Annotated in this window: 58 protein-coding genes and 1 pseudogene (1 of these 59 running past the window's edge); 19 read left to right on the top strand and 40 right to left on the bottom strand. The window is 42.2% G+C overall.

Going from position 1 to position 57,671, the window contains the following annotated elements; translation table 11 throughout:
* Positions 1-1,300, bottom strand: a pseudogene (gene ppsA, locus NWF01_02925) (phosphoenolpyruvate synthase); it reaches 1,121 nt to the left of the window's first position.
* Positions 1,297-1,851: a 50S ribosomal protein L16 gene (locus tag NWF01_02920; GenBank protein ID MCW4023971.1), complete on the bottom strand. Its 555-nt coding sequence runs from the start codon at positions 1,849-1,851 to the stop codon at positions 1,297-1,299. The pseudogene ppsA and the gene NWF01_02920 overlap by 4 nt, the downstream one beginning before the upstream one ends.
* A gap of 154 nt (positions 1,852-2,005) precedes the next feature.
* Here NWF01_02920 and NWF01_02915 point away from each other — a divergent pair, with 154 nt between their 5' ends.
* Positions 2,006-3,316, top strand: coding sequence for a DNA methyltransferase (locus NWF01_02915; GenBank protein MCW4023970.1), 1,311 nt, complete (start codon positions 2,006-2,008; stop codon positions 3,314-3,316).
* A gap of 69 nt (positions 3,317-3,385) precedes the next feature.
* Positions 3,386-3,868 (top strand): cytidine/deoxycytidylate deaminase family protein, encoded by a 483-nt coding sequence (locus NWF01_02910; GenBank protein MCW4023969.1) that lies wholly within the window; start codon positions 3,386-3,388, stop codon positions 3,866-3,868.
* Between the two features lie 125 nt (positions 3,869-3,993).
* On the opposite strand, the gene NWF01_02905 is transcribed toward NWF01_02910, so the two are convergent.
* The 11 genes from NWF01_02905 to NWF01_02855 form a co-directional block, all read right to left on the bottom strand.
* Complete coding sequence (locus NWF01_02905; protein MCW4023968.1) at positions 3,994-4,323, bottom strand: hypothetical protein; 330 nt, start codon at positions 4,321-4,323, stop codon at positions 3,994-3,996.
* Positions 4,324-4,359: 36 nt separating this feature from the next.
* On the bottom strand, positions 4,360-4,980 hold the full coding sequence (locus NWF01_02900) for a class I SAM-dependent methyltransferase (protein ID MCW4023967.1): 621 nt from the start codon (positions 4,978-4,980) through the stop codon (positions 4,360-4,362).
* Positions 4,964-5,782, bottom strand: a complete 819-nt coding sequence (gene rsmA, locus NWF01_02895) for a 16S rRNA (adenine(1518)-N(6)/adenine(1519)-N(6))-dimethyltransferase RsmA (GenBank protein ID MCW4023966.1) — start codon at positions 5,780-5,782, stop codon at positions 4,964-4,966. The genes NWF01_02900 and rsmA overlap by 17 nt, the downstream gene beginning before the upstream one ends.
* A 9-nt stretch (positions 5,783-5,791) precedes the next feature.
* Entirely contained in the window at positions 5,792-6,358 is a 567-nt protein-coding gene (locus tag NWF01_02890) for a DUF655 domain-containing protein (protein ID MCW4023965.1), read from the bottom strand.
* Positions 6,359-6,427: 69 nt separating this feature from the next.
* Complete coding sequence (locus NWF01_02885; GenBank protein MCW4023964.1) at positions 6,428-6,766, bottom strand: RNA polymerase Rpb4; 339 nt, start codon at positions 6,764-6,766, stop codon at positions 6,428-6,430.
* 8 nt (positions 6,767-6,774) lie between these two features.
* Complete coding sequence (locus NWF01_02880) at positions 6,775-7,074, bottom strand: 50S ribosomal protein L21e (GenBank protein ID MCW4023963.1); 300 nt, start codon at positions 7,072-7,074, stop codon at positions 6,775-6,777.
* Between the two features lie 7 nt (positions 7,075-7,081).
* A complete protein-coding gene (locus NWF01_02875) occupies positions 7,082-8,410 on the bottom strand; it encodes a tRNA pseudouridine(54/55) synthase Pus10 (GenBank protein MCW4023962.1) in 1,329 nt (442 codons plus the stop codon).
* Between the two features lie 9 nt (positions 8,411-8,419).
* Positions 8,420-9,769, bottom strand: coding sequence for a signal recognition particle protein Srp54 (locus NWF01_02870; GenBank protein MCW4023961.1), 1,350 nt, complete (start codon positions 9,767-9,769; stop codon positions 8,420-8,422).
* Positions 9,770-9,973: 204 nt separating this feature from the next.
* Positions 9,974-10,288: a TIGR04076 family protein gene (locus tag NWF01_02865; GenBank protein ID MCW4023960.1), complete on the bottom strand. Its 315-nt coding sequence runs from the start codon at positions 10,286-10,288 to the stop codon at positions 9,974-9,976.
* A 530-nt stretch (positions 10,289-10,818) separates the two neighbouring features.
* On the bottom strand, positions 10,819-11,589 hold the full coding sequence (locus tag NWF01_02860; protein ID MCW4023959.1) for a tryptophan-rich sensory protein: 771 nt from the start codon (positions 11,587-11,589) through the stop codon (positions 10,819-10,821).
* Positions 11,590-11,766: 177 nt separating this feature from the next.
* Entirely contained in the window at positions 11,767-12,198 is a 432-nt protein-coding gene (locus NWF01_02855; GenBank protein MCW4023958.1) for a fasciclin domain-containing protein, read from the bottom strand.
* A 157-nt stretch (positions 12,199-12,355) separates the two neighbouring features.
* Between NWF01_02855 and NWF01_02850 the strand changes: the two genes are divergently transcribed.
* A complete protein-coding gene (locus NWF01_02850) occupies positions 12,356-12,901 on the top strand; it encodes a heme-binding protein (protein MCW4023957.1) in 546 nt (181 codons plus the stop codon).
* A 434-nt stretch (positions 12,902-13,335) separates the two neighbouring features.
* Here NWF01_02850 and NWF01_02845 read toward each other — a convergent pair whose 3' ends face one another.
* Both NWF01_02845 and NWF01_02840 read right to left on the bottom strand, forming a co-directional pair.
* Positions 13,336-13,728, bottom strand: a complete 393-nt coding sequence (locus NWF01_02845; protein MCW4023956.1) for a translation initiation factor IF-5A — start codon at positions 13,726-13,728, stop codon at positions 13,336-13,338.
* 165 nt (positions 13,729-13,893) lie between these two features.
* The gene (locus NWF01_02840) at positions 13,894-15,528 is read right to left on the bottom strand and encodes a PAS domain S-box protein (GenBank protein MCW4023955.1); all 1,635 of its coding nucleotides are present in this window, start codon (positions 15,526-15,528) and stop codon (positions 13,894-13,896) included.
* A gap of 166 nt (positions 15,529-15,694) precedes the next feature.
* Here NWF01_02840 and NWF01_02835 point away from each other — a divergent pair, with 166 nt between their 5' ends.
* Both NWF01_02835 and NWF01_02830 read left to right on the top strand, forming a co-directional pair.
* Positions 15,695-16,534, top strand: coding sequence for an NAD(+)/NADH kinase (locus tag NWF01_02835; protein MCW4023954.1), 840 nt, complete (start codon positions 15,695-15,697; stop codon positions 16,532-16,534).
* Between the two features lie 24 nt (positions 16,535-16,558).
* A complete protein-coding gene (locus tag NWF01_02830) occupies positions 16,559-16,807 on the top strand; it encodes a hypothetical protein (GenBank protein ID MCW4023953.1) in 249 nt (82 codons plus the stop codon).
* A 238-nt stretch (positions 16,808-17,045) separates the two neighbouring features.
* Here the strand turns inward: NWF01_02830 and NWF01_02825 are convergent, their stop codons facing one another.
* Entirely contained in the window at positions 17,046-18,899 is a 1,854-nt protein-coding gene (locus NWF01_02825; GenBank protein MCW4023952.1) for a DUF2070 family protein, read from the bottom strand.
* A 254-nt stretch (positions 18,900-19,153) separates the two neighbouring features.
* On the opposite strand from NWF01_02825, the gene NWF01_02820 reads away from it, so the two are divergent.
* Positions 19,154-19,444 (top strand): hypothetical protein, encoded by a 291-nt coding sequence (locus tag NWF01_02820; GenBank protein ID MCW4023951.1) that lies wholly within the window; start codon positions 19,154-19,156, stop codon positions 19,442-19,444.
* Positions 19,445-19,459: 15 nt separating this feature from the next.
* Here NWF01_02820 and NWF01_02815 read toward each other — a convergent pair whose 3' ends face one another.
* Complete coding sequence (locus tag NWF01_02815) at positions 19,460-19,633, bottom strand: preprotein translocase subunit Sec61beta (GenBank protein ID MCW4023950.1); 174 nt, start codon at positions 19,631-19,633, stop codon at positions 19,460-19,462.
* 230 nt (positions 19,634-19,863) lie between these two features.
* A complete protein-coding gene (locus NWF01_02810; GenBank protein MCW4023949.1) occupies positions 19,864-20,841 on the bottom strand; it encodes a phosphate uptake regulator PhoU in 978 nt (325 codons plus the stop codon).
* Between the two features lie 234 nt (positions 20,842-21,075).
* On the opposite strand from NWF01_02810, the gene NWF01_02805 reads away from it, so the two are divergent.
* A complete protein-coding gene (locus tag NWF01_02805) occupies positions 21,076-22,698 on the top strand; it encodes a DNA-directed DNA polymerase II small subunit (GenBank protein ID MCW4023948.1) in 1,623 nt (540 codons plus the stop codon).
* Here NWF01_02805 and NWF01_02800 read toward each other — a convergent pair.
* Complete coding sequence (locus NWF01_02800) at positions 22,695-23,927, bottom strand: orc1/cdc6 family replication initiation protein (GenBank protein ID MCW4023947.1); 1,233 nt, start codon at positions 23,925-23,927, stop codon at positions 22,695-22,697. The genes NWF01_02805 and NWF01_02800 overlap by 4 nt on opposite strands.
* An 814-nt stretch (positions 23,928-24,741) precedes the next feature.
* Here NWF01_02800 and NWF01_02795 point away from each other — a divergent pair.
* On the top strand, positions 24,742-25,176 hold the full coding sequence (locus tag NWF01_02795; protein ID MCW4023946.1) for a hypothetical protein: 435 nt from the start codon (positions 24,742-24,744) through the stop codon (positions 25,174-25,176).
* 1 nt (position 25,177) lies between these two features.
* Here the strand turns inward: NWF01_02795 and NWF01_02790 are convergent, their stop codons facing one another.
* The 4 genes from NWF01_02790 to NWF01_02775 all read right to left on the bottom strand — a co-directional run bounded on the left by NWF01_02790 (position 25,178) and on the right by NWF01_02775 (position 28,838).
* A complete protein-coding gene (locus NWF01_02790; protein ID MCW4023945.1) occupies positions 25,178-25,906 on the bottom strand; it encodes a MarR family transcriptional regulator in 729 nt (242 codons plus the stop codon).
* Positions 25,907-26,196: 290 nt separating this feature from the next.
* The gene (locus NWF01_02785) at positions 26,197-26,673 is read right to left on the bottom strand and encodes a hypothetical protein (protein ID MCW4023944.1); all 477 of its coding nucleotides are present in this window, start codon (positions 26,671-26,673) and stop codon (positions 26,197-26,199) included.
* Between the two features lie 479 nt (positions 26,674-27,152).
* Positions 27,153-27,986: a carbon-nitrogen hydrolase family protein gene (locus NWF01_02780; protein MCW4023943.1), complete on the bottom strand. Its 834-nt coding sequence runs from the start codon at positions 27,984-27,986 to the stop codon at positions 27,153-27,155.
* A gap of 9 nt (positions 27,987-27,995) precedes the next feature.
* On the bottom strand, positions 27,996-28,838 hold the full coding sequence (locus tag NWF01_02775; GenBank protein ID MCW4023942.1) for an NAD+ synthase: 843 nt from the start codon (positions 28,836-28,838) through the stop codon (positions 27,996-27,998).
* 97 nt (positions 28,839-28,935) lie between these two features.
* On the opposite strand from NWF01_02775, the gene NWF01_02770 reads away from it, so the two are divergent.
* From NWF01_02770 to NWF01_02755, 4 genes are all read left to right on the top strand, one after another.
* Complete coding sequence (locus NWF01_02770; protein ID MCW4023941.1) at positions 28,936-29,196, top strand: hypothetical protein; 261 nt, start codon at positions 28,936-28,938, stop codon at positions 29,194-29,196.
* A 7-nt stretch (positions 29,197-29,203) separates the two neighbouring features.
* Positions 29,204-29,956: a geranylgeranylglyceryl/heptaprenylglyceryl phosphate synthase gene (locus NWF01_02765; GenBank protein ID MCW4023940.1), complete on the top strand. Its 753-nt coding sequence runs from the start codon at positions 29,204-29,206 to the stop codon at positions 29,954-29,956.
* A 90-nt stretch (positions 29,957-30,046) separates the two neighbouring features.
* Positions 30,047-33,457 (top strand): DNA polymerase II large subunit, encoded by a 3,411-nt coding sequence (locus tag NWF01_02760; protein ID MCW4023939.1) that lies wholly within the window; start codon positions 30,047-30,049, stop codon positions 33,455-33,457.
* Positions 33,458-33,498: 41 nt separating this feature from the next.
* A complete protein-coding gene (locus NWF01_02755) occupies positions 33,499-33,747 on the top strand; it encodes a hypothetical protein (GenBank protein ID MCW4023938.1) in 249 nt (82 codons plus the stop codon).
* Here the strand turns inward: NWF01_02755 and NWF01_02750 are convergent.
* The 3 genes from NWF01_02750 to NWF01_02740 all read right to left on the bottom strand — a co-directional run bounded on the left by NWF01_02750 (position 33,716) and on the right by NWF01_02740 (position 35,845).
* Complete coding sequence (locus tag NWF01_02750; GenBank protein MCW4023937.1) at positions 33,716-34,030, bottom strand: nucleotide pyrophosphohydrolase; 315 nt, start codon at positions 34,028-34,030, stop codon at positions 33,716-33,718. The genes NWF01_02755 and NWF01_02750 overlap by 32 nt on opposite strands.
* Positions 34,031-34,230: 200 nt before the next feature.
* Positions 34,231-34,512 (bottom strand): transcriptional regulator, encoded by a 282-nt coding sequence (locus NWF01_02745; GenBank protein MCW4023936.1) that lies wholly within the window; start codon positions 34,510-34,512, stop codon positions 34,231-34,233.
* 76 nt (positions 34,513-34,588) lie between these two features.
* Positions 34,589-35,845, bottom strand: a complete 1,257-nt coding sequence (locus NWF01_02740; protein ID MCW4023935.1) for an adenosylhomocysteinase — start codon at positions 35,843-35,845, stop codon at positions 34,589-34,591.
* A gap of 143 nt (positions 35,846-35,988) precedes the next feature.
* On the opposite strand from NWF01_02740, the gene NWF01_02735 reads away from it, so the two are divergent.
* Together NWF01_02735 and NWF01_02730 are read left to right on the top strand one after the other, a co-directional pair.
* Complete coding sequence (locus NWF01_02735) at positions 35,989-36,588, top strand: ATP-binding protein (GenBank protein ID MCW4023934.1); 600 nt, start codon at positions 35,989-35,991, stop codon at positions 36,586-36,588.
* Positions 36,589-36,596: 8 nt separating this feature from the next.
* Entirely contained in the window at positions 36,597-37,460 is an 864-nt protein-coding gene (locus NWF01_02730; protein MCW4023933.1) for a PHP domain-containing protein, read from the top strand.
* A 10-nt stretch (positions 37,461-37,470) separates the two neighbouring features.
* On the opposite strand, the gene NWF01_02725 is transcribed toward NWF01_02730, so the two are convergent.
* Positions 37,471-38,478: a gluconokinase gene (locus tag NWF01_02725; protein ID MCW4023932.1), complete on the bottom strand. Its 1,008-nt coding sequence runs from the start codon at positions 38,476-38,478 to the stop codon at positions 37,471-37,473.
* 115 nt (positions 38,479-38,593) lie between these two features.
* Here NWF01_02725 and NWF01_02720 point away from each other — a divergent pair, with 115 nt between their 5' ends.
* Positions 38,594-39,571 carry an aminoglycoside phosphotransferase family protein gene (locus NWF01_02720; protein MCW4023931.1) on the top strand — a complete coding sequence of 326 codons (978 nt, stop codon included), beginning with the start codon at positions 38,594-38,596 and terminating at the stop codon, positions 39,569-39,571.
* A gap of 336 nt (positions 39,572-39,907) precedes the next feature.
* Here the strand turns inward: NWF01_02720 and NWF01_02715 are convergent, their stop codons facing one another.
* From NWF01_02715 to NWF01_02695, 5 genes are all read right to left on the bottom strand, one after another.
* Positions 39,908-40,531: an orotate phosphoribosyltransferase gene (locus NWF01_02715; GenBank protein MCW4023930.1), complete on the bottom strand. Its 624-nt coding sequence runs from the start codon at positions 40,529-40,531 to the stop codon at positions 39,908-39,910.
* A 68-nt stretch (positions 40,532-40,599) separates the two neighbouring features.
* Positions 40,600-40,929 carry a hypothetical protein gene (locus NWF01_02710; GenBank protein ID MCW4023929.1) on the bottom strand — a complete coding sequence of 110 codons (330 nt, stop codon included), beginning with the start codon at positions 40,927-40,929 and terminating at the stop codon, positions 40,600-40,602.
* 62 nt (positions 40,930-40,991) lie between these two features.
* Positions 40,992-42,194 carry a hypothetical protein gene (locus tag NWF01_02705; GenBank protein ID MCW4023928.1) on the bottom strand — a complete coding sequence of 401 codons (1,203 nt, stop codon included), beginning with the start codon at positions 42,192-42,194 and terminating at the stop codon, positions 40,992-40,994.
* Between the two features lie 57 nt (positions 42,195-42,251).
* Positions 42,252-43,451, bottom strand: a complete 1,200-nt coding sequence (locus NWF01_02700; protein MCW4023927.1) for a magnesium transporter — start codon at positions 43,449-43,451, stop codon at positions 42,252-42,254.
* A 283-nt stretch (positions 43,452-43,734) separates the two neighbouring features.
* Positions 43,735-45,810 carry a radical SAM protein gene (locus tag NWF01_02695; GenBank protein ID MCW4023926.1) on the bottom strand — a complete coding sequence of 692 codons (2,076 nt, stop codon included), beginning with the start codon at positions 45,808-45,810 and terminating at the stop codon, positions 43,735-43,737.
* 159 nt (positions 45,811-45,969) lie between these two features.
* Here NWF01_02695 and NWF01_02690 point away from each other — a divergent pair, with 159 nt between their 5' ends.
* Positions 45,970-46,272 carry a hypothetical protein gene (locus tag NWF01_02690; GenBank protein ID MCW4023925.1) on the top strand — a complete coding sequence of 101 codons (303 nt, stop codon included), beginning with the start codon at positions 45,970-45,972 and terminating at the stop codon, positions 46,270-46,272.
* Positions 46,273-46,323: 51 nt separating this feature from the next.
* Here NWF01_02690 and NWF01_02685 read toward each other — a convergent pair whose 3' ends face one another.
* A complete protein-coding gene (locus NWF01_02685; protein ID MCW4023924.1) occupies positions 46,324-47,268 on the bottom strand; it encodes a hypothetical protein in 945 nt (314 codons plus the stop codon).
* Positions 47,269-47,438: 170 nt separating this feature from the next.
* Here NWF01_02685 and NWF01_02680 point away from each other — a divergent pair, with 170 nt between their 5' ends.
* A complete protein-coding gene (locus NWF01_02680) occupies positions 47,439-49,385 on the top strand; it encodes an aconitate hydratase (protein MCW4023923.1) in 1,947 nt (648 codons plus the stop codon).
* 1 nt (position 49,386) lies between these two features.
* Complete coding sequence (locus NWF01_02675) at positions 49,387-50,604, top strand: NADP-dependent isocitrate dehydrogenase (GenBank protein ID MCW4023922.1); 1,218 nt, start codon at positions 49,387-49,389, stop codon at positions 50,602-50,604.
* Positions 50,605-50,612: 8 nt separating this feature from the next.
* Here NWF01_02675 and NWF01_02670 read toward each other — a convergent pair whose 3' ends face one another.
* The 3 genes from NWF01_02670 to NWF01_02660 all read right to left on the bottom strand — a co-directional run bounded on the left by NWF01_02670 (position 50,613) and on the right by NWF01_02660 (position 52,183).
* The gene (locus NWF01_02670; protein MCW4023921.1) at positions 50,613-51,065 is read right to left on the bottom strand and encodes a YbaN family protein; all 453 of its coding nucleotides are present in this window, start codon (positions 51,063-51,065) and stop codon (positions 50,613-50,615) included.
* 95 nt (positions 51,066-51,160) lie between these two features.
* Positions 51,161-51,730 carry a nucleoside 2-deoxyribosyltransferase gene (locus tag NWF01_02665; protein ID MCW4023920.1) on the bottom strand — a complete coding sequence of 190 codons (570 nt, stop codon included), beginning with the start codon at positions 51,728-51,730 and terminating at the stop codon, positions 51,161-51,163.
* A gap of 18 nt (positions 51,731-51,748) precedes the next feature.
* The gene (locus tag NWF01_02660) at positions 51,749-52,183 is read right to left on the bottom strand and encodes a CBS domain-containing protein (GenBank protein MCW4023919.1); all 435 of its coding nucleotides are present in this window, start codon (positions 52,181-52,183) and stop codon (positions 51,749-51,751) included.
* A 132-nt stretch (positions 52,184-52,315) separates the two neighbouring features.
* On the opposite strand from NWF01_02660, the gene NWF01_02655 reads away from it, so the two are divergent.
* Positions 52,316-53,377: an acyltransferase family protein gene (locus NWF01_02655; protein MCW4023918.1), complete on the top strand. Its 1,062-nt coding sequence runs from the start codon at positions 52,316-52,318 to the stop codon at positions 53,375-53,377.
* Between the two features lie 3 nt (positions 53,378-53,380).
* Here NWF01_02655 and NWF01_02650 read toward each other — a convergent pair whose 3' ends face one another.
* The 4 genes from NWF01_02650 to NWF01_02635 all read right to left on the bottom strand — a co-directional run bounded on the left by NWF01_02650 (position 53,381) and on the right by NWF01_02635 (position 57,481).
* Positions 53,381-54,469: a protein kinase gene (locus tag NWF01_02650; protein MCW4023917.1), complete on the bottom strand. Its 1,089-nt coding sequence runs from the start codon at positions 54,467-54,469 to the stop codon at positions 53,381-53,383.
* A gap of 16 nt (positions 54,470-54,485) precedes the next feature.
* On the bottom strand, positions 54,486-55,532 hold the full coding sequence (locus NWF01_02645; protein MCW4023916.1) for a protein kinase: 1,047 nt from the start codon (positions 55,530-55,532) through the stop codon (positions 54,486-54,488).
* 101 nt (positions 55,533-55,633) lie between these two features.
* Positions 55,634-56,176 carry a zinc ribbon domain-containing protein gene (locus tag NWF01_02640; GenBank protein ID MCW4023915.1) on the bottom strand — a complete coding sequence of 181 codons (543 nt, stop codon included), beginning with the start codon at positions 56,174-56,176 and terminating at the stop codon, positions 55,634-55,636.
* A gap of 12 nt (positions 56,177-56,188) precedes the next feature.
* The gene (locus tag NWF01_02635; protein MCW4023914.1) at positions 56,189-57,481 is read right to left on the bottom strand and encodes a VWA domain-containing protein; all 1,293 of its coding nucleotides are present in this window, start codon (positions 57,479-57,481) and stop codon (positions 56,189-56,191) included.
* Positions 57,482-57,671: the final 190 nt, after the last annotated feature.

Below are 57,671 nucleotides of genomic sequence, written 5' to 3'. Positions count from 1 at the left end.
TTCCTACAACACAAGGTATGTTTAGTTCTCGGCTGACGATGGCTGCGTGGCTGGTGATTCCACCTTTGTCGGTGACAATTGCGCTGGCCATTTTCATGAAGGGTACAAAGTCAGGGTCAGTCATGGCTGTTACGAGGATGTCGCCTTTTTGCATGTCTTTGTTTGCATCTTCTGGGTTGAGGACAACTTTGGCTTTGCCAATGCCGTATCCTCGGCGTCCAGCGGAGATTCCTCGAACAACAATTTTTAGGTCTTGAGCTTTGGTTTCTTCCATTTTAGATGCCTCGATATCTTTTGTGCCGAAAACTGTTTCCGGTCTTGCTTGAACAAGGTTAATGTTTTCTGGGAAAGATAAGTCTTGGTCGATTGCCCATTCAATGTCCATGGGTTTACCGTAGTGCTTCTCAATTTTCTTGGCAAGTCCTGCTAACGCCGCAATTTCAGTGTCGCTTACACACACAATTTTTTGTTACTCTTCAGGAATGTCAATGTGCACGGTTTTGCCAGTTGCGGGGTCACGAACGTACTTGACGGTTTTGCGTGCGATACGTCGTGATTTGATTTGAGAAGTAGCTTTGTCAACCACGAAATCGTCAGGGTTTACTGCACCTGAAACAACGGTTTCACCTAAACCAAAGTTGCCTTCGATAACAATTTCTTCACGGTTACCAGTTACTGGATTAATTGTGAACATGACACCTGCAGCGCGGCTGTTGACCATTTTCTGTACGCCAACACTGATGAAGACTTTATCGTGAGCAAAGTTTTTCTCGTTGCGGTAAAAGATTGCGCGGGGAGTAAATAGGCTGCTCCAGCATTTGACAACTTTGGTGATTAGGTCTTCTTCACCTTTTACGTTGAGGTATGTTTCCTGTTGACCCGCAAAGGATGCGTCAGGAAGGTCTTCTGCGGTTGCGCTTGAACGGACCGCTACGAAGGTTTCTTTTAGGTTATATCGATTGTTTAATTTGCTGTATGCTGATTTTATGGCATCCTCAATTGCTTTGGGCATTGGGGTTTTTTCGATGAGTTCACGGATTTTTTTAGAAGCAACCTCGTACTGTTTGGGATCGTTTGGATCAGTTACGGTTTCCGTGATGATTGCATAGATTTTCTGTGCGATTTGTGTTTCTTCAATAAATTTTTCGTAAGAATAAGCGGTTACGGCAAACCCGTTTGGCACGGGCAAGCCAGCATTAATCATTTCACCTAGACTTGCGTTTTTGCCGCCAACGATTGCAACGTCCGTGTTTCTTACATTATCAAACCATAAAACCAGATCTTTTCTGTGGGCACTCAATCCGATTCCGTCTCCGTGGGGGCGGCTGCTTCTGCCGCTTGTGGCGCTTCAGGAGATTCTTCGATTTTAGTCATTACTATTTTGCAAGGAATCGGAAGTTTAGCGCTTCCACGTTTAAGTGATTCTTTGGCTGTTTCTAACGCTGTAGCGTTTACTTTTACAGTTATGATTGGCTGGTTAACTTCAACTTTGGCTGCGGTTCCCACGGCTGTGCCAAAGGAGCGACGCATTCCCTGTTGAAGCCTGTCTGCGTGAGCGCCAAAAATCATTTTGTTTTCTCTTAAGATAATGTGTGGATATGGATGGACAACCATGAGGTAATCGTTTATGAGTTTATCCATTAAAACGCGGTTTGTAGCTACACGCGCGGCCTCGAGGGCGCTGTGGCGTATTTGAGCGCGTTCTAAAGCTATGAGTTGTCCTTGAACTGTGAAAGTCGCTTTAGTATCGCCCATAGTGAACTTTACGATTTTTGGTGGGGGAAAACCTTTAGCGAACTTTTTCCGTGTGTAGGCGCGGTTTTTTACGTGCCTGAAGTTTCTTGCGTGCATGCAACGTCCCTTTTTAGCATTACTCATCAGGGGGTATTTAAACGATTTGTAATTATACACCCTGTCTTATCGAGAAAACCCTCACAAAATACAGGATTTTTCTCCACGCCCACATTATTTACTTAAATACCCTAATTAACTTGTACCTTTTCCAATGCCAACCCAATTATTTATTTCAGGAAAAAACTGGAAACTCTCCCTAGCAGAGCTCATAACCTACTTTCAAGCAAGACAAGAAACCTTTCAAACAGTTTTTGTTTCCAAAGAATTCTTTGTATTTGACCTAGAACAGAAAATAGGTGCTATTGAGGATTTGGGTGGGACAATAAAAATTGCAGATGTACAAACTGAGTTCCCAACTGAAGCCGCAAGGTTGGCGTTTCTTGAAAAAAACAAGCAAGCCCAAGCACAAATAACCGAGCAAATAAGTTTAAGCGGCATTGTTGACGAGATTGAAAAAAATGCAACTGATGAGAAAGCGTTTTTTGGTGTTAGTGTTTACTGCGCGGATAAGCAGTTTAGGCAACTTTCAGGACAAATTCAACGCACTGTTGGTAGCATTATCAAAAAGGAGTTGGCAAGCGCTGGTAAGAAGTCACAGTTCATGGGGTTTAGCAAGGAAAGAAGAGCCGCCCAGCTTAGCCACGTGGAAGTTCTAAAGAAAAACCTCATCGAAAGCAGAGGCGAAGTGCTCTTCTGTGTCGGAAAAGAGAAGGTTTGGGTTGCCATCACAACTGCGGTGCATAATCCCTTTGAGTTCCAGAAAAGAGATGTCTACAAACCCAGACAACGCGTCATCTACGGCATGCCACCTAGACTGGCAAGAATCATGCTAAACTTGTCACATTGCAAGGAAGGCAAGGTTGTGCTTGACCCGTTTTGTGGTGTGGGCACGGTTTTGCAGGAGGCCTTGCTGGCTAAAGCTGAAGCGGTGGGTTTGGATATCAACACGTGGTGTGTAAATGCGGCTACTGAGAATCTGGAATGGATACGTCAAGAGTATGATTTGCCAAATGCAAAGTTCCGTGTCATTGTGGGTAACGTTGGCAATTTAACCAGTAAAGTCGGGTTTGAAAATGTTGACTGCATCGTTACCGAACCTGATTTGGGGCCCCCACTAAAACAAATCCCAACAACGCCTTACGCACACAAAGTCATCAACAAACTTGACCCCTTATTCTCTGGGTTTGTTAGAGAAGCCTTCAACGTGCTACGTGAAGGAGGCAGACTTGTTTTGGTTACACCCTATATTGTATCGCGTTCAGGCGACATTGTCACTATGAATATTGCACAAAAAGCCCAAGAGGCGGGCTTCACTGTTGTGGCTCCGTTTGGCAAGGAAATGTTTGGTGACAGCGCTTTTTTGGAGAAAAATCTTGGTGAGTTATCATCATTGGTTGAAACGGATGAGCGGCACAAGATTGGCAGGGAAATTCACATTTTCCAAAAAATAAACCTTTATTGATGGTGATGTTTGGCGAATTTTTTATTAATTTCGAGCGCCACTAATTTTTAAACTCAAGGATGGAAATTTATGCCTAACTCAAGACCAGATTGGGACAGGTACTTCTTGGATATGTGTGAAGCTGTAGCTGCACGTGCTACATGTGACCGCGGAAAATGCGGTGCAGTTATCGTTAAAGACAAACGCATCATGACTACAGGCTACGTTGGTGCTCCAGCAGGACTGCCACACTGTGACGAAGTTGGCCATGACCTACGCACAGTCACCAATGGCAACGGTGAAATCACCCAGCACTGCGTACGGACCCTGCACGCCGAGCAAAATGCGATTCTTCAAGCCGCACGCTTTGGCATACCACTAGAAGGCTCAACACTGTTTTGCAAAATGACGCCGTGTCGAACCTGCGCGATGATGATTATTAATGCGGGCATTAAACGGGTGGTCTGCACCAAACGCTACCATGCCGACGCAGATACGATTGAAATGTTTAAGCAGGCAGGAATCGAGCTTTGCATCGTTAATGATGAAGTAGAAAAATACGATAAGCAATAACCAGCTTTTCATTCAGAAACTGATAGGCATATTTGGGTCCTATTAGTTATTCATTGCAGAAACTATAGAGGGGTAGGTCCCTAATGGCACATATTTTCAAACCAAAAACCTTGGGCAAGGTCAGGTTATTTTGGAGTGAAAACGACTAGCCATTTTACCTTGTCAAATCCGTATTTCTCAATCAATGGGTCGGCAATGTTGGGTGCCAAAGCGTCATCGATTTCTGATAAAACCACCGAGTCACCAACACGGTTAACGATGCCCACGGTCGAAATTTCTTTGAGAGGTGCATATACTCCTTTGATTTCCCAGTAATCCGGCGCGTCTCTACCCGGTTCCATAACCCAAGAGTATTTGTCTTCAGGATGCTTGCCCTCTGTATAGTTTGCGTTACAAACCACTGTTCCAACATCTTTAGGTTCATCGTTTGTTTTAACATAAAACCAAATCGTCACGAATAATCCCCGTTCTATGTAAGCAAGTTTAGGCTTTTATCTGTTTGCAACCACGGCTTCAATGAGTGTTAAGGTTTCAAAGAAGGGCAAAGCCAAAGAAGCCACAACTCCCGCTTTAAAGCCCTGCTTCTCAAAACGGCAGATAGTCTCTTTTTCATCTGCCAAAGTAGATTGCATCAAAAAAACCCGCCCATCAATCGCCAAAAACTGGGGAACCACAGCAAGGAATTGGTCAATAACGTCCCGTCCGCTTGCGCCGCCTGCCCATGAACGCCCAATCCAATTGTCTGCCTCACCCTCTTCAGAGGGCAAATAGGGCGCATTAAACAGAATCACGTTAAATTTGGGATTATGAAAGGCTGAAAAAAGGTCGGCTTGCAAAAAATCCATTTTCCCATTCAGGTGGTTAACCTTTGCGTTGGCTTTGGCGCAGCGGATTGCGTAAGGGTTAATGTCTACGGCAGTCACGCGACGGGCTGTCTTTGCGGATAGAATCGCTAGTATGCCGCTTCCTGTTCCTAAATCCAGTACCCAATCAGACGGATGTACAGTCAGGTTTTGGGCAAAAAGAAACGAGTCCTCCGATGGCTCATAAACATCGTCGCAAACATCAAAAACCAAATCGCCGAAACAGACACGTTTAGTTTGAGAGTGCATCAGCTAATTCTCCAAAGTTTTCAGGTGACAATTCACGAGCACGTTTGTCGGCGTAGGGCAAGTTGGCGGCTTTCTTTTCTGCGTCCTCTTTGCAGAGTTTAAACGTGTTTTTGAGGAAAGGAACAAGCGCATTTGTGAGTTTCTTGTTGCGTTGGGTGAAGAGCCATTTTGCCAGTTGCCTAAACAAGGCTTCATTTTCAACGTTGAAGGGTGGCTTGCTCCAAGGTTTTAGCCGGACAATCACTGAGTCCACTTCGGGCTGTGGATAAAACATTTCCTTGCTTACAGTATCCAGAATTTCCGCATCAGCGGCTTGATAAGTAGCAACTGTTAACCAACCATAATCTTCACTCCCCACAGGTGCAACAAGACGATTAGCAAATTCAGTCTGCACAATCATCACGGCGCAATCCACTTTGCGCTCAAGCAGCCACAGCACCAGCTTAGAAGACAAGTAATAGGGAGGAATCGCGACGGCTTTATTGAATGGGGGCAATTCAGCAGTTAAAACATCAGCCACAATCACCTGCACGTTAACTAAACCCTGGACTTGTTCACAGAGCACACCTGCAACTTGGCAGTCTTTTTCAACAGCAACCACACTCTTGCACCTTGAGGAAAGAAATTTCGATAGAAAACCAAAACCTGCTCCAGCATCCAATACCACATCCGAACTATTGAGAGCTGAGTACGTGCACATTTTAGGGTAGAAAGCATCTTCTATCATGAAGTTTTGGCCAAGCAGCTTGTTCGGTGTTAATCGATGGGTTCGAAGCAGCTGCTTCGTTTCCTCAAGAATCATTCTAAAGCCTTACTGCGCCCGCGTGAAAAGACGGTACTTGCTGTCACCTTCAAGCTCCTCCATAACCCGCTTTGTAATCAACTTAGCAGGACTGGGGAGTTCTGTGCGTTTTTGCAAGTCCTCAAAGCTTTCAAACGGTTTCTTTGTGCGCTCATTTATCACTTGCCACATGTACTTTTTTCCAATCCCAGGCACCAACTCCAACGCATGCATACGCGGGGTAATGGCGCGAGTGGTGTTAAAGAAGTTAACAAACCATTTCTCACGGTTTGTCACTATACGGGTAATGACGCCTTGAAGGTCAGCTTTAGCTGAGGCAGTCAACTCTTCATAGCCGATGCGACCAATAATGTAGGTGACTTCTTGCCGGGAATCCTTGCCCACATAAACGCGGTCGCCAGGTTTTAGCACCAGTTCTTCTTTGACTAATGCCTCAAGTAATGTGAAAAATTCTTCCCCGACACACTGAATTAGGGCTCCCGCTCTGTAACCTGCTCGTCCTGTTGGGCGAAAGCCTGGCTTGCCGTGCTGTAGGAAATCTAGCACGTAAGCGTACTCCTCGTAGCGCTTTTCCATAATCTTCACTGAACCTTCCGTTAACTTATTGGCGGTTACTGCTTAAAATACTTAGCATTAGTAGGGGGGTTATTGAAGGGTTCTGCTCTCGTTTAGAAGGGCAACTATAGAGTCCAGTTTTGAGGCTTCAATAATTTTGCGTCCACCAGCCAAGAAAATTTTGAGTTCATCCACAGTTTCAGGCATACAGTTGATTATCATGACGGCTTCAACTTCATCAAGTTCGTATTCGCTGACAAGTTTAGAGAGAAGTTCCTCTGCTTTTTCAGAAGTGACTTTGCTGAACTTGTTTACGTAGTCGAGTGTTCGACGCTGATACTGGTCTAGGTTTTCCTCGCCGATGCCGTCAAGTATTGCTTTTACTTGGGGCAAAGTGAGACGTTTTTCACTTATTTCCCGTTTACTCATTTTCTAGCTCAACTGCCTTGGTATGGCTCTAAGTGGTCAGAGCGGACAATAATTTGTTTAATTGCTTCACCCTGTGGAACATCCACAACGTATGCTCTTCCGCGCTTCTCAACAACTTTGCCTATTTTGCCGTGGAAGCGTTTGTGAGGCATGCTTTTTTGTACGCTGGAGTTCATTTTTATGATTACTTGTGAACCTGGAGCATACTCGCGTAGCAGTTTGCTGATTTGTGGTTTTCCTCTTTCACGATTAGGCTTCGTTAGAAGACTTCGTGTACCAGCATAGTATCCTTTTGAACCTCTCATCATATTTCACCTATTCATCTATTATTACATTGACGACGTCAAGCTTAAGCGTCTTCGCCCTGTTATTGAGCGTGTCAGACACGTTTGGGACTGTTCTTCCGTCATCGCCAGACACCAATTCTTTAACGTAGAGCCCACCTTGACATTTTATTTCAAGCAGAGCCCGCTTAAGCGACACCTTCTTAACTTTAACCTTATATATGTACCTTTCCCGCACAATATCTGCCCTTCGATGCACAACACGTTTTGGAGTCTGCTGTTTAATCGTAATTTCTGAGAAGTTTTCTTCAATAGTGCGCAAATCCGCCTCAGAAAGTTCCTTTTCAAACTCAGCCAACAACGCATACTCCTTCTGGGCAGTCTCACCCTTCTTCAAGTGTCGAACATCATCACGGCTGGAAAAGTGTAATCCTGAAACCTCAACCTTACCCACCGCAGATTCATTGACTGCAGCTTCGATTTGTTTTAAGTCAATAAAGCGCTTTTTCGGTTTAGAAATCTCAACAATAAACGGTCTACCGCTGCCTAGCATCCGTGCATCAATATCCTCACGACCAGAAGCATGGAAAAACTCCTCTTCCCCCTGTGCTACTTCAAGCAACGCGTTAGATGAGAGCTCTTCAACGGATTCAGGATAAAGTTTCCCTGTTCCGCCACATTTAGGACAGCCTTTTCCGCGGCAGCTACAGAACCATTTGGACTGCGGAATCGTGCGGACAAGCTTTCGGTATTTGCCACCTACAAACAGTGGGTTAACCTGAAGTTTTATGTTACCAGTAAACGGGTTAAAGACCACGGCTATGTCAGGTGTTAGATACTCGGCTTCTTTGCCCGCCCGAACAGCTAAGCCTTTACCCAATACCCTGCCAAACTCATGACGGAGGCTTTCACCGTAGATTATGTTTTGGGAAGCTTTGAACTCGTCTTCCCGCTCCTCAACCGCAACAGGCAACTCGATACCAACTAAGAAAGTGGAATATTCATAATCAGCCAAAATAGCTAACGCGTTATCCAAAAAAGTGTTAGCCTCAGCAAATCTGTCGTCACATAAGAAACATTTTAGCCCTTCAACCTCTGGAACTTCTTGTTTTAGGTGTTTTAGGGTTTCTTTCGCTTCTTTAGAAAACCCATTAGTTGCCAAAATCTTGAGTTGATTAATGCCATCAGGATTTTTTTCAGCTGCAAGCAGGTTTGCCTGCATGGTTAAGCTGATTTTGAGGGCTTTGCCGCGGACGTCATTTTCCATGCAGTAGCCTAAAGCTGCGAGTTGGCGTCCTAGGCAGTGGTCACAAAGGGGATAACTACTGAGCAACTGGTAGGCTTTTTCTAAAACATCCATCTGTGAAACCTACTTTAATCCTGGCGGTAAACCTTTGCCTGCACCGCCCAAGCCAAAGGGCATCTTGCGTTTGTTGTGCTTAAACATTTTGAGCATTTTACGCATCATAACGTACTGCTTGAGGAGTTCTTTGACTTCTTTTTCAGATGTTCCTGAGCCTCGGGCTACTCGTTTTATGCGTGAGGAATTGAAGACTTTGGGGTTTTCTTTTTCCTGAGGCGTCATTGACTGGATAATCACGCCCCATTTCTCAAGGCGACCCTCTGCAGTGTTTAGCATCTCATCTGGAACATTATAACTCATACCAGGCAACATAGACATGACTTTTTTGAAGGGACCCATCTTTTTGACGGCTTGGAACTGCTCATACATGTCAGTTAAAGTGAATTTGCCGCTCATGATGTCTTTAACTTTCTTTTGAGGCACCTCAACCTCAGCATCATGAACCTTTTCCAACAACGTATCCAAATCACCCATACCCAGCAGGCGACCAACAAAGCGGGAGGGCACAAAGGATTCGATGTCCTCAACTTTTTCGCCTGTACCGATGAATTTGATGGGTGCGCCTGTTGCTGCTACCGCTGAGAGTGCGCCTCCTCCACGGCTTGAACCGTCAAGTTTGGTGACGATGATGGCGCCGATGGGGGTTGCTTCATGGAAGGTTTTTGCCTGCGCCGATGCTTGTTGTCCGATGGTGCCGTCGATTACCATGATAACTTCGTCGGGGTGGATGTTTTTTTCAAGGTCTTTCATTTCCTTGATGAGGTCTTTTTCTTCTTTGTGACGACCAGCAGTGTCGACGATTATGAGTTCGCGGTCGGGGAATTGTTTGAAGCCTGCTTTTGCGACTTTAACTGGATCTTTGGCTTTGGCTTCACCATAAATTGGAACATTAATTCGGGTTGCTAACTGTTGAAGCTGTGCATATGCACCTGGACGGTAAGTGTCAGCAGCAATTAAGCCAACCTTTAAACCGCGCTTCTGGAAGTATCGTGCAAGTTTAGCAGCATGTGTGGTTTTGCCTGAACCCTGAATGTCGACTAGCATAATGACTTTTTTTGAGCCTGGGTCAACTTTAAGCGGAACAGGCTTGTCACCTACGAACCGTGTTAATTCTTCATAAACAACTTTGATAACGTGCTCACGCCTTGAAATTCCAGGCGGCATCTTCTCGTTTAACGCGCGCTCTTCAATGCGTTTGGAGATTTGTAGCACCAGTTGCACGTTTACGTCTGCTTGAAGTAGGGCGCGTTGTATGTCCCGGACTAGTTCTTTGACTGCTGCTTCGTCCACTACGGAGGCTTTGAAGAGTTTTTTTACGGCGTTGGTCAATGAAGAACCTAGTCGGTCTAGTGCCATTGTTATTTCCCAGCCTAATATCATCTACCGCGGTTTTAAATAAAGGTATTCAGCCAAACAGGAAAAAACCTCTATCTCTACCGTGGTGACGGCGTAAACAGATCCTTGTCATGTATGTGGTAGCGTGTTTTTGGCATCTTTTAACAGCGCAGTTGGTGCGGGCTATTTCATAACATCTCTGCTTTTGGCGTGTGCTAGAGTCACTTACTTGATGCGTTCCAGTTTGAATATTACAGGTCTAAGTCCATCTATACAACAGTTTATGGTTACACCCTCTTCTTTGAACCAAGGAAAATTGCAACCATAACTCAAAAGCCGCACATTGTTGCATATAGAAAGCCAAGCCATCGGACAGAACCCTTCAGGCATAATCAGATTTTCAACGATAAATTCTTGCCCATCACTGAACACGTCACATGCTCCAGTAGGTTCAATGAAAGTCACTGGACTTGATTTAAAAACTTCTGATGGATTAAAACGCTTTAAAACTGTAATCTTGACTTTTACCGCCTCTTTCATCAAAAGCACCTTTTTAATTGTTGCTCTATAGTTCCTCAATCGGTAACTCGCAACGCATAGTTAAAAACATTATTAAAAAGCCGCAAGCACACCACCTTTCGCATTTAATGAACGATCGAACAACAAGCGCGGTAAAGCCCTGAAGCGTACTGGCATATCCAGTGAGAAAAGCATCCTTTGCGCCGAGTTAATGACGCCCACGGCGGAAATTGAATTAAAAAATATTTGGCTTAAACGCTTAAAAAGCATCAAAGAAGGATTACTTAGACGAAGGCGTGGCTCTTTGCAGTGCCGCTGAAGAGGAAACAAAGCTTATGGCTTTGACTAGCGCGAGAAGGCAATTTTGCGTTTAAAGGCTGGAGGGGTATCGGATTATAAGATTGACCGCGAACTCAAGATGGAAACTCCAAGGTAACTCGTGCTAGAAATAATGCCCTCAAAAAACTTGAGCGTGCACGGGCTGACCTAGAATTCATTAATGAACACAGGTCGCATCAGCGTCAACTATAATTTAGGTGCCTTGTTGCAAGTTATTTTCTTTTCACCAAAGTCACAACAACCACAGCCAACACAGCAACGGCTACAATGATACTGCTCACCTCAGTCAGCAATACAACGTTGGGGTTGCTGCTGTGGTTTACTCCGATACCGACCAGCGCCCAAATAATCACCAACGCATAGGCAATGTCTTTGCGAATGCCTAACATGAGCAGGGTAATGACCAAGGCTACTGCAACGACTATTATTGCCCACGTTTCAGGGCTAATACCAAATCCATCCCAATTATAAGCCGTTAAAGTAACAGCAACGTCAGCTATGGACGCAATAGTTATCCAGCCCAAATAAACACTAAAAGGCAAATGAACCGCAAGTCTCTCACTGACCTTCACTTTGGACCTGCCGATATCTAGGCGTAAATAAATCGCTATCAGCGAAAATAGAAGCGCAAAAATAAGAACAACTGATAAAAGTAGGCTTTCATATTGCCAAACAAAAATCCAAGCGATGTTTATTAGACTGCTTAGGACAAATAGCCAGCCTATTTTTTTATTATATGTGCTGTTGTGTTCTTTTGGCAACGCCTGATAAATCACAAAGACGCCTAGTAGGAAGTAAATAATGCCCCAGATAGAGAAAACATACCCTGCAGGTGTAATAAGGGTAGGATTTTTGTCGGATATCGCTGCGGTATCTTGACCGCCAATTAATGTTGTGCTTCCAGCAATACTATTTATTATAACAGTTAAAATGAATGCGACGATATTTACGTACTTTAAATAATTTGAGCTATTTTTTTGCACAAAAATCAACTAAACAATTTATGTTGAGGTTAGTATATAAAATAATCTGAAATCTTTTTAGACCACTAAAATTTCTTTTAACTACTTTATAGTCTTAATTTCACACAGCGACCTGCCACCTTTTCAGCAAAACGTTTTATTTTATAGAGTGAATGAATTATAGCACAGCAGCGGTTTTTAATGTGCCATTTCCATCGGCGGTATCAAAACTTTATCGATAACATGGATAACTCCATTGTCAGTCATTATATCTGCCTGAACTATTTTTGCGTCGTTAATTTTAGGCATACGGTGACCATGCCACATGGAAGAATCGATTTTTACTTCTTCGCCTTCAACTGTTTTTGCAGTTTTAAGTTTAACGACATCTGCCGATGTAACTTTGCCTGCGACAACGTGGTATGTTAGAATTGATTTTAGTTTTGGGACGTCTTTGAGGAGGTTTTCAACTGTTCCTTTCGGCAGTTTCTCGAAAGCATCATCTGATGGAGCAAATACGGTAAACGGACCTGGACTTTTTAATGTCTCAACCAGTCCAGCAGCCTGAACAGCAGCAACCAATGTTTTGAAGTTGCCAGCGGATATTGCAGTATCGACTATATCAGCCATAAAAATTCGTCACCTCCAACTATATTTTTCCTACTTTATTCGCTTTCTGATGCATTAATAAGAATTTGTGGCTGTTGGGTGCCAATAACATCACACTTTAGTTTTGCTTGTTAATTATGTAATTTGAAGATATTCAATATTCTTCGATGGGCTGGTTATGGTTCAAAGCGTAAAATATGAGGTTTTAAGAAAATTGGGCAATGTAGAGGTTCGGCGTTATCCAAAAATTGTTATAGCCAAAGCATCGAACCGTGAGCCAGATAATTTTGGGCTTCTTTTCCGTTTCATCTCAGGAAACAACAAGCAAAGAGCAAAAGTAAAAATGACTGCTCCTGTCGTTTCGCAGGATACTTCTCAGGAAATAAAAATGACATCGCCTGTTTTTTCTGATTTTTCCAGTCAAGGTTACATTGCTTTTGTTATGCCTTCTGAATTGAATCTGGAAACTACTCCGCTGCCTTTAGATAGTAATGTCAAGATAGAGGAGGTTTCCTCAAGAGTTGTTGCGGTTTTACGGTTTTCCGGAAGTTGGTCTGAAGCTCATTTTGAAGAAAAAAAGCAGGAGTTACTGCAAGAGTTAATTAAGGCAAGGATAAAAACTAAGGGTATAGTTTTTAGTATGCTTTATAATCCTCCTTTCACTCCAAGTTTTTTGAGAAGAAACGAAGTAGCCATTGAAGTTGAAAACATAAACGTTGATTGATTGGGGGTATTCCTGAGTATACGCAATAATTGGGTCTGATTGATTTTTTCAGATATGATTCCAGTTTATGTTTAAGACTTACAGCTTTGTATAACTTTTTATCATTTAGGCTCTCAAGGCAATTCTTGGTTTTAGAAGTGGTTGTTGGCGATTTAGTGATGTCCAGATGGCATTTCTGTAAGAAATGTAAGCGAGTATGGAACATGCAACTTTAGCTTTTCGACTTTAAATAATTGGGGGTACAGGTTGGAAAGAGCAACAGAGCCCACCATTTGAAGCCTCAGTTATCCCCATATTATGTTCTTCTTCACAATTCAGACGGCTCTTCATGCATCATTGGCTTCAACAAAAATGGCTTTATGGATGCAGATAAACCTTAACAACAAACACTACAAAATCAAAGGAACAAAAAAGAAATACGGAAAAATAGAAAATTACTTTACTCGAACAATTTTTATTCTTTCAAGAATCTTCCAATATTCAACTTCAGCGCCGGCAACAATCTTTTCTTTGAGTTCTGGCTCATCTGGAAAAGGCGCATCACAGTACTCATAAGTTTCCAAATCCATAAGTTGAATACTAGTAGGGTTAATTGCAAAAACTTGACCTGTGCGCTTATCAATAATTGGGACTTCAGCGCCGGCATCAACAGGTTTCACAAATTGCCTTTTTTGACCATCAAAAACGCCGATTGCAACTATTCTTGCTTTTGCTGCACCGTGTTTTCCTGGTTTAGATTTTGCTATATCAACAATGCGGCATGGCGCACCATCAATCATCATATAGCCGCCGACTCGTAACTCTCCAACATCAACTGGTTTGCTCATTTTCTCACCACAATTTTACCTTATAATCAATGCAATTTTAAAAAACACACATATATAGCTTAAGGTAACGCAGGCAGATTTAAGGCGTATTTTCAGCCGTTTAAAACCGATTCTGAAGCTAAAAAAAGCTAATAAAGTTAAAATCTCGTTAAAAACCGCTTAAATTCAATTTTGTTTCTGTTCTATAGGCAGAGAAACAGTAAATGTTGAACCTTTGGTTGGAGTGCTTTTAACGGTTATTTTTCCGCCGTGAGCTTCCACTATGCGCTTGCAGATTGTCAAGCCAAAACCCATGCCTTTTGCTTTGGTTGTAAATAGTGGCTTGAAAATTTTAAGCTGAACCTCTTCAGGCATTCCATACCCTGTGTCTGTGAAGGATATGTCAACAAAAGCACCATTTTGTTTGCTGGTTATTTCCAGTTTTCCACCATTGGGCATGGATTCTACGGCGTTGCTGATAAGGTTTAAAAATACGCGTTCGATTTTGCCCACGTCTACCCATATCATCGGGAAGGACTGCACGTTTTCAGACAGGATGATGTTCTTTGGAATTTTAACGTTGGATATCAACAAGTAGTTTATCAAAGATTTAGGAGAGTATTCCTCAAACTCTAAACGTAATTCACGGCTGTAATCAAGCAGGTCATTTATTATTTTGTTTGCAGAATCAACGGAGCGGTCAATAATACCCAAAAGGTCAAGACTTCTATCATCCATGTTGCCAGACTGTTTTTTCCTAAGCAGATACGCCGCGTTTTTGATACCGGTTAATGGGTTACGCAAATCATGACCGACCATGCCAGCTAATTCACCAATGGCAGCCAACCGCTCATTTCTCACAAGTTGATCCTGGGCTTCTCTTAGAGCTTTGGTCCGTTCCTCAACTATCTGTTCTAGGCTTTCGGAGTATTCCTCAATTTTTTGGTACAGCTTTTTTTGCTCTGTAATGTCTTCAAGGAATAAGCCCAAGTAACCTTTCTGGGGGCTGAAAATAAAAATGGAGAACCAAGCACCATTAAACTGGAGCTCAAACCTGTGGCTTACGCCTGTTGAGGCTACTTTACTGCCTAGATTGAAAAGGGTGGGGTATGCCTTCATAATTCGAGCAGTTGTTTCTTTGCAGTTTTCTTCAGCAAAATCACGTATGCTAAGACCAGTGCTTCGCTCAAAAGCTTTGTTAAATTCAAAATTAGCTAGCTCAACGGGTTTTCCAGCGTCATCAAAGAGGATTTGACAGAAAACAAAACCGTTTTGCATATTTTCAAACAATAAACGATATTTTTTTTCGCTTCGCCGTAGGGCATCTTCGACTTTTTTGCGGTCAGTTATATCTCTTAAAATATCTATAAACCCGATTTGTTTGCCGGCACTATTTTTTATAGGAGCAGTTGTCACTTCAACCGGAAATTCTTCACCTGTTTTTTTGAGCGCAAAAAACTCGTTAACCATACCGTCCAGTTTCAATGAAGAGGTCAAGGATCTCTGAGCAACTTTTGCGCGGTCTCGCTCAGCCACAAATTCGATAACATGCCTACCAATTGCGTCTTTTTTGTCTAAGCCGCCAAACATTTTTAGAGCAGCATTATTCACGTATGTTATGTAGCCATCTACATCACCGATGACTACACCGTCAAGGGAAAGTTCAACAGCGAGCGAAAATAAATGCGGTTCATCAGTAGGATTAATTGGTTTTGCAGGTTTTTGTTTGGGTGAAGAGTTTATGAAAGCGGCAATTTTTTCTTCTAAACCTAATTCGTTAAACTTAGAACTAGAAACTTTTGATTCCTGCCGCTTATCCATTTTAACACCAATAGAGGGTTGTATAATACAAGCTAAAATAAAGCAATTGTGAATTTTGCCTACATATTTTAAGTGTAAGACGCCAAAAGTAGATATAACAATGGTAATTTGCCACTGAAAGACTTAATATAGAAAAGATAACGGTATTTACTTTGACGGTGGAAACGTGTTCAAAAGCGTCGGTTTAGTTGCCCGCTACGACAAAAAAACAGCACTAAAGCTTACCGAAGAATTGTCTAAGTATCTTGCGGGAAAAGGGTTGAAGGTTTACATAGAAGACACGCTTGGGGGTAAAATTAAAACTGAACAGGAATTTGTTCCACTATCAGAAATGAAAACCGATTTTATAGTAACCATCGGGGGTGATGGCACAATCCTCAGGGTAGGCATTAACGTACCAAAACCAGAACCTCCGATTCTTGCAGTTAACATGGGTTTGAGGGGCTTTTTAACTGAGGTTGAACCTAACATGGCATACCATGCCTTAGAAAAATGTCTTACAGGCGAATATAAAATTGAAAAATGCGCCAAACTGTCAATAACTGCAGGCGAAGAAACCTTGCCAGATGCTTTAAACGATGTGGTTATTTCAACGGGTGAACCTTCAAAAATCCTTTATGCCCAAATATGCAAGGATGGAAAACCCATCCTCAAATGCCAAGCAGACGGATTAATAGTGTCCTCACAAACAGGTTCAACAGGATATTCGCTTTCCGCGGGCGGTCCAGTTTTGGACCCCAGTGTGAACGCGTTTGTTTTAACACCAATTTGTTCGCTGTCAGTTTTTCATTCTCTGGTTTTTCCCGCTGAAACGTCTGTGTCTTTTAGTTCAGTTAGCCCAAAAAAAATGCTTGTTCTAATAGACGGGAACTACCGCAAACTTATCGACTGTAAAGAACCAGCACTAACGGTAACAGGCTCCAAAAATGTAACCACGTTCATCCGTTTTGAAAACGATTTTTACCATCGTCTCAGAAGCAGGTTACTGTTTAAGGGGACGGGATGAAAAATCAGCGTTGACCCAAAACAAGTGGTTGTTTTAGACACTTCAGCGTTTCTTGCAGGATTTGACCCCTTCTCTACAGGCCAAGAGCAGGTTACTGCACCCAAGGTTGAAGAAGAATTAAAGTCCAACTCTATGGCGCGGGTGCGTTTTCAAACAGCCATCGAAAGCGGCAAAGTAAAAATTGTGGCACCCACCGAAGAATTCTTCAACCAAGCAAAAAATTCCGCTAGCAAAGCAGGAGACGTACATGTGCTTTCGGAAGCGGATATGTAGTTGCTGGCGCTTTCGCTGGAGTACAAATCCAAAGGGTATACTCCTAAAATTGTGACGGATGATTACTCGATTCAGAATGTTGCTACTCGGATGGGGATTGGGTTTGTGGCACTTGCTACTTTTGGGATTAAACGCTTGTTGGAGTGGATTCGGTACTGCCCTGCATGCCACAAAGAATACTCTGCAAATTTTAAGTCAAATGAGTGTCAAATTTGTGGAACTGAGCTAAAGCGGAAACCTAAACGAGCAACAAAAAGGGTAAAAGGATTGGCTGAATAAACGCCAAAAGAAGAATCAAAATTATTCCTTCAGTGACAAAGAGAGGCAGCACAAGACGCTTAGCTCTTGCCAATCCCTTATCAACTAGCCAAGTTAGAGATTCAATTCTTTCTTTACCAATAACGCGAACCTGTGGAACCTTGAATTGTATACAGCCAGCTTTGCAGGGTTCCAATGTTGACTCGGCATCCTTTAGGACTTCAAGTATGTGTTTTATGAGTGTGTCATGGTCCATGGCTTCCCCAACTGGGTGATAGCCACGTCTGCCAGTAACAATAGCGCTTACTGCATGAGTGTCGGTTGTGAAAACTTCACTTTCAGTAAAGCCCGCCTGACCAATTGCAGAAAGGATTTTTTCGCGTACCCCAGAAATCATGTTGTTGCCGTCTATGATTACGTAACCTGTTTTTTGGTCTTCAACAGTAACCACAATCCCAGTTATTCCGCCTGTACCCATGCCGTCTTTAAGGGAGAACTCTTTGGGGTAAACAGTTGCAGCACCCACCATGAAGGGTTTCTGAGGCAGTGCTGCGGCTTTTCGCAGGCATTTTAAGCCAACACTTTCCAGTGTAGGCAGGTATTTCTCGACTTCAACTATGTCGGTTATGCTGTTGTGGCAGTTAACGATTATCGCGCAGTTCAACCCGAGCTTTTTGGCTTCCTCATTAATTACCTGTCCAAGCTCTTGAGGCAAATCTTCAGTTGTTTCAGGCGCCAAAGTAAAGGATAGCAAAGCGGTTTTGCCGAAAACTTGACATGATGCACCAACAACGCCTTCTCTTACGCGGACAAACGAAGTAGCTGTGGCTTCGGATGCGGGAAAATCAGCTGCGGATATTATGTGTTTGATTATTTTGATGTTTTGCGCCTGTGAGGCTAAATCCAGTTCATGCCCTAAAATGCCAAGGGGCGTGCAGGCGGTGTTGTTGAAGCGTTTTTGGTACCCGTGCTTTAGCAAGGTTGGCAACAGACTGCTTCCAATGTTTTTGAATGGCCCTGGATGTACAAAAGGCTGTATGATGGCGGCTTTTGGTTTAGCGGCGTCAAACTTTAGAAGCGAAACGTCAATATCTTCATCTCCTCCGATTTTTTCCAAGAGCTCCTCAAGAGGCGCGTTTTGTCCTACAACCCAGTTTGCCATGAAGGCTCTAAAGAAAAGCAGAGAAGGCAATCCATGAAGTTGGTTTCCTAAATTGTCAAGAGACCGCAAGAAAATGAAAACAGTTATACCGCAAACTATGGGGGCAATTATCAGGTAAAGCCAGAATTGGGTTATGTAAATCTGAAATATGAAAGCCCAAAAAGTCATCAAAACAGCAACACATAACAGAGGTTGAAGTAACGCGGCGAGAAGTTGACGATAAAGTTTTGTAGTAGTGGTTGCCAAGAAAACAATTAACCGTAGCGTGAGCACAGCAGCAAAGCCTAGCAGGCAAAGTTTTACCCACCAGAGTAAATCAAAGGCTACTCCGAAAGCTACACCGAGCAGCATGAAAAATAGCCAAGTTAGCCAACAGAAAAGTGACAGCGCCACGGTGCGTCTTAGGATGTAGATTTTGTCTGTTTTCAGTATCACCTTGCTTAGTATGATGTCTGAGAGAAAGGTGAAAAAGAAGAGGGATGTGCCAAAAAATAGGCAGTACAGTAAGCCGTTAATGGAGGGGGCAAATACAAGTGAGGATAATCCCACTAAGCCTATGCAGATTACTGCAACGGTTAGAACAGCTTTTTTGGCGGATGGTAAAAAGAACATGGATGAATAATGTTTTATTGCAGTGTTTATTGAACTGTTGAATTTGTTTTCTGTTGCCATGCTCTTATTCACTTATTGGTTCCTTAACAGTTGTACAGGATTATTAAAACATAGCTAAAAGCGAACCAATTACCATTTAATACATTTTCCCAACAATTACACAGGTAAGATTTGCGTGTTTTTGAATTAAATATTTAAAAAATTGATGATGAAAAAATCAACCATAAACCAAGAATGCATGCTTTTGATGCCTCTTTTGAGCAGATACGGTTTTATCCTTAGAATGCACACTACTATAGTTACGCGAATACACTATGCCAGAGCAAGAATTACCGCTGTCCATATTCCACATGCTCGAACGCAACGTTGGCAAAAAAATCAGAGTTATAATCGAGCCAGCGTATGGTTTTGAAGGCATCATCGAAGCAGTAACACATCAACCAGCAGGAATCTGGCTATCTGAAACAGAAGCAATAGTTTTACGTTCCACAATAGCGCAGCCCATTCCACAAGTTGCCAGCCGAGAAGAACGCGGCGACATGTACCTAAACTTAAGCTCAATTCAAAGATTAGAAATTCTGCCGTCCACGCCATCAAGAAGATAAAAATTTTTTAATTTTTTATGCGGGGAAAAATACTTGCGCGACAACTGACACAACAATTAGGGTTACAGCTAAAATCACGAGAAGTTCAGGTCTAACCTTTATGCCTTCGGTTTCGTCCTCGAAGAAACGCAAAAGACCCGCGCTTCCAGCAGGCATTGGACCTGATTCTTTACGTTTACGTTTAGTCATACCCATGATATTTCGCCGTATGGTACAGTACTATTTTTTCTGCCATTTTAAGGTTATGCCAATAAAAGAAAATTAAGTCTACCCAACATTCCTATTAGGCTCCAAATAGTTGATCTATGCAGAAACTATAGAGGGGAGGTCACTAATGCCAGTTTTCCAAGCCAAACCCCGTTTCCACCCTTAAATAAGGGAGGGAGTGGCCTCCGAGAACAGTAGAACCCGCTGGGCACCTACACAACAAGGTCAGCGATGTCCACACTGCGCTCATAGATCTGCCTCAGAAAAGACAACACCGCCAAAATCTGTGGCATCAAATCAACCGACAATTCCTTAGCAGCCTTCTCAACCTCAGAACCTATAGCTTCAAGTTTTATCTGCAAACCACGCACGGTCTCAGCGCAAGAGATGTCTTTACTTACAAACGATTTCAAAGCTTGCTCATGAGCTGAATAGCAAACAACCTGAAAATCGGTAAGCAACTTTTGAATTTCAGCAGGCAACTTAATCCCGTTAAGCTCAATAGTTTTAGAGGCAATTTTAACGCAGTCATCACCCATGCCCTCAATTAAGCTGGCAGCTAAACGATAATCCAAACAGTCAATCGGGGAAATCTCCAGTTTCTCACTTAACCGTGGATTTTGTATAATAGTACGCAAAATTCGCACAAGCAAAAAGTAAAGCCTGTTACTCTCATTATCGCGTGCAACCACGTTCTTGGCAAGTTGTAAATCACCAAGGGCAAAAGAGGATGCAACATCACGAGTCATCCCTGCAACAATCGCATAGATGCGGCGCAGAATTTTTTCAGGCATAAACCCAGAACCTGAAGGTTCAAGCAGGCATTGTAAAACAATCTGCGAGTAAGTTTCCTCAACAATCTCCAAACCAATCAGTGAACTAACGGTAGTTTTGACAGTGTTTCGGACATCTGCATCAATTTTATCTTTGGTTTCAATTCGGATAATATCATAACCCAGCAGGTACTGCCCAATAATCTGCCTACCCAAAAAGGGACCAACCCTTAACGTTGAAACTTTAGGCTGCACTTCCACACTGTATTTGGGGTCAACAATAAGTTTACCATCTTGCGTTTCCTCAATATTTAGCAATGTGCCCTTTTTCAGGCTGTTTTGGTTAGCCCATGCTCTTGGCAGACAAACAAAAAAGGTGCCTGTTGGCGTACACTGAACTTTTCGGGACTCACCCAAAGCATATCCTCTCTATAGCCACCCTAAAATATTCTCAACTTATTTAAACTAAATCCAAAAAATACAAATAAAAAACAAAAATCGCTACGACCACAAACAAAAACAACACCACACAAAAGAAAAACTGCAAATCTCAAAACATCCAAACCTTTAGCAACAAAGCAATAACCGTAAATAAGAAAAACAAAAACACTTAAACAAACACAAAACAAAACTAAGCCAGTTTGAGCCTACATGATAGACACAGAAAAACTCCAAAAAGCCATCTCAGCAACAATCACAGCAGGATACCAACTAAACAGCGACGCCTTCGAATTTTTAACCCAACTAACCAATAGTGACCCCGCAGAACTCATAGAAGCAGCAATTCAGCAAATGGACAGCTTAGAGGAGAAACCCTTCTTTATAGAAAAAGACTTTCTGGAATCAATAATTCAAAAACAAGCACTAAAAACCCCAAGCATCCAAGAAGAACCCGAACACATACAGGCTCAAATGAAGGAAACACAAACAGTAACCCCAACAGAAGAGCCGCCAACTCAAATATCAGAAGTTGAAGAAGACGAATATTTTTATCCTTACGCCAGAGAAATTCCCTCACAACTTGAAATCATAGAAGACCCAACCAGTAAACTCACCTCAAACGGGACAATAAAAGAGTATTTAGGTTATTTCCAAGACCGCTTCAAACGCGTCGAGAAGATACTTAGGCAAAGAATGGACGTTAGAGCCGCCACTCCAATCGCTGAAGCACTAAAATCCCAGCCAAAAACCAAAATGAAAATCATCTGTATGCTCACCGAAAAAAAAGAGTCCAAACAACAAGTTATTCTCTCAGTCGAAGATCTCCAAAGCTCAGCAACCATTCTAATCCCAAAAAAAGCACCACCTGAAGTCCACAAAAAAGCCGGGCTACTCCTACCAGACCAAATCATCTGCATAGCAGTCATAAAAACCAGAACCAGCCTGTTAATGGCAGAAGACATAATCTTCCCAGAAGTTGGAAGAAAAAGTCAGCAAAGAGCCAGTGAACCCATCTATGCTGTGCTCACCTCAGACATTCACATTGGCAGCAACAAGTTCCAAAAAGAATCTTTTAAACGCTTCATAAAATGGTTAAACGGCAAATACGGCACCCCAGCAATGCGAGAAATCGCGGGCAGAGTAAAATATCTCCTAGTCGCAGGCGACATCGTCGATGGTGTTGGCGTTTATCCCAACCAAGAACTAGAACTAACAGTCAGAGATGTTCACAGACAATATGCTTACGCCGCAAAAATCCTAAAAAGAATACCAAGCTACATAGAAGTAGTCCTTGGCCCAGGAAATCATGATGCAACAAGAAAAGCCTTACCCCAACCAGCCATACCCGCAAGCTACCTTGAACCAATGCTGGACAGACCCAACATTCACCCTGTTGGAAGCCCATGCTTTATGTCTCTGCATGGCGTTGAAGTTTTAATGTTTCACGGCAGAAGCTTAGATGACATCGTGAACACTATTCCAGGCATGGACCATCAACATCCAGAAAAATCTATGAGTCTTCTGCTTCAAGGAAGACACCTCGCGCCAGTATATGGAGGTAAAACAATGCTTTCTCCTGAAAACCGAGACTACCTAGTAATAGATAAGGTACCAGACATTTTGATGGCAGGACACATTCACGTTCTTGGCTACTGCAAATATAGAGGAATCCTAGTTGTAAACTCAGGCGGCTGGCAGGACCAAACAGATTACATGCAAAAATTAGGATTAATGCCCACGCCAGGAAAAGTCCCCGTTATAAACCTACAAACCTTAGAAATAACCGTTCTATCATTTACAGATGAAAAACAAAAAAGTACAGAGCCAAATTAGGCACTGTTTTTGTTTACAGTCTTATGGGAATAATCAAGTAAACGCCCAAAACGGGCATCACTTGAAAAGACATCTTTTACCAGAGAACGAGAAATTTCCAGTCTAATTTTTTTAGTTCTGCCATAGCGACCCATGCTGACAACTTTGGTGTTCACAAGCCCCATAGCATCAAGCTCATTAACCAACGTTCCTAAGCGTCTTTGGGTTAACAATCCAGCACCCATTTCGCCACACAACTCATTGTAAATATCATACAATTCGCCAGTGGTTGAACTGGACTTGTTTAGGTGATACACACTCAACAAAACAAGTTTTGAGTGTAACGTTAAGTTCTTTAAGGCGTCCACAACCCGGTTATGTTCAATGTGCTTCTCAGCCTGCCGAACATGCTCCTCAGTTATCGATTTGGCGCTTTGGCGCTCAGCAACTTCCCCAGCAACTCGCAACAAATCTAGCGCGCGTCTTGCATCTCCATGTTCATTAGCGGCCAGTGCAGCACAAATACTTAGAGCAGAATCTGATAATGCTCCTTCTTGAAATGAAAGTTTTGAACGCTCCAACAAAATGTTACGAAGTTCTCCTGCATCATATGGTCTGAAAACAAGTTCCTCTTCACTAAGTGAACTAAAAACGCGTGGATCAAGGAACTCTTTTAATCGCAGGTCATTTGAGATGCCAATTATTGAAACCTTGCTTTTGTTTAGAGTTTCGTTTATTCTGGTCAATTCATACATGAAGCTATCACCTCTATCCTTGATTAAAGCGTCAACCTCATCCAGAACAATTATGAATATTATTCTTGATGCTTCAAGATTAACTCTGAACCTATCAAAAACCTCACCCACTGACAAACCAGTAAAAGGAATAGAAATTCCAACACTTTGACTTAAACTGGCAAAAACACGATATTCTGAACCAGTCATTCGACAATTAACATAGCAAAATTTTACTTGGGCACCATAAGTTTTTGCTTTCTCTTCCAAATGGCTTAAGACATATTTTGTTACAGCTGTTTTTCCTGTACCTGTTTTGCCGTAAATGAAAATGTTTGAGCATCGTGAATCTCTAAGAACAGGTGCCACGGTTTCTCCAAGTAAACGGATTTGGTCTTCTCTGTGTGGAAGTTTTTCTGGGAGATAATCATGCCGTAATACTTCTCTGTCTTTGAATAGATTTATTCCATTAACGAAATTATCGAATACATCATCAAGTATGCTCGGATTTCCCATTGGTTCTCTTCCACCCCTTTTATTTCAGAGGTAACACCTTTATTTCGAGTGGAACACTTAAAGAATACAGTACAAAAAAATAGTTTACAAGCACCATAATCTTATAATTAAATGATAGAAAGCGGTGATATGCTGGTTTTTAGGAAAACACACACCCCAAAGTTTCTACTGGAGAAGAATAAGAAAGTTTTGTTAATATTATAATTATAGATATGATAACTATATACTCTGGGACTTTAGTTAAAATTAAAGTATATTAAAATATTAATCAAAGAATTTCGAGTTGTTTGTTACTAATTTTTTTTCTGCCCTTTTCAAGTGTTTTTTTACTGAAAACTTCGATAGGAAATGAAGGGGTGTCTGGGTAGCACTATTTTCCCATGAAAAATACCAATAATTTTTCCTCAAGTTACCAAGCTGAATATAGCTTATTTATTTTTCTCAATAACTCTTTGTCAAGACCAATTTTTCAGTTTACAAGACTATTTTTCCTTCACAAAATTGTGAATGCCCTGTGAAATGAAATTTCATATGTCTTTTTTTTAAAGCTCTTTTTTTTAAAATTACCCATTTCTCGTCAGTTAACTGTGAAGAAGCCACCCCTACATTTCTACTGGAAAACCCTAATTAAACTGAAAAAATAATCTTTTTTTACTTCTGAAAACCTGTGAAGCTTGTAATTCATAAAGAAAGGAAAATATGTGTTGTTTATTAAAAATAAGCTTAAATTATCCTTTTTACATTGACTAGTTTCACCATAACAGCTATAAGTTGTGAAGTGTTAAATTGTGAACGATTTCAAAGTGATAGTATAATGCCTGCTCGCAAGATTCGTGTGGAGCTCTTCGATAGCGATGGTAATCGATATACTGTTGCCTTTGAAGGCCAAGTTACTCGAGACAAGGCATTACGTTTACTGGATCTTGTAGAATTACTTGGCGGTGGAATGCCAGGGGACGGTGTAGCTGCTGGTTCAAGGGCTCCAGTTCCAACGACTTCTGTTTCAAGATTTGAGAAAGTTTCTATGATTATTCAGAAGCATTTTCCACTAGTATGGTTCTCCTCAAAAGATATTCAATCAATTTATGAACAGGAACTCAAAGAACCAGTTAGCCTTAGCACTGTTTCAACATATCTTTCCAGAATGGCAACAAAAGGTCTTCTACTTAAAACCGGTAGCCAAAATAGTCTCAAATACAAGACTGCACCAGCATTACCTCAAGCTGCAATTAAACAAAGAATAAAATAAGCTAAGTTTGGCTTAGCTGAGGTTTGCTTAATAATTTTTCCATTTCCTTTTTCACACTGTAACTGAATGGAATTTTACCAGTTTCTCTCTCAAGATAGCCACCCTCATAAAGTTTCTTCATTAACCTAGCAGTATGCTCCCGGCTTAGATGGACGCGTTCTTTGATTTCAGGTGCAGTTTTTGGTCCTTCAGAGGCAAGCATTTCTAAAACCGCAATTTCTGTATCTGTGAGAGCTGCCATTGCTTTGTCCCGTTTAATTGGAATAACTGGCATAACAGGTTCGCTTTTAATTTCTGGTGGAGGTGCAACGGATAGCTGTTGAATTTGTTCTTCTAAATTGGCTATTTTTGTTTGTAAAGTTTCTTGTGTATTTTCTAGATTTTTAATTGTTGACCCTAAATTGCTTAGGTCTGTTAAAACTTTATTACTACTCTCAGAGATTGCAGAGAATTGTGATTCCAAAGGTGAATTTTGTTTTTCTATAGAATCAATTTTTTTAAATACACTCTCAGCCTTTGCTGAACTTTCTTCCACTTTGAAAGCAACAATGTCTAATCTTTCTGAATCTCGTTTAAGTTCCCGATTAAAACTTAGCACAATATCTCCAACTGCATTCTTAGCCAGTTCATACTCTTTTTTAGCTTTGAGTATTTGCTTGTAATATTCCCTTGACACTGCTACAGTGGCTACAAGCAAAACCGCTAAGAGAATTGGAATAATTTCAATCACTGTTGTATCTCCTGTGATTTACATGTGATTTTGAGCGTGATTTGAACAGTTGCATCACACATCACAGTTTTCCATGGAACTTTTTAAGGTTTACGGTCAAAAAATCACATCAAACCATGATATCACATATCACATAATCTTTTCTGTTCTTAATATTACATATGGTCGTTGTTAAAAAACCTGTGAATGTGTCTTTTATTAAAATTAAAGCTTTATTTAAGGCTTATTTGTTGAACTGTTATGTTAGAAAAAATGCTTGAATATACCTATATAAAGTGTGATTTGTGACGTCACACAGGCTCTTTTGATGGACTAGAAAGCATTTTTAGGCTATTTTCAAGCTCTTCTCGGATGATTTCTATCACTTTTTGCCGTTCTTTATCCCCTTCTTCGCCTGATATGTCCTGATAAGCCTCCACATAACTGTGCAATTTATTTGCGATTTCAAGATAGGGATCAAGAGTTGAGCTCTCAAATACTCCTAAATAACCTAGCAGCAGTACTGTGTAGATTGATTTAATGACGTTTTCTTTAGACTGTTTTAAAGTCCTGTTAAAGGCTCCACGGCTTATTTTAGCCTTAGTTAGCCTTAAAGAGGCTTTTTCATCGTATTTTAGCTGTTTACCTGATATATTTTCGGACAAAACGTCAATTAACAATGTTTCGAGCTGGGTTTTTGTTAATTGGCTATTTTTAAGTAGTATTTCGGCTATGGGGTCTGAAAAAGCACCGTTTAGCCAGATTTGTACACTGTCTTTTAGCTTCAAAGTGTGTGCTATCTCCATGGTTAAAATGGATACAGTTTTGTATACTGGCTTGATGTTTTTAAATTTTGCCCGCGCTAAAAAGCAACATTACCAAAAAAATAACCTTAAATATTAACGTAAAATGCTGTAACTGATGCTTATTTGTTTTATTGATTAAATAGAGTTCATTTTATTGGTTATTTTAGTTTTAAATCTGTTTTATGCCTTTATTTTTTATGTTTGTTGTTCTTTGTATTGTCGTAAATGCTTCAAATTATGAAATGTGTTACGCCCCTTTCAGGTTATTTTATCATTTTACCGTCAAGTTAAAACACACTTTTTACCTCATATGCATGTTAATTTTCATGTACATAAATGCCGTATTTGCTTGATTTCTTAATCGTGACATCACTCTAATCACGCTAAAATCACGTAGAAATCACGGAAAAAGTATGATATCACGCTTATGTGATGTGGTTGTGATTCATTGGTGATTTGGGTTAAAGCGTTTCTGATTGCTTTTTTAGTTCCTCAAATAGCTCAGGGCGTAAATCTCTAAGGGTAGGAATCCATGTTTCAAAATTTTTCATGTCATTAAAGTCAATTTCACAAACTACAAAGTCTTCCTCATCATACTTTGCCCTAGCAATCACGTCGCCACCTGGGCTAACCATTCGGCTTCCACCCCAAAACTGCAAGCCTTCCTGCAAACCCGCAACATTAACATATGCAAGAAACGCTGTGTTCTCTAATGCTCGAGCTGAGGTTAAAATTTCAAAGTAGCCTTTTCTCACTGCAGGAGACGCAGAAATACAAACAATCAACTGTGCACCCATTAATCTTGTTAAGCGGAAGACTTCAGGAAAGAAAATATCATAACAGATACACAGTCCAATCCTGCCAATTGCCGTGTTGAATACTGCTGTTTGATATCCTGGTCGGAAATACCTTTTTTCCTCAAACACGCTATGAGTGGGCAAATACATTTTACGGTATTTACCAATGAAACCTTTTGGACCAACCAAAACCGCGGTGTTAAAGATTGTGGCTTTAGTTTTCTCGCTACGTTCAGGCATCCCAAAAATAATGTGTAAACCTGTTCTTTTGGCTAAAGCTTCTATTCTTTTAATTGTTGGTCCAGGAATTGGTTCTGCCAACTCGTAGATTTGATCCTTAACCACGTAACCTGTAAGTGATAGTTCTGGAAAAATCACAAGGTCACAGTCCTGCTCTTTTGCTTTTAGCGTTAGTTTTTCTATTTTTTTGAGGTTTGCTTCTTTGTTCTCTCGTTGGCTGCTTATTTGGGCAAGTGCAATTTTGATTTTTTCAGTCATGTCTTTCGCCTAATAGTTTTCTCTTGGAAGCCTAAAATCTGCTCCGACAGTTCGGTAACCGATCTTAATAGTCAGAGGCATTCGCCTTTTATGTTCATTGGCAAGCCATCTTTCTTTAACCTTTTCAACAAGCTCCAGCGGTGCATTAAGCTGCTCTGCGATGTCTCCTGTTGTCATGAACCGTTCCAGCCCAAACAGGATTAGGTCCAAGGTTTCATATTTAATACCTATTTCTTCTTCTGCAAGCTGCTTGGGCCAAAGTGATGGCGTGGAGGGTTTTGTATAGAGTTCTGCTGGAAAACCCAGATGCTCTGCCAGCTTGCGTACCTGTGTTTTGTAGAGATCCATTATTGGTGCAATATCGGATGCGCCATCTCCCCATTTGGTAAAGTAACCCATCATGGTTTCTGATTTATCTGAGCTTCCGCAAACGACAAAATTGTTTTTGTTTGCAAAGTAGTAAAGATAGGTCATTCTTGTTCTTGCTTTGATGTTTCCTTTACAAAGCCTATCTGTGATGTCAAATCCTATGATTGCATTATAGAAGCTTTCCAGAACGGGAGTGATGTCACAAGTCTGGGTTTTAATTCCATATTTATCCGCGACCAGTTGGGCGTCGTCGATGTCATTTTGGTTAAAGGTTTCTTTTTCAGGAAGCATCAGTCCTATCACGTGCTCTCCTCCTATAGCCAAACTGGAGAGTGCAGCAATAACACCGCTGTCAATTCCTCCTGAAAGTCCAATCACAATTCCGCTGGCTCCACAATTTTTAACGTATTGCTTAATGAAGTGGGTGCTTCTTTTTTGAACTTCAGCGAAGTCAAGGTCTAAGACAGAGGCGGTTAACTTCAAAACTTTCACACTCTGTTTTTATGGTGACTAGGCAAGTATTTAAGGACAAGGATAAATATTAAAGGAAACATAACCAGCACTAAAGAAGGATGTTTGTATGGGACGAAGAAGGAAAAAAGTTGTTCATATACCAAAAAAGCATTTGCCCAAGTTCTTCTCGTGCCCTAGATGCGGAAAAGAAACAGTGCGTGTGGAAATTTTCCGAGATGATGCGCATTCAGTAGCAATCTGTAGCAGTTGTGGGCTAAAAGAAGAATTCCCAATAAAACCTGCACAGGGAGAAGTTGATGTTTACTGCATGTTAACTGACCGCGTTTATAGCACTTCAAAGAGGACCCCTATACCTAAAAAAGAGTAGAAACGTGATGCATGGGCAAGTTGAAAAATACTTACTCGAAAAGATAAAAGCCGATGGCGCAATTCACATAACTTTGATTGATCCAGAAAATGCTACGCCAAGTCAAGCTGCTGCTATTGCGCAAAGCTCTGCTAGCAGTGGGACTTCTGCAATTATGATTGGTGGTTCAACTTCTGATTCTGAAGAACATCTTGACAACGTCATAAAAGCCATAAAAGGTGTAGTGGACCTTCCCACGATACTTTTCCCAAGTAACATAAATGGGATCAGTCAGTATGCAGATGCCATCTGGTTTATGTCTCTTCTAAACTCTGAAGCACAGTTCTTTTTGATGGGCGCCCAAATTGCAGGTGCGCCTCTTGTCAAAAAATTTAATATTGAGCCAATCTCGATGGGTTACATAATCGTGGGTGATGGTGGCACCGCTGGCAAAGTCGGTAAAGCAATAAAAATCCCCTTCGATAAGCCTGAATTAGTGGTTGCACATGCACTTGCTGGACAGTTTTTAGGTATGCGTTTTATTTATCTTGAAGGTGGCTCTGGCGTGGTGGCTCCTGTTCCTCCAGAAATGATACGTGCCGTTAAACAAGCCATTGATGTGCCTTTAATTGTTGGCGGTGGAATCCGAACTCATGAGCAAGCAGCATTGGCGGTTTCTGCTGGAGCTGACATTATCGTAACTGGAAATGTTGTTGAAAAAACTGATGGTACTCAGCGAGTTACAGAAATAATTAAAGGCATCCAAGTAGCAAAACGTTAGTGTGCTTACTTGTTTTTCAATTTATTTTCTTGTTTTTCTTAGAAAACCAAAATAACCCACCCTTCTATACAGTGAATGGGAAGCGGCAGTTTGAACATAAGTAAGGGTTACAAAGGTTACATCGACACAATGGAAAATCGGCTAAAGCAGCTGTATGCAATTAGCGACCAAGCCAGATCCAAAGGTTTAGACCCTGCCCTCAAAACCGAGTGCATCGTAGCACAAGACATCGCCGACCTAGTTGAGGGTCTTGTTGGTCCAAAAGGGGTCGCCGTTAGCATCCGCGAATTAAACTCCAAGATGCAACGAGAAGCCGTAGCCTTCAAAGTAGCTGAAGAAATCACTACAGGCAAATTTGGCGAAATGGAACCCGAGAAAGCCGCTGAGCAAGCCATCCGAACCGCGCTGGCCATTTTCACTGAAGGCTTAACTGCAGCTCCCATTCAAGGCATCGCCCAAGTTAAAATAAAAACTAATGCTGACCACTCAAAGTATCTGGCTGTATACTTTGCTGGACCAATTCGCTCCGCAGGTGGAACTGACCAAGCTTTAACGCTTGTTGTAGGTGACTTTGTTAGACGCCAATTAGGTTTAGACCGCTACAAACCCGCTGAAGAAGAAGTCAACCGTTTTGTTGAAGAACTACGTACGTATGAGCGTTCTGTGGGTAGGTTTCAGTATCACATTTCTGATGAGGAACTTAAAAAAGGTCTTAACTTGGTGCCTGTAGAATGTACAGGAACTGAATCTGACCCCGTGGAGGTTTCATCTTACCGGAACTTGGAGCGGGTAGAAACCAACCGTGTCCGAGGCGGTGCCCTTCGAGTTATAAACGATGGCATTGTTGGTCGTGCCCAGAAAGTTTACGTTATCATTGACAAAATCGGTTTTCAAGGTTGGGATTGGCTACGTGAGTTCAAAAAGAAGTCTGAGAAAAAGTCAGGTGGCTTTATGGATGACGTGATTGCGGGCCGGCCAATTTTTGCTTTTCCTTCCAAGCGGGGCGGCTTTAGGTTGCGGTATGGTAGGTCAAGAAACACGGGGCTTTCTGCGACTGGGATTCATCCTGCCACTATGGTTGTGGTGGAGAGTTTTCTTGCAGCTGGCACTCAAATGCGTCTTGAGCTTCCAGGTAAAGGCTGCGTCACGGTACCCGTGGATTCTCTTGAATGCCCAGTGGTTCTTTTAAAAGATGATTCAGTTGTACGAGTTACTCTAGAGAACTTTCCTGAAGTAAAAGGTAAAATCAAAAAAATCCTCTTTCTCGGCGACATCTTAATCAGCTTTGGCGATTTCCTCTACACTAACAAAACTCTTTGTCCCTCAGCATACGTTGAGGAATGGTGGGTGCAAGACCTAAAAGCTCTGCTAAATGAAAAATGCCTCGGCGACCTAAACTTGCTTGCGCAGGAAGCAAAGATTTCTCCTGCACGGTTGGAAAGTTTTCTTTTTGACCCATTTGCACACCAGCCTAAACCCAACGAGGCAATGTCTCTTTGCAGACTTGGACTTCCGTTACATCCAAAGTTCACGCTCTTCTGGTCAAGCTTAACAACACCACAAGAGGTTGAAACACTTAGGCAATGGTTGCAAAACTGCGAGGTTTCATGTGCGAATGGTGTTCCCTCCAAGATTGTTGGTCAAAATGAGCAGGTTGCTGTTACTGCTTTGAGGCGGATTCTGGTGCCTCATAGGTTCGTAGATGGCAAAGTTGTAATTATGGACGATGATGCATTCGCGCTGGCATTCGCTTTGGGGTATAGTTCACCTAAAGGCAACGAGACTGTTCAGGAACCTTCAGTTTTAGCAGCAGTAAGTTCCCTTTCAGGAGTTACCATCAAGGATAAAGCTCCCACATACGTTGGCGGCAGAATGGGCAGGCCTGAAAAGGCTAAGCATCGTGAAATGAAGCCGTTGGTGCATCTGCTTTTTCCTGTGAGTTTGGCTGGGGGGTCGCATCGTGACCTGTTGGAGGCTGCTAAAAAGCCCTCAGTTTTTGTTGAAGTGGTCAAACGTAAATGTCCCAACTGCAAAACATACACGCTAAAAGTTAAATGTGCCTCTTGTGGCTGCGAAACGTTGCCAGAAAACATCTGTCCACGTTGTGGCAGAGCCTTAAAGGACAATTTTTGTCCAGCTTGTAAAGTCAACTCGGTTCAGTATCAACGTCAACCCTTTAACTTCAAAGAGCTTCTTGAGGAAGCAAGCAAAACTTTGGGTTATCCTGTTCCTAAGATTTTACGTGGAGTTAAAGGGATGACCAATGATAATAAGACGCCAGAGATTCTTGAGAAGGGCATGTTGCGGGCGAAGCATGGCTTATCGGTTTACAAGGATGGCACCATTCGCTTTGACGCCACCAATGCGCCACTAACTCACATTACGCCTGCCGAAGTAGGCGTTACAGTTGCTAAGCTGCGTGAACTTGGCTACCTCTACGATATTCACGGAAAAAGCTTAACCAGCCCTGATCAGGTTTTGGAGCTAAAAATCCAAGACATAGTGATTCCATACACTGCTGGAGACTACTTTATTCACATAGCAGACTTCATTGATGACCTCTTAACTCGTGTCTACAAACTCCCCGCATACTATAACCTCAAAAAACCCGAAGACCTCGTTGGGCAACTAATTTTTGGCTTAGCTCCTCACACATGCGTTGGCATTTTGGGCAGAGTTGCTGGTTTCACTGACCGCAATGTGATTTATGCGCATCCAATTTGGTACTCCGCAAAACGTCGCGATTGTGACGGTGATGAAGATGCTATCATGCTGGCAATGGACACTCTTCTGAATTTTTCCCGCGTGTATTTGCCTGCTCAAATTGGTGGTATCATGGATGCGCCTATTCTTGTGATTCCGTTTGTTAACACTAAAGAGGTGCAGCGGCAAGCTCACGACTTCGACGTGGACGCAACTTACCCTTTGGAGTTTTACAAGCGGACATGGGCGAAATGGGAGGTTCGTCAGGTTGACCCCATAATGGATGTTATTGGGCACCGTCTTGGAACAGAAGCCCAATTCGAAGGCTTCAATTACACCACTCCAGTTTCAAACATTAACTTAGGAAACGCCAATAGTTCCTACAAAGAATTCAAGTCAATGATTGACAAGTTAAACATGCAGCTAGAACTGGGTGAGAAAATCGAGGCGGTGGATGCACGCCAGGTAGCGCTTAAAGTTTTGAATACCCATTTTATTCGTGACATCGCGGGGAACCTTCGTGCTTTCTCAACGCAGGGCTTCAGATGTAAATCTTGTAACAAAAAATTTCGTCGATTGCCTCTTAAAGGTAAATGCCCCTTTTGTGGTGGACAGTTAACCATGACGGTTTATCGCGGTGGTATCGAGAAATATCTGGAGCCAGCACAGCGGCTGGTCGACACGTACGGCCTGCCTAGCTATTACACACAACGCATGGCTTTAATCAAAGAAGAAATCACCACTCTATTTGACAACAAAAAACCCAAGCAAACAAAACTTTTCGATTTTTCCAGCTAAAGCTTAAAACAAAAATCATTTAAAATAATACGTGAAGGCACATGCACCCTAACGCTTACCTCAAAAATATCCGAAACATCACAAGTGGTGTTGCTGCCCGAAGCAAAGTGCTCACAGTTCTGGATAAAGACTGCTTTTCAGCTTCAAAAATCTCCCAACAAACAGGCTTATCCTATAACGTTGTTGTCTATCATCTAAAACTGCTGGAGGCGGAAGCAACTGTTAAACGTAAAGGTAACCGGCGTTACGTGTGGTTGTCTACGGGATTCGGGCAGACGCGTTTGGTCTAAAAATGCATTGGCAGGGTGATTTTTTGCATTTGGGGCATTTGTGATTGTATTTATCTAAGGCAGCTTTTTCCAAGTCTATGCCTGTGATGTTAGCTATAGATGCAAGCCACGCGAGAACATCTGCGAACTCTTTTTCTGCTGCTGGCTTGTCTTTCTCTTTTAGAGCTTTTCGGAGTTCTTCAACTTCCGTGAAGAGCCAATCAAGGTTTCCTTCTATACCTCGTTCATTGTCACGTTTGAAATATAGAGTTTTCATCATTTCCTGAAACTCGCAAATTTCCAAATTAGTCACCGCAGTATGTGTATTTAGATTGCTATTATTGGTTGACTCTTGTTTTTGTGTGTTTAGTTGATGCTTTCGTATACAACTACTATTCCCACGCATAACCCCTAAGAAAAGTAACATACTTCAATATACTTTACATCTCTAGTTTAAAATTAAAAAAATGATTACTTAATGGAAAAAGGAAAAACTGAGTTGGTTTACTCTTTTTTGTCTTCTATTTCGGTTGTGATTTCTTCGATTGGTTTTGGCGGGGGTGTTGTTGTCATTGTCCAGCCTATCCATGCGCCAATGAACATTATAGCTATGAATGCTACGAACACTGGAACAGCGATTACCCAGAACTGAACGGCGCTTGCGCTGAGTGTTAACCCGATAATTGATAGCCATGCTGGGTAGAATAATGTGACGATGTAAAGTATTGCAACGATGACGCAAACAGCAAGTATTGCTCCACCTATACCTTGATCTTTACTTACCATTAATATTCACCACTTATTATGCCATGTATATTGTTAGACAATTTAAAGTTTGTCATGCTTCCGAATACCCGCTTGTTTATGTGGTTCCCATTTCCCAAGTGGACAAATACTTCTTTTGTTCCTCTGTAAGGGTATCAATCACTACTTCCATGGACTTAAGCTTAAGTTCAGCGATGGACTCATCGATTTCTTTTGGAACAACATACACTTTAACTGGTAATTTATCCGATTTGGAAACATATTCCGAGCATAACGCTTGGTTAGCAAAAGACATGTCCATGACTTCTGATGGGTGGCCTTCTGCTGCTGAGAGGTTGACTAAGCGTCCTTCTGCGAGAAGGTAGAGGTGTCTGCCGTCTTTGGTGGTATATTCTTCCATGTTGGGACGCATTGTACGATGTGAAACAGCCATTGCTTCTAATTCAGGCACGTTGATTTCCACGTTAAAGTGACCGCTGTTGCATATAATGGCTCCATCTTTCATTTTTTCCATGTGTTCTTTGCGTATAACGTGTATGTCTCCAGTTGCAGTGACAAAAATGTCGCCGATTGCCGCTGCTTCAGACATAGGCATAACACGCAAACCGTTCATGACTGCCTCTAATGCACGTGTGGGTTGAACCTCTGTTACTATAACGTTTGCGCCTAAGCCTTGTGCACGCATTGCGATGCCTCGGCTACACCAGCCATATCCGCCAACGACAAAGTTTTTGTCTGCCAACAGCACAGAAGTCGCGCGTAGTATGCCGTCGATGGTGCTTTGACCTGTGCCATAACGATTGTCAAAAAGGTACTTGGTGAGCGCTTCGTTTACAGCTACGATTGGATATTTGAGGCTGCCGTCTTGCTCCATGGCTTTTAGGCGGACAACTCCGGTGGTTGTTTCTTCGGTTCCCCCTTTTATGTCTTTGATGAGGTCTTGGCGTTTGCTGTGGATCATGCCGACAACGTCTGCGCCGTCATCCATGGTTATTGTAGGGTTAAATTCGAGGACTTTTTCGATGCATTTGTAGTAGTCCTCGGTGTTTTGTCCTCTCCAAGCGTAAACGTGTACACCGCTATCTGCTAATGCGGCTGCTACGTCATCTTGTGTCGAGAGTGGGTTGGAACCGCAGAGTGCTACTTTTGCGCCGCCTGCGATGAGGACTTTGATTAGGACGGCAGTTTCTTTGGTTACGTGCAGACACGCGGCTAGGGTTTGACCTTCAAGTGGTTTTTCTTTTTCAAATCTCTCTTTGATGATGTTTAGGACAGGCATGTGTTTGGTTGTCCATTCGATTTGTAAGTGACCTTGGGGTGCTAATTTCATGTCTTTAACTTGGAAATTTTCCATGAATATTCCTTCTTTGACAAACTTGTGTATTTCTCCTTATTTAGAATTTACCTACACTTCCGAAGGTGTAAGGTATGGTGAGGGCTCGCTTAGCTGGAAAAAGTTAAAGTACCAACGAAAGCTAACCATAACGAGGATGCCGTGTGAGAGAACCTTTTGTAGTCTTTGTTGAAAGAGAACTTGAACCGAAGACGCTTGTAATTACTTGTGGGTTGCCTGCAAGCTACAAAACTGGCGTCGCAGAGGAAATCTCAAAAATGACAGGATATCCAATTCTAAGGAGCGACTTGATACGCATAGATGTTCTCAAAGGTAAAGACATCTTTGACCCCAAAGTCGCAGGCAACATGAACAACAGGATGTCTGTTTATGACGAAATGTTTAGACGTGCCAAAACGTTAGCCTCTAAAGGCGGGATTATTTTGGATGCAACTTTTATTACTGCAGAGTTACGTGAGCGCGCTGCTGAGATAGCGGCAAAAAACAATTTGGCGTTTGCAATTTTTGAAACAAACTGCCCCCAAGAAATCGCGTTGGAGCGAATAAAGAAGCGGTCAAAAGAAAAATATGAATCCAACGCCCTAACTGAAGAAGCCTATCTGGCAAACAAAAAAAAGTTTGAACCAATAAACGTTGATGCCCTCAAACAGAAGTACCCCACACTAAAGATTTCTCATTTAATTGTTGATACCTGCATCTATGGAATTGCAAACTGGTCAATAATTAAAGAAGAGACAAGGTAGTTTGCGGTATGATTGATTTACATATTCACTCTAAAGCATCTGATGGCAAATTCAGCGTAGAACAAATCATATCAGAAGCCAAAGCACGCAAAATTAGCTTCATGTCCATCACTGACCACGATAATATCTACTGTCAGACCCAAACGGTAGAGCAGGCAAAACAGGCAGGAATCCGTTATGTTACGGGTGTGGAGTTGAATGTTACTTTTTCTTGTCCTGAGCTTTTAAATGGGAAAACTGTTTCGCTTGATTTTTTAGGCTACCAATATGACCCTGACAACCGGATGCTGGTTACTAAACTGGAAACTATGGCTAAATATCGTGAGGAACGCGCAGCCACAATTCTTGCTAACCTTAACGATGAATTCGAAAAAGAAAACATTGCCGCGTTGTCAAGTGAGGATTTTAGGCAAATCCAAGAATCTGTTGACGGCACCTTGGGTAGACCTCACATAGCAGACTACCTTATCAAGAAGGGTATAGTTGCATCGCGTCAAGACGCCTTTGATAAGTACCTTGTTAAATGTGACGTGCCCAAGTATCCGCTTCATCTGGAGGAAGCCTCACAGCTTGTTTTGGATGCAGGTGGCAAGTTGGTGTTAGCTCACCCCAATGACCCGCATGGAACATCGCTAGTCGCGTTTAGCAAAGTTTTGGAAGCGCAGGGCAACATCGTGGAGGAATATATGTTGCCCTACATTGATGGCGTGGAGTGTTGGCATTCAAGAGCCACGCCTGAAACCACCAAGTTCTATGTAGCTTTTGCAAAACAGAAACAACTGATGATGACTGGAGGTAGTGACTGCCACCAAAAACCAGTAATAATGGGCACAGTTGTGGTTCCCGACTGGGTAGAAGACCAGTTTGCGTAGGAATAGCCCATTATAGCTCTTTTGCGTATTCTGCTGATAGCTTAAAGTAGGCTTTGGCTTCCTTGATTGCAACGTTTTTCTCGGTTTGGCTGATGTTTGAGTCATCCAGCCTGAAACTGACAACTTTTCCCCGAACGTATGCACGGTAACACTTGTAGAAGGGTAGCATCTGGGTCAACTGTGCATCTCCCGCGTTAGCTATATACTGCTTAACAAAGTAGTCAGCTAAGTCACTTCTGTTTTGGTAGTCAAGGTCCATTGCCAAGAAAGCCACATCAGACGCGACGTCACTGTAGCGGAAGCGGTCGTTAAACTCGATGGCGTCAAAAATGCAGATTTTATCTGTTAAAAAAATGTTTCCTGAATGCAGGTCACCGTGGCAATCGCGAATACGCCCTTCGGTTATGCGTTGCTCAAATAACTGCCCGTTTTTCTTCATGAAATTGTTGATTTTTGTTTGGGTGAACTGGTAATCGTTTTGGGGGATGGTTTGGTTGATGTATTTGGTGGTTTGGGCAAAATTCTCATCCCAGTTGGTCTTCACTATTTTAAGAGAGCCAAACTCATTGATTTCATTGCTTGTTTGGGCTTTGCTGTGGAACTCGGCAACTATTTTGGCAATTTCATCCACTGTTTCTTTACCCACTTTTCCTTCCTTTAGCAGGAGGGTCATGATTCTTTCCTGAGGCAATCTTTTCATTTTCAGCGCGTACTCAACTATTTCGCCCGTGCCGCCTATATGTATGTTTTCTGCTTTTGTGATGGGGACAACTTCAAGATAAATTTCTGGGCAAAGCCGCCTGTTAAGCTCCAACTCTTTTTGGCAGAACCATAATCTTTTGTCAAGCGTGGAGAAATCAAGGAAACCAAAGTTTACTGCTTTTTTTACTTTGTAAACGTAATTTTCAGTTAGGAAAACATAGGAGATGTGGGTTTGGATGAGTTGGATTTTGCCTGTTTTTTGGAGGTAGGTTTCTGGTTTTAGTAGGGCTTGGACTACTTGGTTTTGGTTCTGCATCAGTTTTTCTTCCTTTTTCTTGGGAAATGTTGTGTGATTGTAGGCAATAAATGTAAAGGTATCGTTAAGGTTTAAATCCCAAAACAGTTATTTTTCAAATAAGGTGATTATGCCAATGGGTACCACTGATGCTTTTTTGATGTTGCCAACAAAGGCTATCCAGCAATACCTAAACTCATTACTGAGTGAACATGTGGAAATTTTGAAAGTTTGGAAACTCGGAGATGCCTCTGGTACATTGACAGAACTAAAGGGAGTCGCATATGGTTACCCATACGTAATCGAGTTCAAAGCAAAAGAAAAGATTAGGCGCGTAATTTTGCAGACTATCCGTCCAACTGACCAGTTTGGTCACAACAATTTTTCTGACCGCGCTCAGATTCTGATTTGGCAAAACTCAGCCTTTAACAAGCTTCCCAGACATGTGCACTCTGTTGATGTTGGCGCTTTTGAGAGTGGCGGGCAACTCAAATCTGTTGGTAAGGGCAACGAGTTTTTTATTTTAACAGATTTTGTTGAGGGCAAACTGTACAGTTCTGATTTGGACCGTATAAAGGCTGGCTTGCTGAGCGAGTTTGATGAGATGCGTTGCCTTGCTTTGTCTGATTATCTGGTTGAGATCCACAAAACACGCTTTAACTCGCCCAGTTTGTATGTTCGGCGTATAAGGGATTTAGTCGGTCACGGTGAATGCATAATGGGGCTTTTAGACAGTTACCCACGAGAATTCGCTTACGTTAACAAATCATATTTTATGGATATTGAAAAAGACTGTGTGAATTGGCGCTGGGAACTAAAAACTAAAACGCACAGACTCTGCCAGATTCACGGGGATTTTCACCCTTGGAACATTCTCTTCCGAGAAGGTACTGATTTCACAGTGCTTAACAGAAGCAGAGGCGAATGGGGTGAACCAGCAGATGACTTGGCGGCGCTGAGTATTAATTATCTGTTTTATTCATTGCAGAAGCATGGTGAGTTGAACGGTGTTTTTGAGCGGTTGTTTTGGATGTTTTGGCAAAATTATCTGCATAAAACAGGTGATACAGAGATTCTGGAGGTTATTGCTCCTTTCTTTGCTTGGCGCGCTTGAGTTGTTGCATCCCCAATTTTGTATCCCACTTCAAGTGTGGATGTTCGAGTGAAACTGCTCAAGTTTGCAAAGAACATTTTGAAGGATGACCGCTTTGATTGGCTTGACGTTAACAGCTACTTTAACACCATATAGTTTTGTTTTCGATATATTCCAGAGACGAACTGAAAGCATATATAAAGAGTCACGATACATGATAATAGGGACAGCGTGTGTATCAAATGGAAATAGAGACATTTGACGATTTGAGGTGTGCCCTCTTTGAAATTGGATACCCCCGCAGGGTAATAGAAGAAATCGTTAAATGGTACAGTGGAGAAAAAACAGTATTATAAGCTACCCGCTGTTAGGATTTTTGATGTAGCTGAGCACTATCTGGGCTTGGTGACTAGTAATTTTACCTGATTCTTGTAATGCCTCAACTACTTGGGATATTTTTGTCAATGCATGAACCTGAAAACCTGCGGCTTCAAGTTTTTCTTTTCCGCCCTGCTCGCGATTTACTACAACCATCAAATGCTTCACTTTCCCACCAAGTTCTGTGAGTGGTTTTACGCCTTCAATCTTGGATAATCCCTCGCTAACAACATCATCAAAAAACAAGAGATTATCATCTGCAACAACATCAGCGCCTGCAATTCTGCCCGTAACACCATAAGCTTTGTCTTCTTTACGCACAATAACACAGGGCAAATCCAGCTTGCAGGCAATGCTTGGAGCAATCAAAGCGCCTTTAAGCTCGATGGAGGCTAACTTGTTGATTTGTTCAGATGCCATAATCTGCCGGATGGATTTGGCGGCAACTTCTGCTATTATGCATAACTGTTTTGGGTTGGATAGTAGACGTGCCATGTCAATGTAGTATGGGCTGATTGCGCCTGACTTGATTTTGAAGGCGCCAAATTTTACGCATCCTGACTCGTACAGGGCATTTGCAACTTTGTTTTTATCAGTAGTCATAGTGATTCCTATGTGAAAATGCTAAATTGGCAATTTAACCCTTTACCAACAAACACTGCAAAACATGGTTAGTTTGAATTTTTGGGCGCCGCAAACATGCATCTAACTATTACCTTACACGTTAAGCATTCCTCTGGGAACCCCTCTTCGTGTGGCTTTTCACTTAGAAAGCCCATAAAATGCGGACAGTTTTCTGGCTTTTCTATAATGTTTTCATTTAGCGTTGCTTCAGTTTTTTCTTCGGTGTTTATTTCGGTTAGGCAAAAGGGGCAGGCTAGGTACGGTTCTTTTTTTGGGGCTTTTAGTTTCTCAACTTTGATGGGTTCTGAGAAAACTTTTCTGCAAGCGAGATTTTGGCATATATGGATTTTTCCAGCGGCAATCTTTTCCTTCAGCAATGATTAGCCTCCCAAGTATCAAATAATCTTGAGGTTTATAGAGGTAATGAATTTCAGGGAGATTAATCCTCTTCAACATCGCAGTTTTGGCTTGGGGACGCTAGTTTTTTGAAATCTTCGGCTCCTTCAGCATAGCCAGAAGCAACAAGTATGTCACCTGCATGTATTGTCGAGTCCATTCGGGGGCGCATGCTTTTTTCGTCTCGTTTGATGACCAGTACTTCCATGCCTGTTTCTTCATGTATCCTTGCCTCTTTTAGAGTCTTGTTTACCAATGTGGAGTCTTCTGTTACGCAGACTTGAACAACAGTTTCTTCAGCATCTTCAATTGCAAGTTTAAGAACCGGATGAAGTTCCACGCCTCGTAATACTACTTCAGCCATTTCAGCGGCGGCATCAGCAATTTTTTCAGTTGCAACCCCTAAACGAATTAACCCCAAAAAGCCTGCGGCTTCTTCTTTTTTGAAATCACTTGTTAACGCGTGTAATTCAAAGTCTGTATGTAAACTATCCATGTGTTCTTCAAGTCTTTCTACTTCTTCTGCTAATTCTTTACTGTTGAGTAGCAGTGATGTATAGGCTAGGTCCATCATCACTTCGGAGGTGTTTTTTAACTCGACAAATTTAGAAACGATTTCCTTGAAATGTTCCTGCTGGTGCATATCAAGCTGGGCAAGTCTACCTTCAGCTAAATCTTTGAAATGTAAAACACCCTTGGGGGCTCCTCGAGTAATTAATATGTCGCCTTGACGGATTGTTTCTTCCTCTTTGGGATTAAGTATCCAATCATTATTTCGACGTATTGCAATAATGTCAACACCCATTCTTGCCGCTAAATCCAGCTCTTCTACTTTTTTGTTCACGATTTCAGAGTTTGGCTTGACAGTTACTTTTATGAGGCGTTCTTCAACTTTTTCAAAAATTTCTCCCACTATAGGGTGAATACCGATATTGTGAGTTATAATGCCTGCTATGTCTGCGGCGGCGTCAGAAATTTTATCCGTTGCACTTGCCACAGCAGACACGCCGATTAAATCTTGAGCATCTTGGGCGTCTCTTGCTGCGATCATAATTTCAATTTCAAGTAGATAGGAAAGGTTGTCGACCCTGCGTTCAAGAGCTAAAACATCCTCCGCTAAGTCATGGTCATTGTAGAGTGCTGAGGAGTAAGCTAAGTCAATCATGAGTTCGGAGAGATTCTTCATTTCAAGCAGAAGGTCTCGAACGGGAATTGGTTGGTATTCTATTTTTTCAAATCGGGGCAATTAATTATCGCTCCAAATACTCAGATGAGCTTCTAGAATATTTCATTTTTCCATAAATCACACCAAAATAAACAATGCTAAGAGAAGTGCCGCGGTCGCTATGCTGTCTGCGAGGGCAGTGAGCAAAGGAAGAACGAAAGAGTCAGGATCCAAGCCTTTTCTGAAAGTAATCAGGGAAACAAAGAAAGTTACCATAACAATTGCTAAAACAGATACTGCGTTAGTAACTATCAAAACTAAGGCAAGATTTGAAAAACTTGCAACTGAAAACAGTCCATTGAAAACAAGTGCTAAAGCTGCCAAGATGACAAACATTACAATCGAAGCAAGCCATGCACTGGAAATGTTTCTCAGATGATTCTTGATTGATGAAAAAGATGGTCTAAGTAAGCCTAACGCAAGTTTTGTTGTTGCTGTTGAACCTACAATTAGCCCAACGTCGCCAACAATGTCTATCATGGGTGGGTAAAGAGTTAAAAGTGGTTTTGGGTTTGCGGCAATACTGTTTACTGTTTTGAGAACTGTGCCTGTGATGTTGACAAGGAAAGCTACCAGCACCAGTGGTAAGATGGACTCTTTGATTGTCCGTGTAAATTCGGAAACCCTTAGGTTATGGGGAATAAATACTACCGCTAAAAACACGTGGATTAAGCAAATAGCTGCGATAATCCATTGTCCCATGGTTCCGAAAAAGAACAGGTTCAACACGCCGATAAAGCAAAGTGTGATTAGAATATTTGATATTGTTGACATTAACGGATAAGTGGTTGTGTCTGGGTCTAAGCCTCTTTTGAAAGATACAAAAGTTACCTGCATGGTAACCAAAGTAATGAGAAGCCCCAACGTCATAGTTGCAATTATGACCAATAAAATGCTAAAAAAATCAGCAAGAGTAATCCCCCAAAACATGGTGCCAAAAATGAGTGCAAACAAACTGACTGCCGCGCTTAAAATTAGAGTTAAAACTATTATGGCTTCAAGAATTTTGTATAGTCCTTTTTGGTTTTTAAGAAACTGGGGTTTTACTGTTCCAAGGTGCAGGGCTGCGCTTAGGCGACTGCTAAATAAACCATTGATTATCCCTTTGGAGCTGAGTATCGCTGGGTAGATTGCTATTGCCCACGGGGCTTTGTCAAAGATACCTATTCCATAGGCAATTAAAAATCCTGCAAGCACACCGCCCATGTCAAAAAGGTATGCTGTTGAAGTTTCCTTAACCATTCCTAGAAAGTTCTTTGAAAGCCCTACATGTGCCATATTTTCCCCTCCTAAACAAAAGGCAAACCAAAGAGGGGTTTAATGTGGTTCCACGGAGTTTTTGTAGCTTGGCATTTTAACAAACCATTTAAGGACACCGCTAAAACATTTCTTGAATAAGGGTAAAGGTGGACTCTTCTCATGTGTTTTCGCCTCGGTTTCCTGTTTTGGCGGTCCAGCCTGATGCGGTTTACGGGCTGCCAAAGCCATTTTTGTTAACACTGAACTTTTGTCAAAGAAAGCTTTTGCTTAAATAGTTTCTGTCTCAAATTTCCAGTGTCAGCTAAGGTTTCCTTTGTGCTTTCGGTTGGTAAACACACCATGGATCTTCAGCTAAATAGTCGCCTGCTAATTCTGTTGGTTCATGTAAGTCGCCGCAGTAATCAATAAAATCGCTTGAAAGCCCATAGGCACGTGCTCTGCAGCCACCACAGATCTCCTTAAACTCACACACACCACATTTCCCTTTTAGGCAATCTGGGTTCCGCAGAGCCTTGAGCATCTCCGAGCCGAACCAGATGTCTTTGAAACTTTTTTCGCGGATGTTACCCAGTTTTACTGGCATGTATGGACAGGGTGTTACTTCGCCGTTGGGGTAAATTCTAATGTAATACATTCCTGCAACGCAGCCCCGAATCCATTGACGCATGTCCAAGCCCATATCTTTGGAAATTCGCATGAACTGAGGAGCACACGATGGCTTAACGTTTAGCTTGTGTTTTGCCGTTTTGGCAAAGGTTTCAGTTATCATTTGCTCATATTTTTCAGGTGAGATATCTGACATTTTTGTTGCTCTACCAGTTGGTACAAGGAAGAACAAATGAAAATTCTCTACACCCAAGTTTTCTGACAAAGTCATGATATCATCGATTTGGTTGTAGTTCTCCTGCGTTAGTGTCGTATTAACCTGAACAAGTACGCCCCGTTTTCTGAGCGCAACAATTGCATCAACTGCTTTTTGCCATGAACCCTGAACGCCACGAAACTCATCATGTTGCTCTGGAATGTTTGAGTCTATACTAATGGACACCGTTGCGATACCTGCTTCCTTAAGCTTATCTGCTGCCGCATCATCAATTAACATACCGTTGCTGCCCAGACCCATCTTCAACCCCTTAGAAGCTCCATACCGAATAAGCTCGTAAATGTCTGCTCGTAACATTGGTTCGCCGCCGCTTAGTATTAACAGTGGGTGGCTGACTTCTGCGATTTGTTCGATGAGATTTTTTGCTTCTTCTGTGGTGAGTTCATTTTGGAGTTTTTTGTCGGTTGCGTTGATGTAGCAGTGGCTGCATTTCATGTTACACTCTCGGGTAACATTCCAAGACAAGATTAAAGGTACAAATCGCTCATTTGGCTGCGCCGTTGGTGAATGGGCAAGTTTGAGGTAAAACTCGCAGCTGCCTTCATTAGCCATTGTTTTAGGTTGCCAAAGCGTAAACGGGAATGGGAGCACAGTGTTTAGCATAGCTTTTGCGTGGGCAAAGCAGAAGTGCTTACAGAAAAGAGCGGACACCTCAGGTTTTATGTTATATTTTTCTTGTCCGTACTTGTGGCTTCCGTAAATGGGACAGTTCATAAAGGTCATGTCACCATCCAGTTTGCCTGCATCCATTTTGAATTTAATATAGTGGTCGCTAAGCATGACTGACTGCAATTTTTCTCGTCGTAGCCCTACCTTAAGCGTAACATCAAGAGCAATATTGACTGTTTCCTGCCCAAATTTGTCCTGCACACGTTCCATAGCCGCTTCAACTGTTGAGAAACCCAGTGATTTGGAGAGTTCAGATAGAGTCAGCAAGCCCTTGATGGTTTCGTATTCTTGAATAAGCCGCATCTGAACAATTTGACTTGCCCAAGCCTTAAACATTTGACTAAAAGTGCTGGTGGCTTTGAGGTCTTTGGTTTTTAGCATGGCTTTGACTTTTTTATTATCTGCCGATAAATCCGAAAAGAGCGCAATTTTTTGTTCAGTGGTCAATTTTGGTTTGGCGGCTGCTTCTTGTGCGTTAACGCTGATGCCTAACGGTTGAATGAGTTCTGTGGCATCTGAAACAAAGGCGTCGTAGAACTCGTTTAGTTTTTCAGAAACTTCAGGCGGATTCACCTTTAACTCTTCTAGAAGCACGTGGGTTTCAGATTCCATCTTGGTAATCATAGCCATGTGATAAAGAAGCGAACCTGCCATGCCCGGGTCAACATTTCTTCCAACGTATGCTCCAGTGAAGATTTCGTTAAATAATTTCTGGGCAACATCAAAGTTTTGATTGTTGATTGCTTCTGTTGCTTGTGTCAGCTTTTTTTGTCGCTCAAGAAGAAGTAGCGCCCACTTGTGACAGTGTGTTTGGTCAAAGTTCAATATGTAGCCACCACTTAAATTGAAAAGTTTTGGGTTGTGAATGTAAAAAAGGTAACGGTACAATACTTGCAAAAGTACGTGTTGAAGGTAAAAGCAGGCGCCGATTAGATAACTATTTAAGACCACAAAAGAACATAGCCAACTAAATAGGTGGAAAATTTGAGTTACGATTGGATTTATGCATTAGTTGGTTTTTTGATAATGATGGGTGTGCTTGGCGGAATAGGTATAAACAAGCCCCGTGGAATGAGCGTTAAAATGTGGTGCGCTGGCTATTTAGCAGTCGCGTTAGGCTTTGACATCTTAGTAGTAATCGGATTAGTTGGGCAATACGCTTGGCTTAACAATCTGCTCATCGGATTAGCTGCAGGCGCCGCAACTGGCTTAGGCCTCCATGTCATGCACCATATCAGTGAAGAAAACGAAGGCGAAGGCCATAGCCACAACATAATGATGGGCTAAAAACTCACCTGTTACTTTTTCTTACGCTCAAACCTTTCCAAAAGCTACATTTTAATTTTTCACCAATGATTTCTTTGCTTCTTGTTTTTGCTTTCCTGTGAATTTGGCAAAGATTTCTTTGTAATCAAACAATGCAACCAACTCCTTAAGGTTAATCAGCATTAGCGCCAGCAAAGTGAGCAGGGGAATGTAGGCGTAATAGTAAACTGGTGTTGGAACTCCCCTGAAGAAAACCATGCTTAAGAAGCCGTATCCCATTGGAGGATAAAGTAGCATCATATTAGAAACAGCCAAAGCGGCAACAGTAGACACGATTGCAGTTTTAAGGTTTGCACGATTAAACAACAAGAATAGAGGAATAGCTAATAGTCCAAATCTTGGGTCAAAAAATCCCAAAGCAAAAACAATACCTGACAAAACAGTTTTTCCTTTACTCCCAAGATAGAAACTAAGTGTTAACAAAAAAAGAACTGCAACTTTGGCTTGACCCTCACCCCACTGCCAATAATAACTCGGTGAGGCTCCCCAGTTCTCGGTGGGAAACGGCAAAAGCAACGCGACAAGCAACACTATGAAGGTTAAGGCAAGTGGCTTGTTGTTCATGAGTTTGTAAATGAAGAAGGCAATGAAGGGCAAAAACAGAAACTGCACAATATCAAAAGCCAAAAGCGCATCCTGATAATCCAGCAAAAGCAACGGAGAAGTCAAAACAAGAAATGATGGCAGGTACTTGTAGCCTTGAGGATACGGCAAAATGGCGGGTTGCTGTGGCGCTGAAGAGTTCATGTTGTATATTTGCGCGGGGTCATTCCAAAGTTTCCAGGACCCGATGTAGTATGCTGAGAAATCTTTTGCCAGTATTGGTCCGTTGGAGATTCCTGAGGAGGGCGTGTAGGTTTCAGGGTAAGCAACCACGAAAGTGTAAAGGTTCAAGGCAATAAGCACTATTATGCCTAAAATGAGGACGTTTCGTTTTTTCTGGGAAGACCAACGCATAATTGACCCATCAGCTTACCAATACCTGTTTCCTTATTATATTTGATACCTAATCGCTCATACAACCAAAACAGAGTGCAGATTGCTTAAAGAATATAAAAAAGCATTTCTGTAACGCTTAATTGACATATACCCTCATAGAAACGCGAGCTTGTAAGGAGAGACAATCATTGGGCAAATCCCTCACTCAAAAAATAATTGAAAATCACTTAGTCGTAGGCGAATACGTAGCGGGGCGAGAAATCGGCATACGAATCGACCAAACCCTCACCCAAGACGCCACAGGAACCATGGCATATCTACAGTTTGAAGCAATGGGACTAAAACAGGTAAAAACCGAGCTTTCCGTAAGCTACGTCGACCACAATACCATCCAAGTCGGCTTTGAAAACGCGGACGACCACAAGTACCTGCAAACAGTCGCCGCAAAATATGGCATAATCTACTCCAAAGCAGGAAACGGAATCTGTCACCAAGTCCATCTTGAACGATTTGGTAAACCTGGCAAAACTTTGCTGGGCAGCGACAGCCACACACCTACAGGCGGCGGTATAGGCATGATAGCTATTGGAGCAGGAGGCTTAGATGTTGCTGTTGCAATGGGCGGCGGCGAATTCTATCTTGTATGCCCAAAAGTTTACAAAATCAACCTCACAGGCAACCTGCAGTCATGGGTCAGCGCTAAAGATGTTGTCCTTAAAATGCTGGAGATTTTCTCCGTAAAAGGAAACGTGGGTGTAGTCATGGAGTATGCTGGTCCAGGCGTTCAAAATCTTAGTGTGCCCGAAAGAGCCACAATCACAAATATGGGTGCGGAAATGGGTGTAACCACAAGTATTTTTCCCTCTGATGAGCAAACCCTAAAGTTCCTAAAAGCACAGGGCAGAGAAGCCGACTGGGTTGAACTCAAAGCAGATGATGACGCAGAATACGACAGAGTGGTTGAGCTTGACCTTAGCAAAATTGAACCCTTAGCCGCGGCACCCCATAGCCCAGGTAACATCATAAAAATCAGCCAATTAAAAGACCTCAAAGTCGACCAAGTCATGCTGGGCTCCTGTACCAACTCCTCCTATAAGGAAATAGCAACTGCAGCAAAAATAATGAAAGGCAAAAAAGTACACCCTGACGTCTCTTTCGGTGTTGCTCCCGGCTCAAGACAGGTGCTTCAGATGGCAACCAGAGATGGCTACATTAGTGATTTGCTGGATTCAGGTGCCCGATTGCTAGAATCGGCATGTGGATTTTGCATTGGTAACAGTCAAAGCCCCAAGTCCGCTGGCGTTTCGCTAAGAACCAGTAACCGAAACTTTGAGGGCAGAAGCGGCACCGCAGACGCTCAAGTTTACTTGGTTAGCCCCGAAGTAGCAGCGGTTTCCGCAGTCACAGGCAAAGTCACTGACCCCCGAACATTTAGCATGCTATACCCCAAAGTTGACATGCCCAGCCAATTCTTCATTGATGATTCCATGTTTATTTTCCCCAAAAACGCTGACAGCACAGTAACAATAGCAAGAGGTCCCAATATTGGTGCTCCACCAGTCAACACCCCGATGGCTCCTGAACTTAAAGGTGTAGTGGACATCAAAGTTGGCGATAAAATCACAACCGACCACATAATGCCCGCAGGTGCTCGCCTCAAATACCGTAGTAATGTTCCCGAGTACTCAAAGTACGTGTTTGAACCAGTTGACAAAGCCTTCCCTGCTCGGGCTCTTGACGCCAAAGCAAAAGGCTTAGCTACAGTGGTTGTTGCGGGTGAGTCTTATGGACAGGGTAGCTCAAGAGAGCATGCAGCGCTTTGTCCAATGTATCTGGATGTAAAAGCAGTCATTGCTAAATCGATTGAACGCATTCACGCCGCAAACTTGGTCAACTTTGGCATCATCCCCTTCAGTTTCAAGGACATGGCAGACTATGACAAGATATCTCAGGGTGACGAAATAGAGGTTCCAAACCTCAAAGAGAAACTGCAGAATAATGAAGCAGTAATTCTGGTGGATAAAACCAAAAATTTGGAAATTGAGCTTATATACAACCTTTCGCAGAGACAAAAAAGTATCCTCTTCGAAGGCGGATTACTGCCTTACACGGTTAAGGCAAGTGGAGGAAAATAGAATGAATAAAATAATTGTTAAAACCCCCATTGTTGAGCTTGACGGCGACGAAATGACACGGGTAATGTGGAAAATGGTCAAAGACCAGCTTCTACTGCCCTATCTGGACATGAAACTTGACTACTATGACTTGCACCTGAAAAACAGGGACGACACCAACGACCAAGTCACCCTTGACGCGGCAGAAGCCATCAAAAAATATGGCGTCGGCGTAAAATGCGCAACCATCACCCCCAACAAGGAACGTATCAAAGAATACAACCTCAAAAAGGAATGGAATAGCCCAAACGGAACCATAAGAGCAGCCTTAGACGGAACCGTTTTTCGAGCACCAATCATAGTCAAAAACGTGCCGCCCGCAGTCAGAGCCTGGAAAAAACCCATCCACATCGGCAGACACGCCTACGGCGACATATACAAAAACCTTGAATACCGCGTGCCCGAAGCTGGAAAAGCCGAGATGGTTTTCACAAACAGCGCCGGCAAGGAACTTTGGCGTGGAACAATCCATGACTTCAAGGGTTCCGGAATCATTCAAGGCATCCACAACACCGACAAGTCAATAGCAAGTTTCGCTAAAGCATGTTTCACCTACGCATATGACCAGAAGTTGGATGTGTGGTTTGGCGCTAAAGACACTATATCTAAAACTTACGATGGAGAATTCAAAAAAGTCTTCGAGGCAGAGTATCAGGTTAACTGGAAAGAAAAATTCGAGGCTGCAGGCTTAATCTACAACTTCACACTAATCGATGACACCGTTGCCCGAATAATGAAAACTGAAGGCGGCTTGCTTTGGGCATGCAAAAATTATGACGGTGACGTAATGAGTGACATGCTGGGCTCAGCCTATGGCAGCTTAGCAATGATGACTTCAGTGCTGGTCAGTCCTGAAGGATATTATGAGTTTGAGGCATCTCACGGAACTGTTCAGCGTCACTACTATAAGTATCTGAAAGGCGAGAAGACCTCAAGTAACAGTATGGCGCTGATTTTTGCTTGGACAGGTGGCTTAAAGAAACGCGGTGAACTGGACGGTACACCTGAAGTGGTTGATTTTGCTAATAAGTTGGAGCAGGCAGCAATTGTAACTGTTGAGAGCGGTGTTATGACTGGCGATTTACTGCGGGTTGCAACCCCTGACTCCAAAAACCGGCAGGTTGACACTGAAGAGTTTATCGCTGAGCTTGCAAAGAACCTCAAAAAGAACTTTGAATAATCTTCATTTTATTTTTTAGGTTTTGTTTTTTCTGAAGTGGGTAACCTGGCAATATGAATGGTTACGCCAACCGCCACGGCTCCCATGACTAACTGCATTGGCAGCACTAGAAAATCTGGCAGCATGTGACCTAAAAAGAAAACAGTTGACACACCTATGGTTATCCATAGCACGGCTAACGCGATAATTTTTGTTTTCATTGGAATTCCATGTCCTTCTTTGTAGTTTCGGATGTAGGAACCAAACCATTTGTTGTTAAGCAGCCAATTGTTCATGCGTTCGGAGCTTTTGCAAAAACAAGCAGACGCAGCCAAAAGAAACGGTGTGGTCGGCAAAATTGGCAACGCTATTCCTATGGTGCCTAAAACAATACAAACTATGCCCAACGAGAGACACAGTGCCCTAACGATACTGGTATGTTTTTTTTCACAGTTTGCAGTTTCAGGTTTTCCAGCGTTCACAGATAGCAACCCAAGTTAATTTCGCATTCTGACTAAAAAACCCGCAGGAACCCAAAAAGAGAAAAAGCATGCAAAAATACCTTTACATTATTTAGCTAAACCCTTTTCCGGGCAGCAACTAAACATTTTTCAAAACCACCAAGATATGTAAACAATTCCCCGTCAGGTGCCTGTTCAACAATAAGGTGTTTACTGTTAGCGTTTATGCAACCGTCAATCATCAAATTATCCGTTAATTCAACGTCCTCAATAAACATGCCCAAAGAGTCCCGCAGTTTACCATCTTCGCTACGGTGAACCTGTTTGAGGGCGTTTACTGCGCGTTCAGTGAACGGCAGGGTAACATTGGTGTAGGCATAAACCTTCAAGCCTAACCCGTGAGCAAACCCCAACTCAAAAACAGTGCCAACATCCGCACTAATCCCCCTAAACGGCGTAAGATTCGCAATTAGGATTTGGCAACTTTTGATTAGTTGCTCATTTACTTGACTAATATATAAGCCTAATTCTCTGGCTGTTTTACCCGCTGGGTCTACTTCGCCATCCAATGGGTAAGCGCCTTCAAACCCGTATTTGCGGCATAACGCCTTTTTCTGCTCGCCCGCTTCTTTGGCGTTGGTTAGGAAAACTTCGGGTCCAGCAAGATAAACACGTATTGGCGGCAAAGCAATCACGTCAAGGGCTTATATTGGGCTTGTATTTGATGAGTAGCGCCCCATTGCCTCAAGGATTTCTTCGGTGGTGCTTTTCTTTCCCGCGTTACGTACAAAATCTGAAGCAACAACGATGCCAACTAGTTTGCCTTCTTTAACCACGGGTAATCGCCTGATTTTATGACTTGACATAAGCCGTGCTGCTTCTTTTAGTGAAGAGTCTTGTTCGGCAACGACAAGGTTTTTACTCATTATTTCTGAAACCTGTACCGTGTATGGCAGTTTTTTGGCGACGATTCTACGCACGATGTCCCTTTCCGTAACTATTCCAACTGGTTCATCGTTTTGGGTGATTATTAAGCAACCTAACGTTTTTGAATCCATAATTTCTGCTGCTTCAAGAACTGTTTTGTCAGGTGAAATTTTAACCACGTCTTTGGTCATTATGTCTTTAACAGATGCCATAAAGTTTTATGAAGAATTCATTAAAATAAAAAGCTTCCTTGACCTTTAAGGACCAAGTAAACACTGAGTAGCCTGTAGTTTTATCGCCAACTTTAAAAGCAAATCGATACAAACAAATGTTAGAGGAAAAAATTGGAAGAGATAACCCACGATGTTACTTCAGTCGACATAATCAGAGTTGTAGCTATAATACTTGTGATTTTTCTTAACGCCACAGCCTTCCCATACATTATACCCGCAGCAGTCACTTCGGATGTCATGTCAAACTGGTGGACCAGCAATTTTTATGCATCCTTTGGAGCCATGGGCATCCCATTACTTGTCATGTTAAGCGGTGCGTTACTGCTTGACAAAAGCAAAGCTGATGAACCGATACGGTTTTTCTTTAAGAAAAGGTTCAACCGCATAGGTTTAGCTTTGGTTTTCTGGACCATAATCTATTTTGTTTGGGGTATTAAGGTCGCTGGAACAGTTCCTTCAACAAATGAAATTATGCACGGGATTTTTGCTGGTTCGTATTATCATTTGTGGTTTTTGTATTTGCTTGTGGGCTTGTATCTTGCAACGCCTATTTTACGAGTATTAATAAAAAACATGAATCGCAATCAATTCAAGTACTTGTTGGCGTTAACGTTTATTGGCACAATTATTCCGTCTTTAACAATATTCATTTCTTTTGACTTAACCCCAGTGATGTTTGTTTTTGCAGGTTGGGTAGGTTACTATCTGTTGGGAAGCTTCCTTAAAGAGGTTGAAGTCAAACGGACACGCATACTGCTACTTGGCGTAATTTTGGGAGTTATCTGCGCAATAGTTGGCACCTACTCTTTAACCACTTATGCAGGCGGAAATTTCTTCAACTTTTTCTATAACCCTTTAAATTTTAACATTATCATCTCTTCAACAGCACTGTTTTTATTGTTGTTCAATGTTTCACCGAAAAAAATCCAAAGCAAAAATGTTTACGTTAACCGTTTAATTCGTTGGATTAGCGAAAACACTTTAGCAATTTATCTGTTGCACGTTATTGTTCTTGAAACGTTTGAGTTAGGTTACTTAGGTTTTAGGATAAGTGTTTTCACTATGAACGCGGTTTTAGCTATACCCCTGCTTGTTTTAGTAACGCTTACGTTAACTTCGGTGATAGTCTATTTGGTAAAGAAAATACCGTACATTGACAATGTGATAGGTTAATGTTTAAGAAATTTGCCTGAACTTCACCATTTTGTGTGGTCCCTTCTGGGGCTTGTAACATAACACAATTACGTCGCCGTCACGAAGTGCCCATTTATCGATTTTTCGGTACTCATCACGCCTGTAAATGAAGGTGCCGTTTATGCTTTTGTTTGAAATGAAAAAATTTTTGTTTTCAAAAACAACCTCTGCATGAATAGGTGACACAAACTTTGAGGGATCCAAGATTTTAAAGTCAGCGTCAACACTTCTTCCTATAAGAACAAGATTTTTCATGAGTAGACACTGTACATCGCCCATCACAAGCTTTGCTTGGGGACTGGTTAAACTGAGCAGCTTCTGTTTCATCTCAAAAACTGTCCTAAACCTCAAAGCGGGATCGGGGTTTAAGGCTTTAAAAGCTATCTCAAGCAGGTCTTGTTCAACGGGGAGATTTCGGAACCGTGTCAGGCTACCTGAGGGATTTTCACCTGTAAGCAGGAAAAGAATAGTTCCGCCGATTGAAAATATGTCGCTTTGTGGGGATATTACGCCTTGGAATGATTCAGGGCATTGGTATCCGGGCGTGCCGATGACTACGTTTTTGTGGTCAAAATTTAGGTAGCAGGATTCAGATGCATCAAAATCTATCAGCACTATGTTGTCGCTTAGCAGTATGTTTGAGGGTTTAATGTCTCGGTGGACTACGCCTTTGTAATGCAGATATTCTGTGACTTCGAGCAGTTGAAGAATATACTCGATTACAGTTGCTCGTTTTTGGGGTTTGTGAAAAAAAGTTTCTTTCATGTTTTTTGTGTCGACATATTCTGTGACTAAGTAGAAGTCGAATCTGTCACCCCAAGAGTGAACATACTTCACTATGGATGGATGGTTAAGAGACTGTAAAACCTTTGCTTCAACCATAAGTCGTTCAAGCTTAATTTTACTGTTTCGTTCATTACTAGCAGTGCATTTGACGCATTTAACAACCACTCTCTTCTGAGTCACCCTGTCCAAAGCTAGGTAGGTTTGACCAAGCTCTGTTGTTTTAAACAAACTTAATATTTCAAACCGGTTTACAAGGATGCTTCCGTTTCCATGACTTTCATGCAAAGCGGTTTCTCCCAGCTCAATTGATGCCTTTCTTGAACGTTAGGGTTATGTAGGGTCCTTTATCTTTTTTATAGCACAACGCTATCAAATCGCCGTCATGAAGTTCGCTTCTTTGGATTCTTTGGAAAACACCGTTACGGTACAAGAAGGTGCCGTTTGTGCTTTGTGTGTCTTCAATCCAGTATCTTCCTTGGTCAGGGAAAACTTCTGCATGACGTTTTGAAACAAAACCCATGGTGTCACTAATGGCGATTTCACAAGAAGTCGAACGCCCAATACCAAGTCTTCTTGAGAGCTCATATTTTGTTCCTCTGCAGAAAACGTGAGCACTGCCCTGGGAGACACATTGGCCTTGGATTTCCCGTATCATATCCTCTGCAATCTGGTAACGTTTGGAGGGGTCAAAACTTAATGCTTTAAGCACGATTCTTTCTGTTTCCAGCGAAATCCTCGGGTTTATTTTTCGTGGGGACTCAACAGAGCCATCAGCTTTAGTGTAGTTTTGTGGGGGGCAACCTGTTAAGAGGAAAAACATGATGGCACCTACACCGTAAAGGTCGCATCTGGGTGCGGTTATCCCATGCATTTGTTCAGGCGCAGTCCATCCGGGGGTGCCAACCACAGTGTCGCCAAAGGTTAAGGGGAGTTGCATGTACCCGTATTTTGCGCCTCCAAAGTCAATCATGACAGGTTTGTCGTTTGGTAGCAGCACGTTTTGTGGTTTTACGTCTCTGTGGATAATGTTCATGTTGTGTAGGTAGCCTAAGGCTTGAAGGATAGTGACTGCATGTTGTTTAGCTTCATTTTCGTTCGTGGGGTTTCTCCAGTAAGCATCTTTCATTGTTTTTCCAGGAATAAAATCTATGATTAGGTAGTAATTGTTGGGCTCTTCTCTGCAATCGACAAATCGAACTATGTTTTTGTGGGATACCTTGGAGAGACTTTCTCCTTCAACTTTTAGTTTTTCAATGCGGATTGCATCGTCAGCGTCGCCTTTTCGAATGGGTTCTTTGATTACAACTTTGCTTCCTGTTGATGACCGTCCACAGTAGAGTTTGCCCATGCCACCTTGGAGTAGAAAGTTATCAATGACATAGTAACCTCTAGAGCCTTGGATTGTCGTGCCTTTAATCAGAGCTTACCCCTTCCGACTTAAAGCGACTGCTATTTTATTTTGAACACTAATTTTACTGCATCGCCGACGATAATTTCGTCATCGCTCTTTAACTGTTGCTTTCCCTGCTGTTTGATTTCTTTTCCGTTAAGTTTTGTTCCGTTAGCACTCTTTTCGTCAATGATGAAGGGTGCCCCATTTTCCTCCAATATGTCAAAGTGTTGTCTTGAAATCCACATGGTCTCGTTTGGCGCGGCATATTTTGCTAAATCAAGCCGTCCAATGGTCTTGCTTGAGGATATCGATATTTCTGTTCCATCTGGGCAGACTAACGCAAATTGTGCTTGAGGTGGTGCAAAAGTTGGTTGTGGTGCAACAGGTGCTGCTATTGGTGCTGAAGCGCTTTCTAGGCTTGCGCCGCAGCTTTCGCAGAAGGCTGACCCTATTGGGTTTGCTGCTTTACAAGCTGAGCATTCAATTCCACCTGTAGATACAGGTGTTGGTGCTGCTACGGTTGATACTAGTTCGCTTCCACAATTGTCGCAGAATTTATTGTCTGAGGGGTTGTCATTTCCACATTTTGGGCAGTTCATATTTTTTCACCTTTAATTACTCTTCTTTTTCAATATTGTTGTTTCAGAGATAACCTTCTTTTTCTCTTCGTCAGAGAGATTGCCTTTCTTTATCACGGTTTTCTCGTAGGAATTGTTAAATCTATTAACCATGTCCATGGTGAGTTCGTTGTTTCTAACAACTGTTACTGCGTTCGGGTCATTCATTGTTTTTTTGAGTATTGTTTGGGCTTGGTTAATCACTGTCTCATCTCCAGAGGCCACGCCTTGCCGTAGCATTATAGTGCCATCTGAAGTCATGAGAAGAATGCGTGGATATGGGTCTGTTTCTTTTTGATATAACGAGGGGTCGTTTGTGTAGGTTACCACTACATCGCGGGTTATTGTTTTTCCGCCGCCTGTGAGTGTTGCTTGTGCAATTCGGTATTTTCCATCCTGTCTTGGAGGCAACATCACTTTAACGACAACGTTTTGAGGTTGCCCGCCGACTATGTCATTGAGGGGCAAAATGTATTTTCCCTGTCGTATTTCAGGATTCTGAACAAGGTCTAATACTGGTCGAACCTTGTGGATATCTTCAATTTCTGCTCCTGACATGGGTTGAATTTGAAGTTCAGGCTTTTGCATAACAACAGTTTTCATTTCGACTAGTTCTTCATTGAAAAGCATTGGCAGATTGTTTGGGTCAGTGACGTGGTACCATAATCCGCCTGTTGTTGATGCTATGGTGGTTAGCAACTGTTCATTGTAGTCGCTCCCTAAACCCAATGTAGTCACGGAAATATCATTTTTGCGTATTAACTCGCATAGAGTAACAAATTCTTCAATTTTATCTTTCCCCGAAGTCGGTTGCCCATCTGTTAGCAGGATGATACGATTCACAGGTTGTCCTGGAAAAACCGCCCGTTGCTGAGCCACCTCGTTGAGGGCAGCTTGTAATGCAGAATAAATGTCTGTTGCGCCGCGTGCGTTTATTTGATTTATAGCATTGCTGAAGGCATAGATGTCTGCGGCTGAACGTGAACTAACTTCAACTTTTTCACGATTTGAAAAAGTGACTAGCGAAACAAAATCTGAGGGTTTTAATTCTTGGATTAGCTGCATTGTCGCTATTTTTGCTTGTTCAATTTTGTTTTCATCTTTCATTGAACCACTGCGGTCTAGCGCAATGCAGAGGTTGACTGGCTGTAAATCGTTTGGGGTATTAGGGGAAACTTCGGGGGGAGATATGTCCATTGCAAGATATACAAGAGCTTTAGAATCTGACTGTAAATGCTCACGATTTACAATACATTTAAGGTCTATGCCTGAATTCAAGTCGCTCACTGGCTTCCTAATATGGAAGCTATGCCTTTTTAATTCTTGCGGAAAAAACTTTTTTTAAAATTTTTGATTCACCTTCGTCCATCATTTCTTTTGTTAGCAGATTTTTTCGGAATCATTTTATAGTCTTACGCTACTTCTGCCGCAAAAAAGAGGGCTTTTTCTTTGTGGGCTAATTGATTCAGAGGTAGTA

The sequence above is a fragment of the Candidatus Bathyarchaeota archaeon genome, from assembly GCA_026014585.1.
Lineage (GTDB): Archaea > Thermoproteota > Bathyarchaeia > Bathyarchaeales > Bathycorpusculaceae > Bathycorpusculum.
Note: the sequence above shows the minus strand (reverse complement) of the source record. Positions and strands in the feature narration are given on the sequence as shown.

Excerpts from the sequence above, each read along its gene's own strand:
- NWF01_02920 (MCW4023971.1), bottom strand. The coding sequence starts at position 1,851 with ATGCACGCAAGAAACTTCAGGCACGTAAAAAACCGCGCCTACACACGG.
- NWF01_02915 (MCW4023970.1), top strand. The coding sequence starts at position 2,006 with ATGCCAACCCAATTATTTATTTCAGGAAAAAACTGGAAACTCTCCCTA.
- NWF01_02910 (MCW4023969.1), top strand. The coding sequence starts at position 3,386 with ATGCCTAACTCAAGACCAGATTGGGACAGGTACTTCTTGGATATGTGT.
- NWF01_02900 (MCW4023967.1), bottom strand. The coding sequence starts at position 4,980 with ATGCACTCTCAAACTAAACGTGTCTGTTTCGGCGATTTGGTTTTTGAT.
- rsmA (MCW4023966.1), bottom strand. The coding sequence starts at position 5,782 with ATGATTCTTGAGGAAACGAAGCAGCTGCTTCGAACCCATCGATTAACA.
- NWF01_02890 (MCW4023965.1), bottom strand. The coding sequence starts at position 6,358 with ATGGAAAAGCGCTACGAGGAGTACGCTTACGTGCTAGATTTCCTACAG.
- NWF01_02885 (MCW4023964.1), bottom strand. The coding sequence starts at position 6,766 with ATGAGTAAACGGGAAATAAGTGAAAAACGTCTCACTTTGCCCCAAGTA.
- NWF01_02880 (MCW4023963.1), bottom strand. The coding sequence starts at position 7,074 with ATGATGAGAGGTTCAAAAGGATACTATGCTGGTACACGAAGTCTTCTA.
- NWF01_02875 (MCW4023962.1), bottom strand. The coding sequence starts at position 8,410 with ATGGATGTTTTAGAAAAAGCCTACCAGTTGCTCAGTAGTTATCCCCTT.
- NWF01_02870 (MCW4023961.1), bottom strand. The coding sequence starts at position 9,769 with ATGGCACTAGACCGACTAGGTTCTTCATTGACCAACGCCGTAAAAAAA.
- NWF01_02865 (MCW4023960.1), bottom strand. The coding sequence starts at position 10,288 with ATGAAAGAGGCGGTAAAAGTCAAGATTACAGTTTTAAAGCGTTTTAAT.
- NWF01_02855 (MCW4023958.1), bottom strand. The coding sequence starts at position 12,198 with ATGGCTGATATAGTCGATACTGCAATATCCGCTGGCAACTTCAAAACA.
- NWF01_02850 (MCW4023957.1), top strand. The coding sequence starts at position 12,356 with ATGGTTCAAAGCGTAAAATATGAGGTTTTAAGAAAATTGGGCAATGTA.
- NWF01_02845 (MCW4023956.1), bottom strand. The coding sequence starts at position 13,728 with ATGAGCAAACCAGTTGATGTTGGAGAGTTACGAGTCGGCGGCTATATG.
- NWF01_02840 (MCW4023955.1), bottom strand. The coding sequence starts at position 15,528 with ATGGATAAGCGGCAGGAATCAAAAGTTTCTAGTTCTAAGTTTAACGAA.
- NWF01_02825 (MCW4023952.1), bottom strand. The coding sequence starts at position 18,899 with ATGGCAACAGAAAACAAATTCAACAGTTCAATAAACACTGCAATAAAA.
- NWF01_02820 (MCW4023951.1), top strand. The coding sequence starts at position 19,154 with ATGCCAGAGCAAGAATTACCGCTGTCCATATTCCACATGCTCGAACGC.
- NWF01_02815 (MCW4023950.1), bottom strand. The coding sequence starts at position 19,633 with ATGACTAAACGTAAACGTAAAGAATCAGGTCCAATGCCTGCTGGAAGC.
- NWF01_02805 (MCW4023948.1), top strand. The coding sequence starts at position 21,076 with ATGATAGACACAGAAAAACTCCAAAAAGCCATCTCAGCAACAATCACA.
- NWF01_02800 (MCW4023947.1), bottom strand. The coding sequence starts at position 23,927 with ATGGGAAATCCGAGCATACTTGATGATGTATTCGATAATTTCGTTAAT.
- NWF01_02795 (MCW4023946.1), top strand. The coding sequence starts at position 24,742 with ATGCCTGCTCGCAAGATTCGTGTGGAGCTCTTCGATAGCGATGGTAAT.
- NWF01_02780 (MCW4023943.1), bottom strand. The coding sequence starts at position 27,986 with ATGACTGAAAAAATCAAAATTGCACTTGCCCAAATAAGCAGCCAACGA.
- NWF01_02770 (MCW4023941.1), top strand. The coding sequence starts at position 28,936 with ATGGGACGAAGAAGGAAAAAAGTTGTTCATATACCAAAAAAGCATTTG.
- NWF01_02765 (MCW4023940.1), top strand. The coding sequence starts at position 29,204 with ATGCATGGGCAAGTTGAAAAATACTTACTCGAAAAGATAAAAGCCGAT.
- NWF01_02755 (MCW4023938.1), top strand. The coding sequence starts at position 33,499 with ATGCACCCTAACGCTTACCTCAAAAATATCCGAAACATCACAAGTGGT.
- NWF01_02745 (MCW4023936.1), bottom strand. The coding sequence starts at position 34,512 with ATGGTAAGTAAAGATCAAGGTATAGGTGGAGCAATACTTGCTGTTTGC.
- NWF01_02740 (MCW4023935.1), bottom strand. The coding sequence starts at position 35,845 with ATGGAAAATTTCCAAGTTAAAGACATGAAATTAGCACCCCAAGGTCAC.
- NWF01_02730 (MCW4023933.1), top strand. The coding sequence starts at position 36,597 with ATGATTGATTTACATATTCACTCTAAAGCATCTGATGGCAAATTCAGC.
- NWF01_02725 (MCW4023932.1), bottom strand. The coding sequence starts at position 38,478 with ATGCAGAACCAAAACCAAGTAGTCCAAGCCCTACTAAAACCAGAAACC.
- NWF01_02720 (MCW4023931.1), top strand. The coding sequence starts at position 38,594 with ATGGGTACCACTGATGCTTTTTTGATGTTGCCAACAAAGGCTATCCAG.
- NWF01_02715 (MCW4023930.1), bottom strand. The coding sequence starts at position 40,531 with ATGACTACTGATAAAAACAAAGTTGCAAATGCCCTGTACGAGTCAGGA.
- NWF01_02700 (MCW4023927.1), bottom strand. The coding sequence starts at position 43,451 with ATGGCACATGTAGGGCTTTCAAAGAACTTTCTAGGAATGGTTAAGGAA.
- NWF01_02685 (MCW4023924.1), bottom strand. The coding sequence starts at position 47,268 with ATGCGTTGGTCTTCCCAGAAAAAACGAAACGTCCTCATTTTAGGCATA.
- NWF01_02675 (MCW4023922.1), top strand. The coding sequence starts at position 49,387 with ATGAATAAAATAATTGTTAAAACCCCCATTGTTGAGCTTGACGGCGAC.
- NWF01_02660 (MCW4023919.1), bottom strand. The coding sequence starts at position 52,183 with ATGGCATCTGTTAAAGACATAATGACCAAAGACGTGGTTAAAATTTCA.
- NWF01_02645 (MCW4023916.1), bottom strand. The coding sequence starts at position 55,532 with ATGGGCAAACTCTACTGTGGACGGTCATCAACAGGAAGCAAAGTTGTA.
- NWF01_02640 (MCW4023915.1), bottom strand. The coding sequence starts at position 56,176 with ATGAACTGCCCAAAATGTGGAAATGACAACCCCTCAGACAATAAATTC.